Origin of the sequence: Pedobacter cryoconitis (assembly GCF_003259615.1) — a bacterium.
Taxonomy (GTDB): domain Bacteria; phylum Bacteroidota; class Bacteroidia; order Sphingobacteriales; family Sphingobacteriaceae; genus Pedobacter; species Pedobacter cryoconitis.
This window is the reverse complement of the sequence record NZ_QLLR01000039.1, coordinates 1-46609: the sequence shown is the minus strand read 5'-3', so window position 1 is coordinate 46609 and position 46609 is coordinate 1. Positions and strand designations below refer to the sequence as shown.

Here is a 46609-nt window from a genome sequence, read left to right as displayed (position 1 = left end):
CCGTTCCATCTGCGTTTCACGCAGTTCTTTTTTCAAATTAGCCACCTCTTGCTCAGCTGCGCTGAGGATAACCTTTCCATTCCCAGGAAAACTGCTGCCTTGCTTGCTGGTGAATTCCTTACGCCATCTATATAATAAAGTCACATTGATATCCAGTTCTTTCGCAAGTGCAATTAGATCTGTACGGGTGTTACTCAGTTCAACGCTCATCAGCTTGAACTCCTTCGGGTATGCTTTTCTCTCTCGTGACATAATATTCTGTTAAGATATGTAAATCCTCTTAACTCTGTGTCTACTCAAATATAGCAACTCCACTAGTGTGTAATATTGCAAAAATGACAACGCTTTCATCTTCAATTAAAAAGTGAACCATAAATGGGAATTTCTTAATTATCATACATCTAACGTCACTATACCGAATTTTGTAAACTTCAGCTGTATTATTTAGCTTACCGATCTGTTTTATCACTTGCTTTTGAAAACGTGTACCTAAGCCATAAGATTGTTCATTATACCAATCCGTAGCTTTTTGAATATCAGTCAAAGCCTCGGGAAAGACTTTAATTTTATAAGATGGCATTACTACGATTTAAGGTTTTTTGATGCAACATTCCAATCTGGTAAAATTTCCGGATTAGACTTATATTCTGAGATTCTTTCATTTACTATATTCTGATGCTCTATAGGAATGTTTATATCTTCAGACCAGATAACCTCGTTAAGTTCCAGTTTTTCAGAGGGTGATAATTGTTTCACCGCATCTATTAATTGTCTAAATGATAATTCTACAGCGATCATAGTATTTTCTTTATGCCTTTAACAAATTTAGTTAAATTTCACCCAAATACAAAAAGCATATAGAATGACTTCAAAGCCTGTGAGGAGCCTAAGGCCTTCAAACCCTTACAAACCTCCCATAACTGCCCACCTGCAAAACCAGCACTATAATGCTAATTTTCAGTACTATACCTCAAAAATTAATAATATTTTTAACAGAACTTAAGGTCTTAATTAACCAATTATAAACTTTAAATTAAGATCATGAGTAAACTATTAAAAAAGGTGGCCAGGTCATCTGTGACAACTTTAATTGCTATTCTTTGCTTAACTGCCTGTAAAAAAACCATTAAACCATCGGGTGAGGATAGCACGACCACACCAAGAGCTGTAGTTCAACCTAATGCCTTTAAGCTTTGGGGAACCTGCACAAATCCCTACCTCGGCAGTGGTGGTGTAATTGTTCCGGTGGGCAGCAATAGCTGTTCGCCAAACTATGTAGGCGCTCAACAAAACAACGGACAAAATGCAAATGGATTTTCGTTCTACGGTTGCTTTAAAGGAGGAACCAATGCACCAAACGGAGCGAATGAAGCTTCCGTGTTTTTATGTGATAACATCACTACATGGACGGGCAAAGAATTTGGATTTACAAAAACATTAAACGACAATGCGTTGAAAGCCTATCTGCAAAGTCCGGGTAATGTATTTATCTATCAGACTTTATTATTAAATGATAATGGCTACCATAACTTCAAAGCACAAGTTCAGTCGGGCGACCATAGTAAGGTAGATTTTTATATAGATGATGTCTACAAATTAACACTGCAAAATCCTGGTCAGAACTATTATAACAACTATGATTATTTTGTAGGAACAACGCACCGGACTGACGGTGGCTGGAGTTCAACTGGTCAGCAGATAGAAATGTACAGCATTAACGTGTGGTAAGCAGCTGATTTTTTCACTATGTCCATGTCAGGTACATGGATATAGTGAAAATTATCGCTCCTGCATTAATTCCACGCTTCCTTTTTAACAATAGGTTTGTTTAAAGAATAGTCCTTCGGCCTGAAGCCAAAATAGTCTACGAAACATCTGTCAAAATAGGAATGACTGCTGAAGCCGACTTCATAAGCAATTTGTCCTATATTTAATCTCTCCTCCTGCAGCAACAGCAAACTTCTTTTTAATCGTACAGATTTGATAAATTCATGCAGCGTCTGGCAGGTTGAATTTCTAAGCCTCACATAAAGTACTGTTCTGCTCACGCCAAGATGATCGCAAATAACAGTAGCATTCAAAGATGTATCCCTGATATTCGCTTCAATAAAAATTAGTAAACGATTTAACAACATCGTATTGTAGGATTCTGAATTCTTCATTGTACTGCATTTAATCTCCTGACCACCTCCATACATGCTCTTGAATTATGATATGGGCACTTCCATAAACCCGCTTTATCCTGGTTTTGCATAATTGCCCCACTTTCATTTCTTCCCCAATACCATTCACCATACTGAGCGTCCAGAAGTTGATCTTTAATAAAATCCCAGCATGTTGCAGCCGTAACTAAAAATAAGGGATTATCATTCTGCTGCCAGGCGCTAATGAAGCCTACCACAGCTTCTGCCTGCACCCACCAGTGCTTTTCTTTGTTAAAATGCGCAGTGCCGGGTTCATACTCATACCCAAGTGCACCATCCCCTGCTAATCCTTCCAGCGCAGCTGTCGCCATCTTTACTGCTGTTTCTTTCATTTTCTGAATCCAGTACACATCATCAATTGCTTCAGCTGCCTCCAGTAAAAGCCATGAAGCTTCAATGTCATGTCCGTAGGAAATAGTATCAGACTTCTTATTCCAGTTTTCATCAAAAAACAGGGTCATATGCCCTGTCACCGAATCAATAAAATAAGTATCGAAAAGATAAAGCAGTTCGGCTATTCTTTCCTTAAGGCCATCGTCCTGCCATATTTTGTAAAGTGTGGTGAATGCTTCCAGCACATGAAGATGAGTGTTCATGGTCTTCTTTTCGTTCGCATCTTTATCGCTGAGCCTTAAATCTGAAACTTCTGCCCATTCCCGGGTAAAAGCTTCAAAATAACCGCCATTTAATTGATCATAACTATGGTCAATCAAATCATTGTATAACTTAATCGCCATTGTTTTAGCTTCCTGTTTGCCAAAAGCCAGGTCATATTCGCTTAACCCATAAATAGTGAAAGCAAGTGCATAAACCTGTTTTTTGGTTTCCACAGGAATCCCCTGATAATCAACAGACCAGTATACACCTCCGTATTCAGCATCAACCAAGTGATCTTTAATATAGGTAAAAGCCCGATCTGCCATCATTTGATAAGATCTCTCTGGCTGAAGCCGGTAAGCAGCAGCGAAAGACCAGAGAATTCTTGCATTTAAAACTCCGCCTTTATCAGCCTTTAAGTCAGTTACATTATCTTCAGTAATCCTTCCATAAAAACCTCCATGAGTTTCATCAACAGTAAATTTAACCCAATAAGCTAAAATTTGATGGAGTTCCTGCTGCATTTCTGCGCTTAAAGACGCTGTGATATTAGCTATGATTGGTGTAGATTTCATTTTTCTTTACGAGTTAGGATAAGAACAGTCTCTTGTTTTGGAGCTAAGCTGAAGTTTTTCAGTTTCAAACCTCCAGCATTTAACACTTCATTTTTTAGCGGATGATATTTTCTGGTTTCCGGATCATATTGCTGTATAACATAAGCTGCAGAGGTCAATGAAGGCACAGCAACGTCAGCCGCAAAAACTTCCTTCGTATTGTTCAGTAAATAGATAAAAGTTACCTCCCCGCAGCGCAAACCGTAGGTTTCTAAATTCTTTGCCAATACAGGAACTGGCTCAAAATCACCTTTTCCGCTTTTCAGCATCTTGTCGCTGATTTCCCGGACACCTGCAAAATATGGGGCCATTTGCTCATCATCGAATAATTCCCACCACCAGCTCATCGGTAAAATAGGGGTCGGACTGAATAAACCATACCACAGACCACGCTTAAAATCATAATTAAATGCAGTGGAATATTGCGGGTCTGCATCTTCCCAGCGGTAACCAAATTCACCAATCACATAAGGCTTCCCGAAATTGCTGATATAGTCTTTATAAATAGCAGGAATTTTCCCGGTATGTTTATAAATATGTTTCTGATTAAAGTCTATATAGGGAATAGAGTTCATACCGATAATATCACGATGTGAGATACTGGTAGTCACCATATGCTGATAAGGATCAAGATCTTTAAGGTAACGGCTCATTTCCAGGTGCCACTGCGCAATGCTGTTTAAAGGGATAATAATTCCATCATCCTCCGTAAAAGCAGCATTGTCTACCTCATTAAAAAACTCCCAGGCAGCGATATGTGTACTGTAACCCCAGCGCGCTACACAGTAGCGTAATTTATTCTTAAATCTATCTCTTGCAGCGTCATTGCTAAAGAAATCTGCAGGTGTTTTGGCAGGCCCGCCATTGATTACATTGTACGGGCTATCCTTCCAACCGCCTTTTTCCATAAAATGACCATGCCATTCCAGGGTAAGCATAAAATATAAATTCAGTGAATCCGTCATATTCACCAACTCATCCATCCTCTTGATGGCCCCCGGATTAAAGTAGGCTGAAGTATTCTGGTATCTTTTGGTCATGTTTACTTTTTGCCACTCCAAAGGAAGGTTCCAGTAACTCATCCACGTCCGGAAAAAGTTAGCCCCATTTTTTGAGAGCGATGGCAATAAGTAATCATACGTCCATTTATCATTTTCGAATGACCTGGATTCCCAGGCTATATTTTCGCCAATGCCACGAAACAAATCACCGTTATCGAATTTAAAGGTATAAGCATTGTTTTTGCGCAAAAATCCTGGATCTGTACCATTAGTTAGTGAAACGAAAGTCATTTCTTTAGATAATACAGGTTCTTTATTGCTTTCAAGTTCAAAATGATATAGATATTTCCCATCCTCCAAAGGAGAAAATCTGGCTTTCCATACTGCTTTCCCAGCCTGAATATCAAAATAACAAGGCAATATTATTGGTTTCCCCGAAGGAGAGGTGAGTATCATATTCATGCTCACCTCTTTTTGATCATAAGGATTTTTATAATCGCCCGTACTGATCACCGACCATTCTGCTTTTTTATATTGTACTATTTTTTCAGAAGGCACAGTAATCTGCCCTAAGGTTTGTGCGCTGGCAAACTCTGCAAACAGCATAGCCATTATTAACAAAGTCAAGATTAGTTTTTTCCCCATCTTACCAACCTTTCATCTGATCCAGCATAACCACATTCGGAGCACTATGCAGCGTTTTGATTTCTGCAGTCGTATTCTTCTCAAATTGCAATTCAGACCAGCCCATAAAAAATGTCCATTTAGGTTGTTCCAGCAGCTGTTGTACCGTAGGGAGTTTCTCACATTCCCCTATAGCTATAGGTTTGCCTGCAGCAATATCAACCATCGCTTTATATTTAGCGGCTGTATACCCGCTGCCGTCATAAATGTCAAGGGCTGCTACATCCCAATAAGCGGCTCCAGGATTATAGCTATCCAGATCAGCTTTTAAAGTGCCGAAATCCTGCATATCCCATACCCAGATCAGGTTGGAGAGTCCCTTGGTATTTTTCATATAATCGTGGGTCATCCGGTATAACTTAGCAGTACCATTGATACCCGGACGACCGCCCCACCAGAATTTACCCTGGTTCATTTCGTGCAATGGCCTGAAAAGGACTTCAACACCTGAATCTTTAAGCTGCTGCAAGTAAACTGCAACGTCGTCCATCATTTTCTTCCATTTAAGGTTTACGGTTGTACCTTCAGTCAGCAGGTCATTAAACTGGGCATCGGTCATTTTACTCAGCACCCCTTTACCATCATCCCAAGCACAGGGTTCATTCAATGCCGGGTTACAGGAATGCCACATGATGTTCACTACAGCACCTTGTTTCCACTGTTTTTTAGCTTCATCGATCATGAGCTGCCTGTTATTGATGTTCTCTGCCTGAAACAGAAAATCACCGCTCCATAAAGCCGGGTATTTACCGGTTACCGTAAATACTTCATTTGTCCACCGGGCAGGCGTAGCATTCGGTTCCCGGTTATGTATTCCTGCCATTGTCTTTTTGCCGGAAATGCGATATAAATAATTCAGCGTTTTAAATGGTGTATTCGGTAATACTTCAACAGGATCTGCTGGTGAGATAACAGGTTCCTCTGCCCCTTTTGCTTTACAGGAAATGAAAGAAAGCAGAGTCAGGCTCAGCAGCAGGTTAAAAATTGACTTGTTCATCTTCATATATTTTAGTTGTTGTCCGTATTAATTTCTTTTTTTAACATCGATCCAGTATTTACGCGGATGTGAAACAATCTTATCGTAATCAGAATAGATAGCGCCATAGTTATCTACACCATTTAAGGTGAATACAAAAGCCTGATCAGCAATTGTTTTAGTAAGTCCATTTCCGAGGGATTCAGTGCCTGCGCCTGCAAAGGTGCCAACTGTAGTGGTTTCGTCCGCAAAAGTAAAAGTAACCGTATTTGCCGTATAGTCGCGGCTCCATTTCCCATTACCTTTTGGAATTTTCCGGTAAAAGTTATTTACGTCTGTTTGCGGTGTACTTGTAAATAAAAAGTTGGCATACAAACCGTCAGCCCCGGCATCATTGGTAATGGTACCGTATGTTTTCCCATCTGCAGTTGAGCCTGAATAAGTAAAAGTAAGGACGTTATCCAACTCTGCTGCTGGTCCTGCAGCAGGCCACACAGGTTTAGTTTGAAGGCCAATAACACCACCTCCGCCATATTCCACACCTGTACCACCATAAACCATCAGCCCTTTAACATCATAGGTTCCCAGCAGGGTTTCTACGAAAGGGATAAGCTGGACCTTCCATTCACGCGTTTCTCCGGATTCAGCTGTTACTTTATAAGTAGTTTCATTGTTAGTAGCAAAACTAACTGCTTCACCAGAAGCAGGACTCAGTTGCGCTTTATAAGAGGATTGAACTGTGGGAATTATTTTAGTCAGGTCAGTCCCCTGCTGAATCAGTACATTTATTTTCACCACTCCGGCTGTGCGGTCAATAATTGCCGGACCAATTTGTCCGCTTGCGAGGGTAAATGCTTCAATAGAACGTTCGTTGCTGGTGACCCCATTATAAGGATCTTTTCTGCAGCCGCTAAGTAAAGCTATTGCGATAAGGGATATAACCAGGCAACTATATATTTTTGTAGTCTTCATTACGGTTTCATTAAAGGGTTAGTATCTAATTCTCTTTGTGGAATCGGGAAGAAGTAAGCTCCACTGGTAATGGTTTTACCATATTGCTGTACGAGTACTTTTTCCATCGTATTCGTTCTTCTCAGGTCGAACAAGCGATTGCCTTCAAAAGCCAGTTCCCAGGAGCGCTCCAGTACCACGGCATCCCTGAATTCCTGTAAACCCAGTGCAGGATTTAAAATACCTAAACCAGCTCTTGACCGTACTTTATTCACAGCAGCATAACCATCTGCGGTGGGCCCGCTTGCTTCTGCATAAACCAATAGAATATCAGAATAACGGATTACAGGTGAATTGCAACTGGTTTTATCTCCTATACGTAATGGGTCAATAAACTTGCGGCTAAACGGTCTGGAACTACTGGCTATGTCCAGGTTATAGACTTTACCATCATTAACATAGGTAGAAACGATAAGCTGGGATTTCCGCTTATCGTTTGTAGGATAACCATTGTAATGTGCTGCCTCGGTTAGAAAATGTCCCCATCCCTGGCCAATATTAATAGAGGCACTGGCAGGATTATTGGCATCATATAAAATGGTCATTGGCCTGTCTCCCGCAAGGAACATATTGGTCAGCTTTGAATAGTTACCTTCAATTTCCCCGGTACGGTCTACCGCAGCATCAAAAATATGCTCTGAAGCAGTTTTCTTATAAACTTCTGTATTCCAGATGTCTGGAAGATTATTGGTGAATACAAAATTCGACTGCTCATTGATTACTTTTCCAGCATAGATTTTAGCCTGATCATACATAGCAGACGCATCCGCAACAAATTCATATTTTGGAGAGCTGGAAGTTTTTGCAGAAGCAAGCTGCAGGTAAACTTTAGCAAGGAGTGCCTGGGCCGCTGCTTTATTGGCGCGTCCTTCATCATTTTTAGCTGGCAGCATTAATTCTTCTGCACTTTTAAGATCGCTGATAATTAAATCATAAACTTTAGATACAGGTGATTTTTCAGCAGGAATCTGAGATACATCGGCAAGAGTCTCTGTTCTTAAAGGTACTTCTCCAAATAAACGGACCAGGTTAAAATAATGTAGTGCCCGTAAGAAATGGCCTTCTCCAACGATCTGGTTCTTATCTGTCGCACTCATATTTTCTATTCCCGGCACATTGATAATAACTGCATTTGCACGTGAAATACCTCTGTAAAGATAAGTCCAGATATTATCCAGGTCTGAATTAGTAGAAGTAGTGCGCAATTGATCAAGCTCAAAATTTGAGACTCCGGCATCACCTTTCTGACTGAGGTTTTCCGTAGGCAGTTCAGTAATAATATAATATCCCCTGGAATAATAGCCAACTTCCGGCAGGATGGAATAGGCATAGATAACTGCCGATTTTGCATCTGCAGCAGTTTTATAAAAGGATCCTGTATTGGTTAAACCATAAGGTTTTTCATCAAGCTTTGTACAACTGCTTGTGCCAATTATTGCAACAAGCAACAGACTGTAAATATAATTTCTGTAATTCATTTTTTCGGTCTTTAATTAAAATCCAACATTAAGTCCTAAGGACACTGCTCTTGTTTTTGGATAGCCACCTTCGTTAATCCCATTCTCGCCAACTTCAGGATCATATCCAGCATTGAATTTGGTAAAAGTGTAAAGGTTGTTTCCGGATAGGAACAGCCGCAGATTTTTAACGCCTTTGATCACGTTCGGCTTGAAATTGTAACCGATCGTGACGTTCTGTATCCTTAAGAAAGAGCCATCGGTAATATAAAAGTCCGATGCGCGGTTACCTCTTGAATTATTTGCTCTTGGAAATTCCGTGCTTGGATTATCTGGTGTCCACCTCAGAATCTGACGGCTGGGTGTCATCTTCGCAAAATCAAATACATCAATTCCCTGTACACCATATAACTGGAGAGAAAAATCAAATTGTTTATATTTCACACTGGTATTAAAGCTGTAAGTGAAGTCAGGGTTCGGATTCCCAATAATGGTACGATCATCTGCATTCACTACCCCGTCACCATTCAGGTCCACATATTTAATCTCTCCGGGTTGCGCGTCTGCGCCTGTTAATCCCGCAGCTATCCCCTGCTGGAGGGTTTGGATAATACCTGCAGACTTATATCCGAAATAAGAATACATGGGCTGGCCGATTGTGAATGTATTAATCCTTTGTCGCACGGATTCATAAAGGGTACCTACTTCAATTCTTGTACTCTCTCCCATGGCAACTACTTTATTGCGGTTTTTTGACATGTTCACTCCTGCAGTCCAGCTGAGGTCTTTACCTTGAATGATATTTGCATTTAAACCTAGTTCTACCCCCTTGTTGCTGATTTCGCCATCATTAATCCATTGCTGATCATAGCCTGCTGAAGGAGCAATTGTTTTTAAACGGAGTAAATCTTTTGTGTTTTTCACATAATAATCGGCTGTTAACGTAAAGCGCTGATCCATGATACCCAGGTCAACACCAAGGTCCAGAGATCTGGTAGTCTCCCATTTCAGGCTATTATTTCCCAATCCTCCAACAATTGTTAACCCTTGTTCATTGTTGCTGCCAGCCAGTCCCGGACCAAAACCAGTCTGGAAACCTGTGCCGGTAAAGTACCGTGCAGAACCAAATCTGTCAAGCGTCTGGTAAGGACTGATTCCCTGATTACCGGTAAGCCCGTAACTTGCTCTTAATTTTAATTCAGAAAAAAGGTTAAGCGATTTTATAAAGTTTTCTTCATTCAGTTTCCATGCAACGGCCGCAGAAGGAAAATAAGCCCATTTATTATTTGCTCCGAATTTGGTAGAGCCATCTGCCCTTGCAGTCAGTGTAAATAGATAGCGGTTCAGTAAACTGTAATTCGCACGTCCATAGAAAGAGGAAAGATCAAATCTTGAAAGCCCGTTCGTGATAGATTTACTCGCGGCTGTAGAAAGGTCTTCGTTCTGAAGATTGTCGTTCACAAACTGACGGCCTATCAATGAGCTGCTCCTGTTTTCGGTTTTCTGAATAGAGTAACCTGCTACGAAATTGACTGTATGTATAGTTCCAAAAGTCTTATTTACCGTAAAATAGTTTTCATTTAAGAGTTCTGAATAATTTGCGTTATCTATCGAACCATAGCCCTGTGCTTCGAAACCGCGCTGACTTACCCCATTAGGATCGTATTGATCATTGACTGAGTTTCCAAATTTTGAATTCAGCTGTGTTCTGAATTGCAACCAGCTGGTTAGTTTAATGTTAGCATAGATAGTCCCTAAAACATCGACTGTCTTTGTGGTATTCAGGAGCCCGTTAGCCAATGCCAGCGGATTACCGTAATCTGTGTTGCTGGTTCTGAAGTAATTACCATTTGCGTCATAAGCTGGAAAGATCCGCGAACGGGTAATCCCTAATCCGCCGCCATTATTCCTGGTATAAGCTAGTACTACGTTCGTTCCAACTACAATTGCCGGGGTTAATTTCTGCTCCAGGTTTAGCCTGCTGGTATACTTGTTATAGTCATTTTTGATAGCCAGTCCTTCTTCTTTATAGTAGTTACCTGAAATGGAATACTTTGTATTTTCTGATCCTCCGTCAGCACTCAGCGTATAACTTTGTGAAAAAGGGTTACGGTAAACCAGCTTCTGCCAATCCGTGTTATAGGGCCATTGCGGTTTATTAGGGTCAAGTCCTCTTAATTCGGCGATGGAAGGAAAGTAAACACCGCTTCTCACCTGGCCGAGGTAAGGAAGTTCAGCAGCAGGAGTTCCACCAGTTAATGCAGCTTCGTTTTCATAAATAGCCTGATCTGCGCCGTCTCTCCATAAATCTGGTTTCACAGAAAGACTGGAAATGGTATTGAGGGAAGAAAATGAAATTCTTGGTTTCCCGGCAACTCCTTTACGGGTAGTCACAATGATCACTCCATTCGCTCCTCTGGAACCATAAATTGCAGCTGAAGAAGCATCTTTCAGGACTTCTATAGATTCTATATCTTCGGGATTAATTTGCTTTAGCTGACCTGCGTCACCCCATGGGTAACCATCTACGACCATAAGCGGGTCTTTTGATCCGTTTAAAGAACTGGAACCTCTGATACGAATGGTTGCGCCGCTTCCTGGCTGCCCGCCCGGGGCGATGACCTGAACACCAGGAATCTTTCCTTGCAGCAGCTGATCTACAGAAGATGCAGGCGTACGGTTCAGTTCACTACCTTTTAAAGTGGATACTGCACCGGTAAGGTCGCTCTTTTTGATAGTTCCATACCCCACTACCACAACCTGCTCTAAGGTTTTAGCATTACTTTTCAGATCGACACGCAGCGTACGTTCACCTGCATTCACAGTAATCTCCCTGGTATCCATCCCTACGTAATGAAATACAAGAACTGAGGTTTCTGAAGGCAGGCTGATTGTAAATTTTCCATCTGCATTGCTGGATACTTTGGAGGAAGTGCCTTTCAGCACAATAGTTACATTCGGAATGGTGGCACCGGTATCGTCATAAACGGATCCGGAAACGGTTCGTTGCTGTGCTAAAAGAATGCCTGGCGACAATATTAGCAATAAGCACAACGCTAAGCGTAGAACTCTTGTCATAAATTTATTCGTTATAAAGGTTATTTATATTTGATTATCCAAAATTATTGTTCCAGGCAACATAACATTAATACTATTTTAACATTTAAACATACATTACTGTAGTTAAATGGTATTCCCACCCCTATCTTAACTGATACTATTTTAACTAATACTGGTATTATTTTTAATAAACCGCGTCTTTAATTCAGGGATTTGTAAATTTGAGAATGGATATTGTCAGAGAAATCACCCCTTTAACCCAGAACGACTGCTTCACTATGTTTTCGCGGATTAAGAAGGAATTTGATTTCCCTTTGCACAATCACGACGAAATGGAATTAAACCTGATCCTGAATGCGGCAGGGGCAAAACGCATTGTGGGAGACCATATAGACGTGATTACAGACTATGAACTGGTATTTATAGGCTCTAATCTCTCCCATGGCTGGTTTAATCACAATTGCCAGAACAGAGAGATTCAGGAGGTCACTATACAATTCCATAAGGATCTGCTGGACGACCGATTTTTAAAAAGGAACCAGCTTACGCAGATAAGAAAGATGTTTGAAGGGGCTAAACGAGGAGTGCTCTTTTCTACGGAAACGATTAAGGACATCGCACCAAGGCTTATTGCGCTAAACAAGATGAACAGTTTTGATTCTATACTGGAGCTGTTTTCTATCTTCCATGAGCTTTCCAATTCGAGGGAAATGCGCATGCTATCAGACTCCACTTTTAACCTGGAACAGTTCAATTACAATAGCCGCAGGATTGAAAAAGTATTCGAATTTATGAATGCAAACTTTAGCAGACAGATTACATTAATGGAGGTTTCCAAAGTCGCAAACATGCCGGAAGCTTCATTCAGCAGGTTTATAAAAAAGCGTACTGGTTATACCTTCATAGAAAGTTTAACCGAGATACGTTTGGGGCATGTCTCCAGAATGCTGATTGACACGACACATTCTGTTGCTGAAATAGCTTATAAGTGCGGCTTTAACAATATGGCTAATTTCAACCGCACTTTTAAAAGTAAAAAAGGATGTACGCCTAAAGAATTTAAGGCTGATTACAATGTGAACATCATTTTTATATAACCTGTTTATTTTTAGAGACTAAGCCTAACACCGTTTGTACTGAAGCTGCTGAAGTCAGGTTATCTTGTGGCGTATTGATTACATAGTCTAAGAGCTGATTAATTGAAGACACTGCAACGTGCATCCTGCTATCGGATGAGGCATAATAAATGAAGACTTTGCCATCGTCATCAGCAATCCATCCGTTTGAAAAAACCACATTACTTACATCACCTATGCGTTCTTCGTTTTCGGGAGCCAGAAAATAACCGGACGGTTTGTAAATTACTTTGGTCAGCTCATTCAGATCTGTCATAAACAGATACAGCACATAACGCAATCCTGCCGCGGTATTCCTCACACCATGGGCCAGATGAAGCCAGCCCTTTTCAGTTTTAAGTGGTGCCGGGCCCAGGCCATTTTTAGCTTCATATACGGTATGATAAACCTTTTTATCGATCACCGTTTCCTGTTGTATCACTGCATTTTCTATGTGATCTGATAAGCCATAACCAATTCCCCCACCCTTTCCGGCCTCAATAAAGCTATCTTGCGGACGTGTGTAAAAAGCGTATTTACCATTTACAAATTCAGGGTGAAGTACAACATTACGTTGTTGTGGGGAGGGTGTGACCAAGTCAGGCAGTCTTTCCCATTGCTTCAGATCTTTAGTCCTGACAATACCACATTGTGCAATTGCGGCCGACTGATCTCCTTCGGGAGCTGCAGGGTCCCGGCGTTCCGTACAGAATAAACCGTAAATCCATCCGTCTTCATGCTGCACCAGGCGTATATCATAGACATTCGTATCTGGCTCGCTGGTCTGAGGAATGACTACAGGTTCATCCCAGAAACGAAATTCATCAATTCCATTAGGGCTTTCAGCAATCGCAAAGAATGACTTTCTATCATTACCTTCTACTCTCACTGCCAGCAGGTATTTACCATCAACCTTTAGCGCACCTGAGTTAAAGGCGGCATTAATGCCAAACCTTTCCATCAAATATGGATTGGTAGCTGTATCCAGATCGTATTTCCAAAAGTAGGGTGTATGCTCGGCTGTGATTATTGGGTATTGATACCTTTCAAAAACTCCATTTCCGTATGGATAGGCCACATTTTTACGGCTAATCAGATTTTCGTATTTCTCAATTATCTGCTTCAGCCTATTATTGAATATCGGATTCATCTTATTTATAGTTTAATTTTCTAATTTATTCCACCATGTTTTTTTCAGGATAGTGATGATCACCGCAAGGATAATCACTGTAACGATCAATGGTGTTTTCATCCACAGGATAAGGTACATCGGAAGGATAGTCAGGCATAGTTGCGCGATTACCCCAAGTACAACGTTCATCATGTCAAGTTTAAACCCTTTGTTAGGTACAAATGAAGGGTCTTCGGACATCACAAGTTCCTTCACGGGAGCCCAGAATCCCCATGGACGCACTGTTTTGTAAAAATTCTTTAATACGTCTATATCTGTAGCTGGCGCACTGTAAGTACCAATCACGCAACCACTGATAGAGATCAGGAAAAGCCACGGCCAGTTGTATAAGGGTAACCCGGTAAAAATGAAAGGAAAGACCATTGCCGCAGCAATACCGGCAACCATACCCCAGAAGAAGCCGTTCGCATTAAAGCGCCACCAATACCATTTCAGCACATTAGAGGCGATATATCCTCCGTAAAGTGCTCCCACAATCCATTGCAGAATGCTGTTTACATCCTTCGCAAAAAAACCGAGTATAACACCGACTACCACAACCAGTACGCCGACGATATAATTCATCGCCATAATCTTTTTTGTAGAGGCCGCGGGGTTTACATATTTCAGATAGATGTCATTCACGATATACGCTTGCGCCGCATTCAGCGTCCCAGAGAAAGTGCCCATAAATGCACCAAACAAACCTGTAAGCACCAATCCTAAAATCCCTACAGGCAAAAAGCCATTGATGACCGCAGGGAGTATTTTCTCAAAGTCTGTTCCTGTACCGGCATCCTTAAGATTGAGTTGTTTAAAATAAAGCAGACCGAGTACTGTAAGACCGGTAATCATGGTATAACGAACAGGCAAAAGTATGAGGGAAACAAAACCAGTCATCTTGGATGCGTCTTTTGGAGATCTTGTTGATAACATCTTTTGCATATCATAATTGGGGGCCGGCCCGGCCAGACTGGCAAAAATCCCTTTAAATAACATCATCATAAAGAATACGCCGAACAGACCGTAACCGTCGTCCTTAATTTTCTGATTTGCGTCTTTAAAAATACCTGACCAGTCCATGTCCAGCCTCATGCCAAAAAAGGGATCTGTCCATCCGTTGGGTACATTTACTTTACCTCCGCTTGCATGCAGGTGGTTCACGGCAATAATCCCTATGGCAACACAGCCTACAGTCATAATTGCATATTTGATAACATCACCCACCACGATACTATGCAACCCGCCGATTATAGAGTAAAACATGGCAAAAAGTGTAAATATGATCCCGTAGAAATGTGCAACGTACTGTGGGGCAATATCAAAAGGGACATAATCTTTTACAACTGCCCAGGGTACAAATATTTCAATAAACTTACCTAAACCTATAAACCCATAGGCAAGGAAACCGAGACAACCGATCAGTGCAAAAACTACAGTGACATTATGTGATGATTTTACGCCTCTGCCTTTTAAGCCGAAACGGGTAACCAGCCATTCTGCGCCTGTATTTGCATTGGAACGCCTCAGCCATTTAGCCAGAAACATCATATTGAAAACCTGGTTAAAAACGGGCCATAACCAGGGAATCCAGATACTTTTAAAGCCGTATACGAAACATAAAGACACCATCCACATGGTCCCGCTAATATCAAACATATCCGAAGCATCACTCAATCCCAGCATATACCATGGGAGTTTCTTACCACCCATTAAGTAACTTTCCTTATTCTGCCTTGCTTTATTACGATAATACCATCCTATCATCAGCATCGAAATGAGATAACAGAGTAAAATGGAAACGTCTAATAATTTTAAATTCATTGAGGATGGGGATGAAATATATTTGGTTTAATTGATGGATATTATTTTGATACTTTGTAATCGTATTACTAATAAAAGCTTAACACGAAGAGAACCCAAAAGTAGGATTCCATTAAACCAGATATTAATACTATTTTAACAAATGATTGTATAAAATATAAATACTTCTGGCCACAGGGGAGCTTACTGTTATCCTGTTTCTGGCAGGCAGTATTCATCAGGGACGAATTATTGGATCGTTTCCCTTTGGCAATCAGTTCTTAAAATATTCGTTGGTTCGGGGAGATTATAATCTCCTTTTCATTTCCAGCTGTGCTATCGGATTGGAAAGTCCAAGGCTTTTGAAAAATGCAATGGTTTCTGGTGAACTCGTATCTACATTGTTCATAGACAATGTTTTGGGATCAATCGAAGCAATCATCTTATTGACTAATTGTGTAGCTACGCCTTTGCGTCTGTGTGCAGCTGAAACAGCAATTTGGTGTATTTTCCTGGAAACAGGGTTATATACGAGGTAACCGATTAATTCTTCGTTGAGATAAGCTCCTACTGCAGTACAGCGGTCTTTGCTTTTTTCCAGTGTCGCCACAGAATTTTGCCAGGAAGGTTTGATGGTCCAGAAAGAGGTCAGCTTGTCCCAATCGAACTGCGTTAAATCTCTGATGACTGCTACAGGCGCTTTTTCTACTGTTTGAACCGCCCCATTAAAACAATCAAGGGTTCTGTTTACCTGGTAATCCATCTTTTCATAAGCACGGATACCGGCATTATTACCGACAATCACTTCTAACAGCATTTGCTCCACTCCTAATGCTTTCAATTCAGGCAATAGAAAAGCATACATTTCACCAACCAAACCTTTCCCGCGATAACCAGGAACAACACCTGTTGCGGCATTGTAGGCTGATAATTTCCCATCAACCTGGTTAAGGCCGTGAAGCATAAAACCGATTAATTTACCAGATGAAAAAACTCCGACAGATAAGTTCAACTTTACGTTCTCCGCAAAAATCTTAAATTCCAATTGTTCTGAATTGAGTTGCAAAGGCACTATATAATCAGAAAAAGATTGGTTTAATACTTCTACTATACTATCAATTGAAATGTTTTCTAAAGTGGTAATTTCCATGTTTTATCCTTTTGAGATACAATATTAACTTTTATATCGGGTAATCTGAATTCCTTTTTTTCAGGAATGGCATAAAATTCCAATTACTATCAAAGAATAAGATTCAATTTCTTGTGAAATTTAAAAATTAAAACAAAAGTTACCCGAAATATATTTTCAGATAATAATCTCTGTAAGTATAACATATTGATTAAGTTTGGTTATGAACTTTAATTATACTTCCGCTAAATATATAGTAGCACTACTTCTGATTTTCGGCTATACTGTCGAATGAAGAAGGCTTCTCAATTAACAAACGTTTTGTGGATTAACGTTGTGCCCTGGTTGCTTTATCAAAAGATAATAACAGACTCTTTTGATCGATGTCTTTTAAGGAAACTTCATGGGTATTTTTTCCAAGGCCGGCAGTAAAATACACAGCGGCTTTAACTGTTTTTCCTTTTTCCAGCCCATCTTCAAATAAAGCAATCCCGAATAAGGTACTGTCTGCTTTAGAAGAGGCTATAATGCTTACAGTACCTAAATTATAGTTACCGTTATTTTTCAGCGTAACAATTCCGTCTTTATAAGTATAGCTGAGTCCTTTAACTGTGGCCAAATAGGTTTTATTCTTACTGGTAACAGGCTGATAGCTTTGTGCATATCCAGAAATTCCAGCAATTAATAACAAGGAGGCTAATAAGATTTTTTTCATCGGTTTTCAGACTTACACAAAAATAGTATTTTAAGTTTATTTGTATAGCTGAATTCCGCTTTTGAACCAGGTTTTTTTTGTTGCTTTTATCTGTAAACTATTATCTTTGACGCCTGCCCTTTTCTGGTAATCCTGTTATGTCAATCTTGCGTACGTTTCTCCTTTGTTTCTTTCTATTTTGCTGTTTTCAGCTACTCTATGGTTCTCAAAAACCCATAAAATCAAGTTCTCCCGTACCAGATATCAGCGCGTACGAAAAGCTGATCATTCATTACCGATATGATAAGCCAGATTCTGCCCTGTTTTTTGTGAAGCTCGGGATGAACCTTGCAAAAAAGACGAAAGATGAAGAAGGTATGGCAAGAATGCTCAACCAGATGGGAATGATTGATGATAATTCCGGGGATGCGGTATCCTCCAGACAACGTTATCTGGAAGCACTTGAAATCTACAAACGCCTGAATAATTATAAAGGAATAATTAAAGAGAATATCCGGCTGGGTGTTGTGGAAAACAGAAAAGGCAGCTCGGCAACAGCAATTCCTTATTTTCTTGAGGCATTAAAGATAAGTGAGCAAAACAAGGATAAGAGTGGAATTATGGAGTCATACATTACGCTTGGTGAGGTGTATGCTTTCCGCCATGATTATCAACGTGCAATCTCTTATTACAAGCGTGCTGAATCGATCGGTACCACACTTCCCTTTTCAAGCCTGAAGTTAAATACCTGTCTGAACTTTGGAACTGCCTACAGGGAAACCGGTGAGCTGTCCAAAGCCATTTATTACTTTGAAAAGGGTATCAGCCAAAGTGATTATCATGAAATGATGGGATTAAATATTTCCCTGACCAACGGGCTTGCCCAGGTATATGCAAAGTCAGGAGCGATACCAAAAGCTATTGAACTTCAGAAAGGAGCCTTATTGAAATCCAGAAAAATCAGCAATAGCATCCGTGAGTTCCAGAGCCTGATAGCACTTGCAGAAAGCTACGCACCTTCAGACCGGGCAATAGCACTGAACTATCTTCAGCAAGCACTGAAGGTGGGACAAACTAAAAAGGCCAATAAACAGATTCTTGAAGCACTATCACATATTGCTGCCCTTTATGAAAAATCCGGAGATTATAAAGCCGCCTACATGGCAAGAACCAGGCAATATAGCATCGCTGACAGTTTTTACTTCAAGGATATATCACTTAAAATAGCTAATCTGCAGGCGCAATATGAACTCACCAAGTCTCAGGCCAAAGTTGCACAACTGAAGTTTGTAAACAATGAGCAGTCACTGGAACAAAAGATTATGTTCTGGATCATATCGGGCGTTACAGCCCTTATGCTGGTCCTGGGTGTTTACTTTTTTAAGGTCAGAAACCTGAACCGGCTTATGAATAAAGCCAATGCAGATCTTATACAGTCGAACAACGTAAAAGACAAGCTATTTTCAATTCTTGGACACGATCTTAAAGCTCCGCTGGCTTCAATTCTCAATCTTCTTGTACTGATAAACAGAGGCTGGTTATCTGACGAGGAAAAGTCGCTTATGCTTGGTAAACTGGAATTACAGTGTAATGCTACATCGGATACGTTAAATCTTATTTTGCGCTGGGGACAAATGCAATTAAAAGGAGTCATGATTAATCAGAGTGATGTCAGTCCGGAAAAGAAAATTAAACGTAATATTTTGCTACTGAAGGAAATGGCCGCCCAGAAATCAATTTCTATTGAACAGGAAATTGAACCAGATCTGCGTGTGTTTTGTGATGCAGATCATCTGGATTTTCTGGTTCGCAATATTTTATCAAATGCAATAAAATTTACACCCGCTGGAGGGATTATCTATATAGCGGTACGGGCTTATCAGGACAATCAGGTAATTTGCCAGTTCAGGGATAACGGAATCGGGATAGAGCCTTCACGTTTAGAGTCTATATTCAGCGTAAATAATATAAGTACTATGGGTACTAATAATGAAAAAGGAACTAGCCTTGGTTTGGTTATCTGTAAAGAATTTATTAGTGCCAATGATGGGAATATCTGGGTTGAAAGTGTAATTGGTGAGGGTTCTGAGTTCTTTTTTACTTTAAAAAGAAAATAACCCTTAGAAATGTAATGTTAAATCTATATAGAGATTCTTGAAGACGAATACTAAACAATACACTACAGTTATTTTCCTGATACCCGCGAATACTAATGATGCGACTGATTAAATGAATGTTAACCTAGCTTTAGGTGAGTTAAAAGTCAAGACTTAACCTATGATGAATCACCGATGCAAAAACAGACAAGTGACGATTTCCATAATTATACGATCATTGTGACCATGACAGGCATTATGGCCTGCGGGCAAGGAAAGAAAAAACCAGGTAATGCCGCAAATGAAAGTTCCATATGGACGGATACCAAGATACCTGAAGAATTCAAGGATTACAAAGTGTTAAACTCCAATTACGAGAACGACAACTACGAAACTATATTATTTGCTAAAAGCAACGATTATATGGCTCCAAGTCCAATCAGGGTTAGCTGGTCTGTAAATGATCAGGTGATCTTATCGGTTTGCCGAAGTCAGGAGGAACCTGAACCAGGATACCATCATTATAAACTTAACAAATCAGGAGAAGTGCTGGACAGTCTGTATGTCCCTTTCAAGGGAGGCGGGCTTATTGGTTTATACCTGTTCATGTATCCTATAAGGAAGATTACTATTATACTACATGGCCACTCAATGGCGACCTTAAGCAAAAAAAGATAGAAATCCTTAATGGCGACCTGAGCTGGTCTGCGGAAAAGCTTGAAAAAACATACCTGGAAATCGTACGAAATGGCAAATACGCCTTTAATCAACCAGTTAGTCAGCCGGGCGACGGGGAACCTGATTGGTCACTTCAAAGGATTTTTTTCGTGGAAAACGGTCAATACAAAGTCCTTTATAAAAAGATGAAACAGTATGCTAAAGTTCCGGAATTTAAGGGGATGGCTACATTGAGTGATGAATTTTATTATACATCTGATGACCAGAACCCCAAATTTGCACAAAACTTTAAGCTGAAATATTTTCAGCAGGTAGAGAAATTAAGTTATGATCATTCTATAGGTGGTGGCTCTCCCTCCTACTCCACAACCGGATGGGCGGGAAGAGTATTTTTTGACCTGCCTATAAACAAGGGAATACTTAAGTTGAGATATGACGGCATTATTAAAGAAACCGGAACCTCCGGAGATAACAAAACAAGATATTACCGGAGCCATGGGGAAGGGGCATCTGTATCGCCTTTTAATTTAAACCTCTATACAAACAGTAGGTTAGATTTCGCCATTTACTCGACCAGTTCAAGATATATTTACCTGATTAAACCGAAAAAAAAGGGATAATTTTGGGGACTGTTTTATAACTATACCATCCCCCATTGTCTCCCTTAATTATCAATTATTACAAGCTGTTTTCATAGCAATCACTGGTTTATTTTAGGCAGGGCTTCCAGAATTAACTGACTGTGTGTGCTTTATTTGCTGACTTCTGCATACTCTTCATCAGTGACAGGAGTCATCCATGTTACATTGCTGCCTTCAAACATATTTGAAATAGCTATATGTACCATTTTACTATCAGCAGAAGCTCCGTGCCAATGCTCCACGTCTTTTGGGATCGCTATCGTTGTTCCTTTTGTAAGTACCTGTGCAGGTTCGCCCCGCTCCTGATACCAGCCTTCGCCTTCAATTACCAGCAATACCTGCCCAATGGGATGTGTATGCCAATGTGTTCTTCCTCCAGGACTGAACGTTACCTGTCCCACATTATACAAACCTTCCATTTGTTCGGGAGATACTAAGCCTTGAACGTGTACTTCACCGCTAAACCATTCAGCTGATCCACGATTTCCTATTGGAAAAACAGAGGTTTCATTTTGATTGTTCGTTATATTCATAGCTGGTTTTTGTTTTGAGTTCCTGCAATATAGACTTAAAGCAGGGTGAATAACTATCCCATCAAATTTAGTTAGTTTCTTATTTATTCAGTTCCGATGACGAAAGCCTTTAATTCAGCCATCTTACCATTGCTAAATCGCCAGACATCACAATAAGAGTAAACGACCATCTTCCCGTCTTCGTCCTTCATACTAATTTCACCAACTGCCGAAACGAACTCACCTTCGGCAATTAAATTTTCGACCATAAACTTTGGCGGTTCAACATAGACCGTTGCCATATACTCCCGAACGGCCTTCTTACCCCACAGTGTTTTATCACCTACAAATGTCCATTTCGTATCCTCGGTGCAAAAAGAAAGAAATCCTTCATAGTCGCCTTCAATTATAGCCGCGTTTGCTTTTTCTAAAATTGCTTTATTATTCGAATCCATAGGGAATTTTTAATTTTACGAAAAACATATTAATCAAACGCCTAAAATTACCGGCTTATTGTTATTTATCGGCTTATTTACAGACACACAATATAATATTAACTGATTTACAGAATGTTGCAGCACTCATGGCAATACAGTCCTGTCTGGTTACTTCAAAAAGTGAGTTATCAATTAACTTCAATCCGAGCAATAATTGCGGGGAAGCTGAAATCACCTATGCTTACCTTGACCATTAAATACTTACAGCTATTGAACAAGTATTGGATTAACAGTTTTAAACTAAAGATGTTTAAGATTATAGATTTTTACAATCTTTTTTTGTTACCTTAAATTTATGTTTTAAACAGAAATACTATGAAAAATTATTGCTTTTTGTTGCTGAGTATATTTATATTTTCTTGTTCTCAAAAGAAAGTGGATTCAGCTGGTTTTCAAAATAAAGCGGGTTTGAATTTAGAAAAAATTGATTTCAAAGAAAATCCTTTAGAAATTCTAAAATTGAAAATAGATAGTAGTGTGAATGATCAGGAAGAATATGTTAAAAAGGGTTATTTTGAATTCTTTGATTACCCTATTGCCCATAAACTTGATCCCTGGAATGGTAAAGATTCATTTTATGGAAAGGCTTACTACAGCAAAGTAATAGATAGCATAGCTTATTACCAGCATATAAATTTTAATAGAATAGCTTTTCTAACACATAAAAATAAAACAGTGGCTATTTTGGCCAATGCCGAAATTAAATCAGATACAGTTTACAATGATTTGATTAAACAATTAGACAAACAATATGGCACGCCAAGTTTTAGGCCAGCAACTACTCTGGATGTTTTTTATGAATGGACTACTAAAGACAGGTATATTCAAATTGATTATTCTAAAGGCATGTCAATTTCGGCCACGTCAGGTAAGAACATAGAAATGAAGCAGATTCTTAATTTGAAAATGCTTTTTTTCAATAAAGATGCAGCAAAGGCTATTCAAGAAATACAGCAAACAAATTATGCAAAAACAAAGAACTATAAAATAATGGATGGTGATTTCAAATTGTATAAGGGTGATCCTTCAAAAAATATAGTTTTAAACGATAGTTTGTTGAATGAAAAGTTCAAGAAATAAGAATAAAACGCTCTGATTTTCAATAGAAATCAGAGCGTTTTATGTAAATATTGGATATTCCGGACTCCCCTGGCCCCACTTAAATGTGTTTAAAGAATGAATTTGATTTAAAAACCATACATACCACCCGAAACGCCAATTTGCTCGCCCGTGATCCAGGCTGCATCATCCGAAGCAAGAAATAAAACAGCTTTCGCAATATCTTCGGGCTGACCTCTGCGGCCAAGCGGTGTTTTGGCAACAAACATTTTTTCATATTCACTGCCCGTAGTTACACCTGCACTAGCTGCTCCTTCTGTAGCTGTAGCGCCAGGCAAAATAGAATTAATACGAACATTCTTTACACCCAGTTCTTTCGATAAGGCAATCGTCATAGCGTCTAATGCCGCTTTAGTGGCAGAGTATAAAGAGGCACCCGGAAGAGGGTATTTGCTCGCACCTGAACTGATATTAATGATATTGCCTCCCTTATCACCAAATGCTTTTAAAGATGCCTGAATAGTCAATATGGGTCCCAAAACATTAACGTTGAAATGCTGATGGAAAGCTGCTACCGATATTTGTTCAACAGGTAAGTATCCCTGGTGCACCGCGTTATTTACCAAAATATCCAACGGGCCGAAAGCCGTATTGGTTTCTTCAAACAGCCTGATCACATCGGCCTCATTCGATACATCCGCTTGTACGGCAATGGCCAAGCCTCCGTTGTCGGTTATCTCCTTAACCACCTTATCTGCACTTTCTCTACTGGAGGCATAATTTACAACTACTTTTGCACCTGCTGCCGCGAAGTGTTTTGCGATAGATGCACCTATTCCTTTTGCTGCACCGGTAACTACCGCTACTTTGTTTTCTAATCTACTCATGATTTCTATATGTTATTATGTCATATTCTTCAGGTGTATTTTTGTTCTGAAGTATATTCAAAGATGCCGCCTTATAACGGACTGTTTATTGACATGAATCATTAAGTAAGTTTGATTTAGGTCAACTCATTATCGTGACCTAAATCAAGTTAATCGGATAACTAATTGTAAAAAAACAACTTAAGGCAGCCAGGAAAAACCAAGAAGCAAAAATCCAAAAAGATCACAACGGCATATTTTGCGTGATTGAGCAATTTTTTTGCATTTAGAAAGTTATATCGATTGGGGTTTCTGCGGTGGAAATTCAAAAACCTGCTGTCTTGTGGAAAAGCTATATTAAAGCTTATGGTTTGCGGGCATGTTATAGAATGTTCCTATCCAGCTAAAACATAACGTGCCATTTTTTTATTTGGATACCGAATTTACCCCTTTAATAAGGATCTATTTAAAAGAGTTTTTCCTTATCCTGCTCAAAGTTTCCGGGGATAAACCCAGATAAGAGGCGATCATGTTTTGAGGAAACCGTTTTAGAAAATGCGGATAATTGCGAATCAGGTCCTCGTAACGCTCTTCAGCCGTATAGCTAAAAGCGGCCTGCATTCTTTTCTGGCTTGCAATGGTGTAATTTTGACTGATTACGTTCTGCATCGCTGAAAAGGCAGGTATATTTTTAAGAAACTCCTCAATTTGAGCATTGGTTGATTGAAGAACTTCCAGGTTCTCCAGCGCCTCAATATTAAAGCGACTTGGTGTCAACAGGTAAAAGCTTTCAAAATCAGCCAGCCACCAATTTTCCACAGACAATTTCAATACATTTTCATGCCCCTTTTCATCTACGGTAAAGGTTCTGGCGGATCCTTTTACAATAAACCCAATATATCTGCATACGTCTCCTTCCTGTAAAAAGTATTGACGTTTTCTAAGTTTTTTTGGTTTGAAATGTACCATCAACAAATGCTTATCATCTTCTGAAAGCAGTTTGCCTGATATTTCTTGAATGTAATCGAAAAACGCTTCAAAATTGTACATTGTTTTAGTATATAATAATTCGCAATTTACTCAAGCTGCCTGATAAAAACTAAAAAAACAAACATCATAAATCACTCAGCATGCTTGATGTCGTAAAGGAAATCGAAGTAGTATTCTAACCGGTGTCTCTCCTTTGATAGCACAATTTATATCTTTCGCCTTTCAGATCAGCAATATAACAGGTAAGTCCTTTGCATCAATCTGCATGTCCTGATAATTATCCATTTAGCTAATCGAGTGTTTCAACCACAAAAAATATTTGTCAGAAAAAATGTTTCCTCAAAACAAACCAGCCAGATCGCTGTTTGATCCAATCAAATTAAACATTAAATCACGCTTGTTATGAATGGATTATCTCCCTGGGCCTTATCCGCAAGTTCTGAATTAGCGGAAACCTACATGGCATTGTATTGCAATACTGCCGGAAGTTTTGAATTTAAAGTTTACCAGACTACTGACTCAATCTGGGTCAGGGCCGGTCTGCCAAATGGCGGAAGAGCTGAATTTCGTACAGCATTCAGTCCCGGAGGAAATCTGGAAATTAAAAAAGCTATTGAGGATAACAATGGTATTTTACTAGAATTGGAAAGTGAAACTGGTAAACAACAGGTCAAAATTATTATTGATCTGCAGGAAACCATTCCGGTACTGCATTACACAACCATTTTAACGCCGAAAAAAGATCTGCTAATCCCATTCTGGCCAAGGGACATCGTGATCAGCAGCAAAAATGGAAATTCAGAGAACACTGCCGGAAAAATTCATCTTAGCCAGGAAGGAACCCGAACAGGGCTTATCTATCTGACCCAGACCAGACCAAAGTCTGCTTCGGTCCTTTATCTGCAAAACCTCACTGCCCTTTCAGATTACTGCCAGCAAACCCAGACTTCCTGTGCTGATACTGTTGGTGGCAACTGGCCGGAAATGGGTTTTGCCCTGCCTGCTTGCAAAGATCTGCCATTGAAAGCCGGTAAGGAGGTTGTCATCAATGATGCGTTTGTAGCCTTTGATGACCAGATCCCAGGTGATCAGTTTAAAACTAATCACCAGTTCCTGAACTTAATGGCAAGAATTTACCTCTTGCTTCCCAAACCAGAGACGAGCTATCAGAACTGGCCGGAAATTCTTGAAAAAGGACTAAAAGATTTGATTGAAAGTCCAGGCTGCTGGAGTAAGGTTGCTGGACATAACTACTTTAATGCTTACGTAAGTGACTATACAACACCACCGGAAATTATGGTACAACTTGCAGTATTATTACCTTTGGTGGATTATGTAGAATGGAGTAAAACTGACCTTGAGGTCATCCAAACCATCAAGAAAGGTCTGCCAGAGTTTTTTGATCCCAAGCTTGGTGTGATCAGCCGGTGGTTACCTGCAGCTGAAGATAAGCTTGAAGGTGAGGAGGAACAAAAAAAACCTGGGGTTATGGACTCCTGGTATCTGCACCACCCAATGCTTAATTTAAGCAGACTGGCACTAAAAGGAGACAAAACTGCTGAAAAACTATTCCTGGACTCCTTAGACTTCACCATTAAAGTTGCCCACCACTTCAACTACCACTGGCCAGTATTTTATAAGATGGATACGCTTGAAGTGATTAAAGCAGAAACCGCAGATGGTAAAGGCGGAGAAAAAGACGTAGCAGGACTTTATGCGCATGTCATGCTCCAGGCATGGGAACTCACTAACGAAAAACGTTATTTAAAAGAATCAGAAAAAGCAGCACAAACGCTGCAGGAATACGGATTCGATATTTTCTACCAGGCAAATAATACAGCGTTTGCCTCCGGCGCACTTTTACGTCTTTACAAGATCACCAAAAACGAATTGTATCTGGAGCTGAGTTATCAATGTCTTGCCGCAATTTTTAGAAATACACAAATCTGGAACTGTGATTATGGATATGGAAAGAACTTTCCCAAATTCTTTTCACTATTCCCACTAAATGATGCTCCTTATACTGCTGTATACGAAGAGCAAGAAGTATTCTGTGCTTTACATGATTTTCTTAAACATGCTGAGGGCGTAGAAATTCTTCCATCACTGAAACTGCTGATTGCGGAATATATCCGTTATCTCGTTGATCGGGCAGTATATTACTACCCAACAATGCTTCCTAAAGATATGCTCGAAGAAAAACCTAAGGTTGGGGAATTAGACCCAAAACTATGGATTGCCCTGGAAGACTTGCAGGACGGATGGAAAAAATCAGGTACAGTAGGACAGGAAGTTTATGGGGCAGGGAACGCTTTCGGAATCTTGCCGAGACATTATTTATTGGTTCCTGGTGAACACTTCATGGTATATGTGGATTATCCTACTTCAGGGTTCAAAGCTATCCGTGAAAAGAATATACACTTTACGACCCTGGGTGATGACCGGCTGTCATGCAGGATGATGATCGTTAAAACCAGCACCTCCAAACTTCCTGATTTTAAAGTAACTATCAAAGGGGCGAAAGAACCATTAAAAGAAATAGCTGCGATAAAAGGAAACGTGGAATACCAGCTTTTCGGAAATCAGCAGGTCAGTATCAGCTGGACGCATGAATAAATAATGTTTATAATTTAATAAACAAACTAATAGGCTTTTGGTTGTAGTTATTGCTCTGCTAAATGCTTTATCAAAAACTTTAATTCATCAATCTAAAAACAAATATTTATGGCAATAACAGCAAAACAAGCTCTAAAGCAACTACAAAAAAAACAGGTTCATAACCAACAGGAAAAACCGGTAAGATGGAAAATTCTGAATTTCATGATTTTTTTGTAGATGAACTGAAAGACATTTACTGGACTGAAAAACACCTGATTAAAGCCTTACCATACGGAAGTAGCTGAATTATTGCAATTCACACTTGATAACGAAAAAGCAACGGATGAAGCATTAACTGAAGTGGCCGAAAGCTTCATAAATGAACAGGCTGCTGCAGAGTAGAAATTATGGCAGGCTTTCCGATTTGGTTGAGCCTGCCAATATTGTTTTGATTTTTCTGTGCAGTATTACCTATGCTCTGTTTCCATTTTTTTCACATACAATTCATCAACAAGGATAATTATAATTGCCAGCAGCGGCACTGCCAGAATAATTCCCAGTGCCCCGGATAAGGTACCCATAATAACCTGACTGATAATTGTAAGTGCGGGAGGCAGATTGATCATTCGCTTTTGAATTAACGGGGTAACGATATTACTTACTATAGTCTGAGAGATCACATAAATCAATGCTACAATAATTGCCGTATTGGTACTTACAGTGAGTGCCAGCAAAACACCTGGAATCATTGCTGCCATAGAACCAAAATTCGGAATCAGTTTTAACATCCCGGTAAACATTGCCAATACCATTGCGCCGGGAATTCCCATTACGGTCAAACCTATTGCAATCATAAATGTAATCAGCACCATAGATAACATGGTACCTTTTAACCAACCTTTAAGTGCAGTACTGATGCGGTCAATTGCAACTCTTGCCAGTAGTTTATTTTTAGGGGGTACCAGCATAATAATTCCATCTTTATAAACGGAAGGGTTTGCAGTAAAAAAGATAGCCAGTAATATAATCACATACAGATTACCCATTACGCCAAAACTGGTACTAAAAAACTGCTGGGCAGTGGAGAATAGTTTTTCAGAGTTATCACCAGAAAGATAAGTAAGTATTTTACGACCGGTATGGGTTTCGTCCATTTTAACCTTTGCTGCTGTAATGGTATTAGGCAGTGAATCTGAAAGTACCGAAATCTGATCCTGCATTTTTGACCCCATGAACCATAGCAGCGTCCCCAGAAACACAAAAGATCCTCCAACAGATATGATCATACTCAACCTTCTGTTCAGCTTTGTCTTACGCTCAATCAAATCACCAAGACCATGAAAGTAAACGGCAATCAGTGCGCCCGCTAAAATCATTAATAATACATTGAAAGCAACTCTGGCAATAAGTATGACTACAACCAGCAGCGCAACAATAGCTACAGTCTGCCAGACCTTCTGGATATAGGATAGTTCTTTATTGGTATTGCCGGATGATGAATTCATATTCATAATTTTCAATTTTATAATGTTCCGGAAAATAGAATATACCAGATACAGAAATACTGTTCAGGTTATAATCCGGAGTTTTTAGGGAGAGCGTTTAAGAATAATGTCAAAAATGCAAAGATAGTTAACAATAAGTTTATTTTTCTATTTTACCATGAAATAGCAAATATCACTAATAAGAAACTGACAATGAAGACACTTACAGATCAGAGGCTGACATTAGTTTCATATAACCCTTCATATACACTGGCATGTACCGCCATATCGACTATCGCACAATCTTGCGGTTTGAGTAACGCCAGCAATGTAGCGCTGTTTGAAATATAACCGGTGGTGTAAATGGTAGATGAACCTGACGAGCGGTAAAAAATTCGATAGTTTCTCTTACAGCATGACATGATACTCGTGGTGCCCTGCCAATAAGGGGTGACTCACCTGCACCGGTACCATATTTTTCTATGCCTGCAATTGCAGCAGCTTTGACTTTTGGATGTTTTGTAAAGTTAAGATAATAATTAATCACCTGACTCACACAACGTAGGGGTTTTTCATTAAATGGTGATTGTACCCATATTTCAGGGCCACAACCTCCCGTGGTCACAAATCGGTAATTCATCTGACCATGTTCTTCCATGTAGTACGTAAAATTACGAAAAACCCCGGCTCTTTCAAAAGCGTTTAAATTTGATATAGCTTCAAAATCTTTGAAGCTGGCTTTTGAAAAATCAGTATCATGCTCGATTGACATAGTTATCTAGATCAAATTACCTTAAAGTTATACATTTTTCCCGCAATTGGGAGAAATATGCAAATTGCAAGGAGTGAGCTGGCAATTGACGTTCTAATGTAATAGAATAGTTACAATTAAAATATTACCATTATTGAGAATATTAATAACTTTATTATATCATTTACTAAAAACTCAAAAAATGAAAAAAAATTTACAGAAATGCTGTCTGATATTTCTAATTTCAATTTTCTTAACAGTTTTAATTAGCTGTAAAAAAGATACTGATACAACAAGAATTGCGATTTTTAATGTTGCGCCAACATTAGCATACTCCGGCCCCCCCCCTCCGGCTTCCCCGACTGAAGGAGCGTTGCCCATGTTGAAGGTGACTGAAAAAGGTAATGCGGATACCGTTCTAATTTATAAGGAAAGAATAGTGGGATTTACCTATGAAGAGGGTTATAAATATTCTTTAAAGGTTCAAGTCACACATTTAGTATCTCCACCAGCAGATGGTCATTCCGAAAATTATCAACTAATAGAAGTTCTGTCTAAAGAAAAAAGCAATTAATTTTTCATCTATACTCTTAAATTCTCTCTCATGAAAAAGTACATTTTTATTTTATTAACTATTTTTTTGCATTGCATCAGTCTCTTGTAAAAAGGATCGTAGCAGTGAGGGTGCGTCAGATAATGCAAAAAGTAATTCTAATTTCGTGACTTTAAAGTCTGGAATTATTGTTGGAAGGCGCGGGAATGATTATTTTCTGGATGGAGACATGCAACTCACGCCAGCGCAGCTAAAACTTTTGGATGAAAAAGGCAGTTTTGAAACGGAAGGTGGTAAGAAGATCACCGGTCCCGAAATGTCACTTAATCCGATAACAAATCTTCCGATTAATCTGGCTGATGGTACAGTACCAAGAAATTTAGGCATTAACGGTGACCCGTATAGACTTTGGGCAATGGTTCGATTTACTTATGGTAGTAGTGTTACAAATAATCCTAAATCTGCAATCGTTAAAGCACACATAAAACAAGCATTGTTAGAAATTCAATCTAAATCCAACGTTAGATTTTATAATGCTACCGGTCAGCCAACGGTAGATCCAACGTACGGATTTGCATACCCGTATATAGAGATTAACTATTTAGGCACAAGTTCTGATGTAAGTGAGTCGTCTATAATAGGTCGTAATCCAGCTGGCGGGAAACAAACAATTAATCTGGCTGATTTCGCTGTATTTTACACCTATAATCCCCGCGAAACATATGAAAGAAGCGATTATGGAGTAATAATTCATGAACTTTGCCACGCAATCGGTATGATGCATGAGCAGAATAGACCTGATAGAGACAATTACGTGAATATCAACTTTTCGAATTTAAAAAATCCACAAGGTACCAGCCAATTCCAAAAAATATCAAGCAATTATTCTTATTTTGGTAATTATGATTTCAATTCTGTCATGGGGTACTCGTCTCTGACGAGCTCTTCATCTGTAGTTAATGATGTAAATCAACCAATGTACACCAAAAAAGATAATACTGAAATTACTCAAGGTTCCACGCTTTCCGATTTGGATAGACTTTGGTTAAACCAATATCATATCCCATATATCGCTCGTTCAGATGTATATAGAGAATTAGATGCTACGGTTTATAAAACTGATAATACCATTGCAACACCTCAAGAAAGATTACAATTTCAAGCATCATTAAATAATGGAAATCCCAACCCGCCACAAGGTGGACAAATCCCTAATAATTTTTAATTTTATAAACCACATAACAAAGAAAAGTAGCGGAAATTCTCGCTACTTTTCTTTTATACAGAAATTTAAATGAGATCAGTGGGAATAATAAGAGCATCGGATATTATTATCAGAAGAGTATTATTTGTTTTGCTGATCATGTTTTGTAATGTCATGATAATGAAAGGGCAAAACAAACCGTTTAACATTGAGGTAGGCTGGAGTTTAGATATTACAAATTTCCAGTGTCTATCGCAGGAAATTTACAAGGACAATCGCTTAACATATTATCGGAACTTACTTTTGAAAAAATAATAGCTACAGGCGGTTATTTAACTGCCAGCTATAAGGTTGTAGAACATTTGACATTAACTGCAAGCTTTCAAAAAAACTTTGGAGTTTGAAGCTTAATCAATAGATAATACAATATAGGAGTCGTGTGTCCCAGATTTGGTCTTGTTAGTTCCAACCTAACTACCTGGTCTGAAAATTCTTTTGCAGTCCTCTTCTGTTAAATAAAGAACTTCATCACAAATTGTTCGGAACAGCCCCCCTTCAATCTCTAATATCTTATTTACTATTTTGTGGTATTTACTCATTTCGAAAGCATTTCAACATCCTGGATGATGGCGACATTATTTAACTGGTAAAAAGGTTATTGCGAAAACGAATTTTTAAACATAAGAATACAAGCCACTGAATTTTTAATAAAATGAGTTTTCTAGTAAATCCCTTAAAGATACAATACAGGTACAAAAATATGCTAAACTACCAGTAAAATCAATAAGGTATAATTACAAAAAAAACGCTAATAATTTAATTATCAGAGTTTTATATATATTTTACTATTGTTATTTATCGTTGTTTATCGGTCTTATTTACCAATACAGTATTTACATATAAACTGATTATCAGTAAGTTACATAGATCTAGGTACAACACGGATACAAATATTTTACACCTGATTGACAATACTAAAACTATAAACTATCAATGTAAACAAATACCTCTACATGCTGTAAATCAACAATTTATACTCATATTTACAATTTAATACACTAAACTTTGTGATTTCATTGATCATGATCTCGAGCTGAAAAAGCAAATAAAACTACAAAATCAGCTAATCTAACAAAAGATTATAATATCCTAGTCTTACCATATCACATTGAATTTAATCCCTTGATACATTTAAATGTTACCCCTCATTCCAATAATAGAATTGGGATTTCAAAAGTTCATGTTCAAAAGCCAAAAGGAACTTCTGATTAACAGATGGACGCTACCCATTTCTAACAATATGTTTATCAATCAATTACAAGCCTTCAAAGAAATCCCGTAATGTATTTGTAAGGTTTTTTTTTATCAACTCAAATTTATTTTTTTTTCTAATACATCGTTCTTGCCTTTAATTTTTTCAAAAACCAACATAAATACTACACAAAATTGGGGAGCAAGAAAATGACTTGAATATATATTTTCAAATAAGGGAACACCAAAAGTTCAGATAGATTGGCGGCCTATATTTAACTTCGTGTTTTATACATATACAATGTTTAACGATCAATATGCTCTGAAATCCTTGTGAAATTATTTTTTCCGTCGGAAATAGATCATATTTATTGATAACAGGTTTACCTTTATTTTGACGTTTATGAAGATTACGAATTACATTGCAGTTTCCGGCTATACTGATCATTTTAAATTACCATTGCCGGAAGATAGTCTTAGCTTTCTGAGGGAATATCCTACCGATCTCATTCTTTTACGCCTGTCAAAGATTAATGCAATGCTGTTTCAAGAACGGGATGGTCAGAATATTGATCTTGTCATTTTAAAGAATGTTATTTTCGAAAACGTACTGGATCGAAAACGCTTCGAGGAAATTGCATCGGATTACCATGGCGTATCTCGCTTGTTTGCAGCTCCGCCACTTACCACACTGATGACGAACTGTCTTCAAAATTATGTGCAGGGTTCTCCGGACCTAATCATCAATACTTTGGAATTTGCAAGAAATCTATTCCGAACGCTGTTGATTTATAATCAACTCTACTACGGCCGTTTCGACGGCAAAAATTTTGAAAGCTTGGAGGCGGTATTCAAACTCGAGGTAATGCAGCAGTCATATCTTCGCAGAGGAGATCCGTTGAATATGGTCACTTCTATGAAGTTTGCCTTTATCAGTAAGTTTGTTACTGAGCATCAATCGCTAAAAAGCCCAGCGCAAAAATATTTCAAAGAAATTGGACTTGGGAATCCGTGGCTTTTCAATAAATTCTTTATGGAAGTGTTAACCACTGTCACTTGGAGTGCTAACCAAGGAAAGCATATTTTAGAGCTGGTGAATATGCCAGTGGGACTTATTAGAGAATTTGAATTTAAACTGGGCGACATAGATACAAAGGATAAATTGTCACTGCATATGGATGTCATACCAAAGCCCTTTTATTTTATCGCTGAGCAACAGGCAATCATTTTGGATTATAGTTTCTTTCAATATGCTATGGAGCATGGTTTTTTTTACTCTTTTTATCAACGCGTACTCACGGAAGATCCCCGATTTAAGAATTTTGGGATATTTAAAAGTTACATTGGAATGCATTTTTTCGAAAAATACTTAGTCGGAAATTATCTCAACGCGATTTTCCAGAATTACGGGCATCTAGTGATAGCTACCGAGAAATATCAAGATTTTATAGTCAAGGGTTCGGCGAGAGATATTTTTCTAATTGAAGTGAAGATGACCGATCTGAACCCCCGAACACTTGAAAATTTAGACTATCAGGAGTTTAAGACCTATCTGGACAATAACTTTTTATCAAGCAAGGAAAAAGGTGGCAAGAATAAAGGAGCTGCTCAACTCATTAGACAGATAGAGTACCTCGGAGCTGAAGATTCTGAGCTTCTAGACATTTTGGATGTTAAATCCGCGAAACGCCTTAACATTTATCCCATAATCATTTGTTCCGACGTGAATGTAAATATTGGCGGTGTACACGAATATGTAAATGCCTCCTTTGATGACATGATTGGCCCTAGACGTGAAAACTTTGAGAGTATTCAACCACTAGTTATCCTACACGTTGATCTCTTGATTGAATATTTTGGATTATTAAAAAGAAAGCCAGGAATGCTGTCTGAATGGATAAAAGGTTATGTTAAACAGAATAAGAACCTTATGAAGCAGTTCCAAAATGATGGAGGAATCGACAATTACCTAAAAACCAAGCGCTCTTTTGCTTCATATTTAGCCGCAAAAGACCATGGTGATTTGTTGTCCATTACACTTAAAGAAATGGAAAGTTCGTTCAAGCTTAATGTAGAAGCCTATGGTAGAGAGTCGGAAAATTCCTGTCCGATTTGAGTAGAATGACCGATTTAGAGCTAAAAAACGAATAGTGATTATTTGGTGTAGTTAAAAATAGGTTATCTAGAAACTCCAATATCAGAGAATGCTGTTCGCAAAGTTACTAGAGGGTAATACCCAAAAAACCGCTAAGGTTATTGATTAGTATACCTGTTTTTGACTTCCTTAACTGATACTTTTCTAAATGGAAAGTCCTTTTCCAATTCAGCTTCAAGAAGGTCATCATATTCCCATTCCTGTTCCATATATAACCAGTTCATATCTATGTGATTTTAGGGTCAAACACTTGCATTACGGTCACACCGATGCATTTGGTAGCCTTTTGATCATATTTATGGACCCTCGTATAATTATTAATCGCTGTTCTCCATTTACTACAAAATGCTTGAGGGATTGGGATAAATACAAATCCACAATCTGTCCTTGGACAATAAATCCTGTAGGGGATTTTTACTTCATTGGATTTGCAATCATCCAAGGTCTTTAGCAACCGCTTTTTGAACTCACTCAACTCTGATCTCTTTAGTTTAGCGATCTCCCTAATGATGGGATAATATTCCGTAGCGGTAGCGGCAAGTCTGATCGACTTGGTAAAATTGGCAATGATAACTGAAACATTAAACTCGTCGACGCTTTCGTGATTGAAATCTTTTACATGGTTGATGTACCGTGCATCGATATGGTCTACCTCTAGTGTTTCAAAAAAATGACCCATGACATACTGCTCCGGGAGATGGATAATGACTTGCTTTTGCGCTTCATATAACTCTTCCCTAAAGTCGAAATACTCTTCCACTTCGGCAGGTGTCTGAAGATACTCGCAAATCCAGGCATAGTCTTCGGCATGAAACAAATGGACCAGGCCTACTTGGCTGCTTTCATAAAATTTCAGATTGCGCTTCTCGTCAGGAAAATTTGCTGCTGGGTTATAAACGATCACTTTTCGTTTTTGCAAATACTTTGCGTTAGACAGGTTGAATTCATGCCCTTTGTTATTGGTCAATGGAATATGGCTGTATTCGTCCAGATAGTTGATAGTGTTTTTGATCTGTTTGACGGCTTTGTTGATCACTTTATTTTGGAACCATTTGGCACCGTCCGACTCATCGCTTGGATTCCGCTCTTTAATCTGGAAAATGAAAAATAAATTGTCAAGCCAGACTACATGGTCTGCGAGTTCCAATTTTTGCTTTCCTGCTGTAAACTCATTTTGACTGTATGTAAATTCGCTAAAAAAGACACTTCTATTTACCTGGTCTACCAGGAATTCGCTTTTGTTATTTTCCATAGTTTAAATTTAAAGGGTATGCCCCTTGAAAAGCAAATTCTTTATACACACGCCCTTAAATTCAAAATTGCTGACAAAGGGTTAATCGAAATTTTTGGTTGTCGTTCTCAAGGATCATTGTCATCTGGGAATTACGGCAGAAATAACGCATGGTTTGAGCAGGCCTGGCATTTCTTCCAGAAAATCCACTTTCGCCGCCTGCCTCACAAGGCCCTCGAAGTAATTTTCGAAAGCGGCTTTATTTTCAGCTGACTCCGGGCTTGTGAATATTTTAATTTCATCTGATTCTATCAACTTTAGCAGTAATTCCCTGGTGAACTGATCCAGTGCCGATACAATTTCCCTAACCTTCTCAGGTACCAAATCTATGGCATCTCCATGTACATTCCGGCTCCTGATATCGTAAGCCCGAAATATGAGTTCCTTAAATGCTTTTTTAGCCTTACCATTTCCTCCTAGCAATGTGGCCGCACGTTCCCTGATCCTTTTGGCAATTGAGCGGTCATCGGATGTAAAAAGACATTCGTAAAGCATCATAAAAAAGGTAATCTTCGTAATGGCGCTACCGTTTTTTCGCACCATGTTCAGAAAGAACAGTGCACGGTATAAACGCGGATGATTGTAAACAACTTTGTTGGTCGGACTTGCGATGATCCCGCCTTCCCCACTGAAAAGTTCATCAAAATGAGGCTGATGGTGGGCTTCTGCAACAACCTGAGGCATTTTCATTTTAAAGAACAGCATATTGTGCCATGCCAATTCTTCTTCATTGAAACTAAACCAGGAAAATTGATCTGTCGCAGTACTGGTAACAATGTCTTTGTAGGTGATGGAAACTTGCTGGTCTGCAATCAGCTCTAGAAAGTATTGGTTGCAAAAGCAACAGTTGTCTTTAACGAACCATAAACCATCAATGTACTGGTAGAAAAAGTCTCCCAGCTTGCCGCTAATCGTTTTCATAGTGGTGTTCCGGTCTGAAGATCGTAGTTCAATCAGTTCCGAAGCTTCACCAAGGAAGTAAAAGATATAGTGGTTGGTAAGCAGTTCCCAATTCATGCTTCCTACCTGCTCTTTAAATTTACGGCTAAGCTGGATTTTTGAGTTTAACAGTTCGCCTTTGATGATTTTCAAATTTTTAGTCAGGGAGATTTCCTCCGTTTCCATACTGAAATTCCTTATCGGGGAGAGCATTCTAATTTTCATGGTTATTCATGTTTTGCATTGAGCTGGTTAAAGCCTCGTCATCTTAGTATTCAGCCGTCTGGTTCCAATATCTTCACGCAATGCTCCAATCAGTTCTTCTGCTTTTTCCCTTATTCTCTGGTCCGCCGCTCTTAAAGTTGCCAAGTCTTCTGCCAATGTTGGCGAACCGGCTACCGGCTGGCCGATGTATTCTGAAAAATCTCGGAGAAAATTGACCATGCGGTCAGGTACCAGAAGGTAAGCCTCAATGATTAACTTATCGATCTGGATGCCCATTTCGTTAATTTCATCTGAACAGGCATTGAGTGCCTTGGAGGTTTCTATGTTTTCTGCTCCTTTATCCAGTAAATCAATGGCTTTGTCGTGAAGCCGGATCATTTCGCTCAATAGCTTTGTGAGTTCCCGGTACACTTTCAGCTTTTCCGTGTATAGGTGATTTTTAATATTCAAGGTTTTGTTCAGCCTGAAGTTTAAGTAATTCACAAAGGCAATTATCAAAGTTGCAGCGACAGCCAAGACTGGCACGTAGGATAAGTCAAATTTGTCCATGATAAGCATTTGAATAAGCTACCAATCTAAAAAAAATAGCGTAAAATTCATTCGACATGTGTGCGATATACTGAAATTAACAAGAATACACAAGAGGAGCAACTGTAAGATCGATATAGTGCTTCGCTGGATCAGTATAAAATCCCTCAGTTAAATCTTTAGGTGTAATGGAAAAGCCTTTTAAAATAACCTGTCTAATAAGTGGTATCGCGAATTTGAAGATATCTATTCTGAAGGATTTCTCGTATTCATTTTCGAATTATTACTCATCGGAAATCACATTTTTGAGGTTATTAAACTTATGCCAGTTAATTTTGAGATATTTACTTTTCAATAAAATTAAATGAGCGCAGAGATTAATAATACAGAAAATTATACTTCTGATTCGCCGATATCAGAACAGCGCGACGATCAGTTTCAGAGATATGGATTTTCCAAGCGTATTGCAGATACGATAAAAACGCGCAAAAATAAAGAAAGCATAGTCTTTGGTTTGTTCGGGGCATGGGGAGAGGGTAAAACATCCATCCTTAATTTCATCGAAGAGGAACTCAAAACAGACGACGAAATTATCACTATCAAGTTTAATCCCTGGCGATACAGTGACGAAGACAGTTTGCTAAGGAACTATTTTGATAAAATAGCCCTGGCTTTAGGCAAGAAAATGGAGAAGTGGAACGACAAAATAGGTGGGTTTATAACAAAATATGGCTCATTAACGAGTTTTTTTGGTGTAGATATCAGTACAGTCGGGCAAGCATTTTCTGATGCAGATATTGAGAAGTACAAAGAAAGAATCAATGACTTTTTAAGTGAGTCTAATAGTAAAATCGTCGTTTTCGTGGATGATATTGACCGTTTAGATAAGCAAGAAATATATAGCCTATTCAGATTGGTTAAGCTCACTGCGGATTTTTCGAATACCACTTACATCTTATCGTTTGATGAATCAATGGTTGCTGCCGCAATTGGGGAGCGTTTTGGTGCCGGGGATAAAAAATCAGGTGCTAGTTTCTTAGAAAAGATTATACAAGTTCCGCTTACGATACCAAAAGCACAACCTGATGCCTTAAAAAGGTTTTGTTTGAAGTTGATTAATAATGCCATAGATTCTGCTGGAATCACTGTCGAGAAGAAAGAAGGGGAGCGATTCATTTATCAATTTACAACTTCTATCTTACCGAAACTGACTACACCCCGCCTGGCAGTAAGATATGGAAACACACTTTCATTTTCACTGCCACTGCTAAACAGTGAAGTTAATATCGTGGATCTTATGCTCATTGAGGCTGTTAAGATATTCTATCCAGAGCATTATGCCTTTATTAAACATCATCCGGAATACTTTGTGGGCTCCCCAAAAGATTTTTTTCTCGGTTCAGACCGTAATTCAGAGACTGTAAACAGCCATTTTGAAGAAATTGCAAATGGAAACTCCGGGAGAGAGAAAAGCCATATTAAATATTTGATAAACAGCCTATTTCCCAACAAAGCCGGATCGTCCGACCCATTTAATTTTACGGACGAGAAAGAGAATGATTTTTTTGTTCAAAAGAGAATTGTTTCCCCTAAGTACTTTGACAGATATTTTTCCTATGCGGTAATTGAAGGCGATATTTCAGATATTGAGTTTGACAGACTAATTAAGGAAGCTGAGACGAGTAGTATTCAGGATTTAGCGACAGGAATAAAAAATATTATAGCTACCTCCGATGCTGGTAGTTTTGTCCAGAAACTGAGGAGTAGGGAAACAGACTATACCTGGGAACAAGGAAAGATACTATTAAAAGCGTTATGCGATAATAGCGACCTTTTACCAAACTCAGGGGGCATGTTAGGATTTGGTGCGGAGACACCATTCGGTCAGGCAAGCATTTTTGCCTACCAAGTTCTTAGACAACACGAAAAGGAACATATCTTCGAATTTGCTAAAGAACTAATGACCTACCCTCAGGACTTCCAGTTTGCATATACCATTAATAACTGGTTAAGAACCGGAGATCGCCCTGAGGAAAAATTATTTAAAACAGAAGAGTACGATGAATTAGCCAAACTGCTTGTACAACGGGCCATTGCCGATGCCGGAGATGATAGTGTTTTTGAAAAATACCCTAATCAAATTCTGTATATCCTTTATAGTTGGGAGCTGTCGGATGAAACTGGATTTAAAAAATATACAGAAGACTATTTAAACAAGGGCAAAGATCACGTGCTTAAACTTCTTAAAGCATTTGTTCCTGTCGGTAGAAGCAATGCAAGGGCTGGGGAATTTAAAACAGATATTACAAAAAATCAATATGAGTATATTGTCGATCACTTTGACAAGGATAATCTTTATGCTCGCATTTTAGAGAATTTTAGCCTGGAAAACCTCAATGCAGAAAAGCCTTACTGGATTGATTTTGGCGAAAAAGAATATTCCGATTTAAATATGGCCAGGCAATTTGTTCAATGGTACGACAAAGGAAAAGAAACGATAATTCCTGAATAAGAGATAAGATGGCAATCAAATATACTTTACAAAGGTATAAATTCAATTAGGTCGCCCTTATTGGAAAAGCGATAATCGAAATGACCGAGTCGCAAAACTACATCACCTGTTCCATTGCCACTAATGACATGGTAACGACCATAATTAATCTCCTGAAATGCCAATCGGGTGATAGGGAGCCCATAATGACAAACGCGAATCATATGGAGATTAACTAAACCTCCGTCGTAGGTATGCAAGGGAATAAATTCATTTCCAAAAGCATTAGGTATTGCCGACCAAGCCTCGGATTGAATATTGATTTCCTTTTGTGCGCCAAAATCGTCTTCTACCCGGTATTTATAAGCTGCACGGGCCAAAATATCATAAACTGTTTTGTTAACTTGCTTTAATTGTTTAGCATCCGTGCTAAAGCCATCGTCGTATAAAAAATCACTCAGCAATCCATTAGTAAAATAAAGGTAGGTTTTGATCTGGGATGCATAGAACATTCCGTTTCTTGACACACTAGTTAGTTTCAGAGCGCTAGCTAGAAATTCTACTGTTAATGATTCATTTTCAATACCAGTCTCCAGAAGGGTCTTTATTTCACCACTTGTGTAATATTTTGTTACGGAAAATCCTGTTAATGCTTTTTTTAAATCGCGGTCCGCGATGAAAGTGATTTTTTTATCCGTGCGAATAAAGACAATGTTCCGGGTAAAAATCTCAAATGCAATGTTTGTTATCTTCTCACTCTGGGTGCTATATAAAATCATGACCTGATCTTTATGATAACCTAGAAACGTAATACAATCGTTAAAGGACAAGCCAGACATTTCAGGTGGCGCCTGCCGAAAGCCACTGCCATCAGGAATAAAAATATCGGTTGCAGGTTTACTAAAATAAGACATATTAAGCAGAGATTTTTTTGGGAATGTCCGTCACTTTGTTGTTAATGAATTCGTGAATGCGCTTCATTTCAGCATTGCTGAAGCTAACACCGAAGAGCCTTTCAAAATGCTTCAACTGTTGGTTGATGTTGGCACTGTTTTGAAAGAGTTCCCATATATTAGTCAAGCCTTTAAACCGATTGATCACTTTACGGTCTTTAAACCAATCCATAGAGTGAGTTAATATTTTACCAGCTATCTTGGCGAAATTTATTTCTTTAAGCCCCTCCTTCAAATCTTGAGATTTCAAAAAAGCATTCGCACTTTTATCAAGATCAGCATTCTGAAAAATATCTAAGTGATTATGAAGTAAACGATGACTGGGATTAACATATTTTTTAACAAAAGTAGTCCAAAACGAATTGAATGCTTTCCGGGCTTCCAGCTGTTCCCGGATAGTGGGTGCTTCTTGAATTTGCCGTTCCAACAGTACAAAATGCTCCCTTAACTCTTGAAAGTCAGCACGCAATTGAGCCAATTTAGTTGGTATTTGATCGATATTATCCAATTGTGCAAGCAGTATCGTAGTAAATGGCGGTATGGGTAGATAATGATAGCCCAAACTTTCTAATAAGTCCTTAAGCTGAACTTGGTGTAATTTCGACAATTTTTCAAGCGCTTCGATTGAGTATGGAGTTTTTGCAATTTCGTTGACATGTTGACCATACAATCCGATTGGAAGTGTAGTCTGAATTGTAGATGTATTCGATACGCTGATAAGATTGCTTATCAAATCGTGAGAACTTGTCTGAATTTCAGAAACAATAAATTCATCCTTATCATTAAATTCTCTTGTTACCAATGGAAGTTTGTTTACAGGTTTAGTTACATCACTTTGTATGAAATAATCTGTTTTTAACTTTCGACCATATTCAGTAATGAACTCTTGTTCAGCCTCCTTTTTACTTTTTCCTTCGCGGTTAACTTTATATATCACCCGACCAGGTGTTTCTAATACACCGCTTACGAATTTTAAGCCCGTCTCACGCACAAGCATATTGAGTATCGGGCGCCCTGTTGGAAAAATTGCAGGTGCTGTCAAGCTTAGATGATTCAGTTCATCCAATGATGTGTAAAATTCTGAACAGCCAATAAAAGATTCTACAAAGGTGTTTAGAGAAAAGATAAATTCCGGTGTGGGCTTGCCATAACCGCCCAGGCAATAATCCAGTTCATCCAACAGACTTAGACTGATGTAGGCGCTATTGTAATTAACGGTATCTTGGATAAGGTCTCCCATTTTTAAATAAGTTTTGGCATAAATCAACTATTAAATAATACACCGCGCTAGCTGCTTTATTTTTCAAATTTCTTTTTATTCGTGAACGATCTGGTTAAAACGCTGGTTAAGCTTTTTCATCAACTCGAACAGTTGGACTTCATCTGGTGCATCGCCATAGATCATGTTTTCCAGCATTACCTTATAATCTGATTGGTACCCGGCCAAAATGTCGTCAGGCGGATAAAAATTGATATGTGGTGTATGGAGTAACTCGTAATCGATACCCGATAACTTGCTATAATAACTGCGGTGTTTTATGATAGCGGCATAAAGATCTTTGTCTCCAAGCGCTTTTGTTCCAATTTCCGTGTCCATCATCTGCGCAAGATCATGAAAATGCCTTGACATCCTTTCCGTTTTGATTGCTATCCCTTCTCCTCTATGAAACTGTTCATGCAACAAAAAGGCTTTCTCAAGGAAGGTTTTATGAGGTTCTACCGCAAGTACGGAAAAAGGGGTCTCTGGATAAGCAGCGCTCGGGAAGTGTTCACTTAAAAGGGATTGTATGGGTATAGCGCTATATGGCTCAAGTTTAGAGCGAACACTGACTTCAATCTTTACCGTATCGGGAAGATATGGATTCGGTTCATACAAAGAAGTATATTTTACATACAGTTCCTGTGGATCTTTATCCGGCATAGTTGTTAAAACAGTTCCTTCGGTTACCGTAACGGTACCTTCTGGAAGCCCTAAAGCGGCGAACTGTTCAATCAGCGCCTGCTTTAACTGATTGCTCGTAAACTCGCATCCAGCCTTTTTCAGCCGGTGCAAATAGCTTCTCCCTGGTGTTTCCTCATATGACATGCCGAACAGATTTGGTGCCATTGCGATATCTATGTCTTCGGAAAAGCGCCTGATCAACTTCCAGCATTTGCTCAATGAGGTACCACCCTTAAAAATGAGGGAATCGGCATACTGCGTTTGGAATAGCGCCTTGAGTGTCAGTGTTACCCACCAGTCCTTTTCCAGGGCAGTTGGGATGGCACCACTTTGTATCTGTGCCTGGGCCAGAGTTGTTCTGCGCTGGTCATCGCTTAATTTAAGCCATTCTATCATTTAACCGAATTTAGTTTTATTAAAAAATCATGAACCGCGGCCGACGCGAGTTTCAAATCATGCTTCAACATTAAGGGATTTTCATTTAGCAATAGGTCGCCCAGTTTTTTGACAGTAGTTTCATCAATCTGATCCACGCCCAGCTCCTCCAACGCGAGAATGACCAATCCACTGAGTTCTCCCTTAAAGGCCATTTTCTTTGGCGTAGTTGGCTTAAACCTGATTGTATTCCTACCGATCTTTATGAGCCTTCCGTTACCATCTGTTAAGTAAACAAGTTTTGTTGGCACCTGCACACTTAATCCCAGTTTGTGAAGTGCAAATGCTCCGGCAGGTTTTATTTTCACCTTTTCCTTTTTTGCCAGTGCCGATGCAATATCCTCAATTGAAGGCAGTACTTCTCCGAACAAGGGGTCTTTTTTAGGCAGTACATATAGCCCATGTCCCAATCGTCTGATCGTTCCTTTGGCAGCAAGCCTAGATAAAGCCTTCTTAATTGCATTTTCAGATCCCTTGCCCCTGAAATCAGAAGGCACGATCAATTCTCCACGTTTATAACGTTTAATATTATCCTCAATGGCTGCGTGCGTAGTGATCATATTATTACCTTTCAAAAACAAAGATAAACAAAATTATTAATGTCACATTTTTTAAAATTAAAGTGACATTAATTTTAGTTATTTTGTCACATTTTTAAAAATAAAGGTGACATTAATACATAATAATATATCAATTAAATGATTATATATCAATGATTTATAACAAAAATCACATCTAATCAATCATTTATATCATTGGGTTTAAAATAATGCATTCAATGCACAAATATCTTGGGTTGATAAAAGGTCAATTATGTGCCATTTGGAAATGTAAAATATTTCTTGTAACTTAGTCGGACTTGAAAATATATATATTTTCAAGTCCGACTAATGACTAACTACATTTAGTCTTCTCCAGTTCACTTATTCTTCATGGGGTTTTAAGAGAAAAATAAATATTATTTTTAATACACAATATGGCACCCATCCATGCGTTTGTTATATATAACAAACGCATGGATGGGTGCCACCTACACTTTTAGGATTAATCAAAATGGCAAACCGGTCAAGAATCTCTATCTCGCTCCCATATATAACAGCGAAGTTAATAAAACATCAGCCCCATGTATATGCTGACGAGGATTTAAGTCAGCTGTTTTTGAAAGGCAAGAAGAAATGGAGCCTTCCCGCAGCAATGAATTCCCGCAAATTCGTAGAGGCGCTGGAATATGAGGGCATCATCAATTCTTGCCACCTTGATTTCGGAACGGAATGGCACGAGGCTTATTATTTAACAAGCTGCCCAGACTACTATGTAGTTTCACAAATGATACGGAATTCTTATGTTTCGCATGCTACGGCTCTGGCATTCTGGAAAATGACAGATGTTGTTCAGGATCAAATCTACGTTAACAGGGAGCAGTCTCAAGCGCTATCCAAATCAGGTAAGGGGATTTTGGTGCAATCAGGCATCGACGGGGCCTTTAAAGGTGCGCAGAGACAAACCGCATCGATTAGTAATTTTGATGGTAAACAGGTGGTTCTTGTAAAAGGAAAATCCACCAATCAATTGGGTGTCATAGAAGCCGATCTGAAGGGAAAGGAACAAATCAGGATTACCGACCCTGAAAGAACATTGATCGATTGTGTGGTACGGCCCGCTTATGCTACCGGTCCCGAAGAGATGGCCGCCATATTTAAAAAGGCGAAAAGCCTGATATCGGTCGCTACACTTGCAGACTACCTGAACGAACTGGATTATACCTATCCCTATCATCAGTCGATAGGTTTTTATCTTGAAAAGGCGGGAAATTATTCAGATTCCGAAATAGACCTCTTCAGAACCATGCCAATCGAGTTTGACTTTTACTTGGACTATGGAATGTCCTCGCCAGCCTATTCAAAAAAATGGAAGCTATATGCTCCAGCTCCTTTACAATGAGCAGATTTTAAAGGTGTTTTATGCAGAGCAATGTTACAAACCTTAGTTCTCAATGTAAAAAGGAGATATTTACAGTAAACTTATTATTATATATTTGTACCGTAATTTCCCCTGGGAAAAGGACCTAGTTGGCCGCATTACCGTAATTGCGGCATTTTTTTATTTCTGATTTTAGAGAAGCCTTATACAGATTAAGCTAAAAAATCTAAACATTTATTTATCAGCATACTAATATTAAAAATACACGGTAACGTTTTTTGTTAGTATGCACTTTCTCGTTAGTATCGGAAAGTGATGAAACCTTAATTGGCTTAAGATAATATTATAGCTAGGTAAATTATTATCGGCCGCGTCCGGCCGGCTTATTCAAATCTATTGCATTTTCTGTTGAAGCATCGCGATTTTCCTCTTTGGGCTTAACAAACTGACCTTCCCTTAACCCTGCTTCTTTTAGAATATTTTCGGGAATATTGGTATTTAGGATAATGTTACCATATTTAAGGTCTGGTAAAATATTATTGATAATCGCATCCTTATTATACTTGTAGCATTTGGATGTGCGAGCACTTTTGCAAATGGCACTGAAAGGGAAAGTGTAGTAAATGAATCCCCAGCGATATCAATAATTTTTCATAGAAAATCGTCAAGTTTAACAGAAAAACTTGACGAACTTATAGAGTAGAAGATTCTAAGTCTTTTAGTCACTGCACAATTAGCCTAACATCCACCTAGGGCATAAATTAACATAGCAATACTGCTCTGACTTAAATCATGAATTTAGAACTAATCACACTAAAGATCTAAACTAGATAGTTATCACTAAAGGCATTCCAAATCAAGAACTATTCTCCTTGCCGCTTCATTCTTTTTCTTGTCAACAATTTTAGCGTACACCTGAGTACTTTTTAGACTTTTATGTCTGGAATTGCAACATTAAAGTTGACATTTAGTTAAGCGGCAATATTTTGTTTATTTAAGTTTCTACCAAATTCTTCTGGGGACAAGTACCCCAG

Annotated in this window: 41 protein-coding genes; 13 read left to right on the top strand and 28 right to left on the bottom strand. The window is 38.8% G+C overall.

Annotation, left to right across the window (positions count from 1 at the left end):
* The 3 genes from LY11_RS24125 to LY11_RS24115 form a co-directional block, all read right to left on the bottom strand.
* Positions 1-252: transposase (locus LY11_RS24125; protein ID WP_146610911.1), on the bottom strand; the 252-nt coding region annotated here is incomplete at its 3' end.
* 40 nt (positions 253-292) lie between these two features.
* Entirely contained in the window at positions 293-580 is a 288-nt protein-coding gene (locus tag LY11_RS24120) for a type II toxin-antitoxin system RelE/ParE family toxin (RefSeq protein WP_111636169.1), read from the bottom strand.
* Between the two features lie 2 nt (positions 581-582).
* Positions 583-798 carry an addiction module protein gene (locus LY11_RS24115; RefSeq protein ID WP_111636168.1) on the bottom strand — a complete coding sequence of 72 codons (216 nt, stop codon included), beginning with the start codon at positions 796-798 and terminating at the stop codon, positions 583-585.
* A gap of 243 nt (positions 799-1041) precedes the next feature.
* On the opposite strand from LY11_RS24115, the gene LY11_RS24110 reads away from it, so the two are divergent.
* Positions 1042-1728, top strand: a complete 687-nt coding sequence (locus LY11_RS24110; protein WP_111636167.1) for a hypothetical protein — start codon at positions 1042-1044, stop codon at positions 1726-1728.
* Positions 1729-1793: 65 nt separating this feature from the next.
* On the opposite strand, the gene LY11_RS24105 is transcribed toward LY11_RS24110, so the two are convergent.
* From LY11_RS24105 to LY11_RS24075, 7 genes are read right to left on the bottom strand one after another with little or no spacing between them, the layout of a single operon-like run.
* Positions 1794-2162, bottom strand: a complete 369-nt coding sequence (locus LY11_RS24105) for a helix-turn-helix transcriptional regulator (RefSeq protein WP_170132765.1) — start codon at positions 2160-2162, stop codon at positions 1794-1796.
* A complete protein-coding gene (locus tag LY11_RS24100; protein ID WP_111636166.1) occupies positions 2159-3376 on the bottom strand; it encodes an AGE family epimerase/isomerase in 1218 nt (405 codons plus the stop codon). Before LY11_RS24100 ends, LY11_RS24105 begins: the two co-directional genes overlap by 4 nt.
* Positions 3373-5061, bottom strand: a complete 1689-nt coding sequence (locus LY11_RS24095; RefSeq protein WP_111636165.1) for a DUF5060 domain-containing protein — start codon at positions 5059-5061, stop codon at positions 3373-3375. The genes LY11_RS24100 and LY11_RS24095 overlap by 4 nt, the downstream gene beginning before the upstream one ends.
* Before the next feature lies 1 nt (position 5062).
* Entirely contained in the window at positions 5063-6097 is a 1035-nt protein-coding gene (locus LY11_RS24090) for a glycoside hydrolase family 26 protein (protein ID WP_211321648.1), read from the bottom strand.
* A 27-nt stretch (positions 6098-6124) separates the two neighbouring features.
* Positions 6125-7048, bottom strand: coding sequence for a hypothetical protein (locus tag LY11_RS24085; protein WP_111636163.1), 924 nt, complete (start codon positions 7046-7048; stop codon positions 6125-6127).
* Positions 7048-8565, bottom strand: a complete 1518-nt coding sequence (locus LY11_RS24080; protein WP_111636162.1) for a RagB/SusD family nutrient uptake outer membrane protein — start codon at positions 8563-8565, stop codon at positions 7048-7050. The genes LY11_RS24085 and LY11_RS24080 overlap by 1 nt, the downstream gene beginning before the upstream one ends.
* A gap of 15 nt (positions 8566-8580) precedes the next feature.
* Positions 8581-11622, bottom strand: a complete 3042-nt coding sequence (locus LY11_RS24075) for a SusC/RagA family TonB-linked outer membrane protein (RefSeq protein WP_111636161.1) — start codon at positions 11620-11622, stop codon at positions 8581-8583.
* A 209-nt stretch (positions 11623-11831) separates the two neighbouring features.
* Here LY11_RS24075 and LY11_RS24070 point away from each other — a divergent pair, with 209 nt between their 5' ends.
* Positions 11832-12701: an AraC family transcriptional regulator gene (locus tag LY11_RS24070; protein WP_111636160.1), complete on the top strand. Its 870-nt coding sequence runs from the start codon at positions 11832-11834 to the stop codon at positions 12699-12701.
* Here LY11_RS24070 and LY11_RS24065 read toward each other — a convergent pair.
* The 4 genes from LY11_RS24065 to LY11_RS24050 all read right to left on the bottom strand — a co-directional run bounded on the left by LY11_RS24065 (position 12694) and on the right by LY11_RS24050 (position 17537).
* The gene (locus LY11_RS24065; protein WP_111636159.1) at positions 12694-13869 is read right to left on the bottom strand and encodes a glycoside hydrolase family 130 protein; all 1176 of its coding nucleotides are present in this window, start codon (positions 13867-13869) and stop codon (positions 12694-12696) included. The two genes, LY11_RS24070 and LY11_RS24065, sit on opposite strands and share 8 nt — an antisense overlap.
* Before the next feature lie 12 nt (positions 13870-13881).
* On the bottom strand, positions 13882-15714 hold the full coding sequence (locus tag LY11_RS24060; protein ID WP_111636158.1) for a sodium:solute symporter family protein: 1833 nt from the start codon (positions 15712-15714) through the stop codon (positions 13882-13884).
* Between the two features lie 286 nt (positions 15715-16000).
* Positions 16001-16843 (bottom strand): GNAT family N-acetyltransferase, encoded by an 843-nt coding sequence (locus LY11_RS24055; RefSeq protein WP_111636157.1) that lies wholly within the window; start codon positions 16841-16843, stop codon positions 16001-16003.
* A gap of 307 nt (positions 16844-17150) precedes the next feature.
* Entirely contained in the window at positions 17151-17537 is a 387-nt protein-coding gene (locus LY11_RS24050) for a hypothetical protein (protein ID WP_111636156.1), read from the bottom strand.
* 320 nt (positions 17538-17857) lie between these two features.
* Between LY11_RS24050 and LY11_RS24045 the strand changes: the two genes are divergently transcribed.
* The 3 genes from LY11_RS24045 (at position 17858) to LY11_RS24035 (ending at position 20910) form a co-directional block, all read left to right on the top strand.
* Positions 17858-19633: an ATP-binding protein gene (locus tag LY11_RS24045; RefSeq protein ID WP_170132764.1), complete on the top strand. Its 1776-nt coding sequence runs from the start codon at positions 17858-17860 to the stop codon at positions 19631-19633.
* 174 nt (positions 19634-19807) lie between these two features.
* On the top strand, positions 19808-20290 hold the full coding sequence (locus tag LY11_RS24040) for a hypothetical protein (protein WP_111636154.1): 483 nt from the start codon (positions 19808-19810) through the stop codon (positions 20288-20290).
* A gap of 185 nt (positions 20291-20475) precedes the next feature.
* On the top strand, positions 20476-20910 hold the full coding sequence (locus tag LY11_RS24035) for a hypothetical protein (protein WP_111636153.1): 435 nt from the start codon (positions 20476-20478) through the stop codon (positions 20908-20910).
* A gap of 131 nt (positions 20911-21041) precedes the next feature.
* On the opposite strand, the gene LY11_RS24030 is transcribed toward LY11_RS24035, so the two are convergent.
* Both LY11_RS24030 and LY11_RS24025 read right to left on the bottom strand, forming a co-directional pair.
* Positions 21042-21464, bottom strand: a complete 423-nt coding sequence (locus tag LY11_RS24030) for a (R)-mandelonitrile lyase (RefSeq protein WP_111636152.1) — start codon at positions 21462-21464, stop codon at positions 21042-21044.
* Between the two features lie 83 nt (positions 21465-21547).
* Positions 21548-21898 (bottom strand): nuclear transport factor 2 family protein, encoded by a 351-nt coding sequence (locus LY11_RS24025; RefSeq protein WP_111636151.1) that lies wholly within the window; start codon positions 21896-21898, stop codon positions 21548-21550.
* A gap of 357 nt (positions 21899-22255) precedes the next feature.
* Here LY11_RS24025 and LY11_RS24015 point away from each other — a divergent pair, with 357 nt between their 5' ends.
* The gene (locus tag LY11_RS24015; RefSeq protein WP_111636149.1) at positions 22256-23020 is read left to right on the top strand and encodes a hypothetical protein; all 765 of its coding nucleotides are present in this window, start codon (positions 22256-22258) and stop codon (positions 23018-23020) included.
* A gap of 107 nt (positions 23021-23127) precedes the next feature.
* On the opposite strand, the gene LY11_RS24010 is transcribed toward LY11_RS24015, so the two are convergent.
* Together LY11_RS24010 and LY11_RS24005 are read right to left on the bottom strand one after the other, a co-directional pair.
* Positions 23128-23886 carry an SDR family NAD(P)-dependent oxidoreductase gene (locus LY11_RS24010; protein ID WP_111636148.1) on the bottom strand — a complete coding sequence of 253 codons (759 nt, stop codon included), beginning with the start codon at positions 23884-23886 and terminating at the stop codon, positions 23128-23130.
* 441 nt (positions 23887-24327) lie between these two features.
* The gene (locus LY11_RS24005; protein ID WP_111636147.1) at positions 24328-24915 is read right to left on the bottom strand and encodes a Crp/Fnr family transcriptional regulator; all 588 of its coding nucleotides are present in this window, start codon (positions 24913-24915) and stop codon (positions 24328-24330) included.
* A gap of 342 nt (positions 24916-25257) precedes the next feature.
* Between LY11_RS24005 and LY11_RS24000 the strand changes: the two genes are divergently transcribed.
* Both LY11_RS24000 and LY11_RS27325 read left to right on the top strand, forming a co-directional pair.
* Positions 25258-27471 (top strand): glycoside hydrolase family 88 protein, encoded by a 2214-nt coding sequence (locus LY11_RS24000; RefSeq protein ID WP_111636146.1) that lies wholly within the window; start codon positions 25258-25260, stop codon positions 27469-27471.
* Between the two features lie 291 nt (positions 27472-27762).
* Positions 27763-27855 carry a hypothetical protein gene (locus LY11_RS27325; protein WP_394340921.1) on the top strand — a complete coding sequence of 31 codons (93 nt, stop codon included), beginning with the start codon at positions 27763-27765 and terminating at the stop codon, positions 27853-27855.
* Positions 27856-27920: 65 nt separating this feature from the next.
* Here the strand turns inward: LY11_RS27325 and LY11_RS23990 are convergent, their stop codons facing one another.
* Entirely contained in the window at positions 27921-28964 is a 1044-nt protein-coding gene (locus LY11_RS23990) for an AI-2E family transporter (protein WP_111636145.1), read from the bottom strand.
* Positions 28965-29229: 265 nt separating this feature from the next.
* Entirely contained in the window at positions 29230-29709 is a 480-nt protein-coding gene (locus tag LY11_RS23985; protein ID WP_211321647.1) for a hypothetical protein, read from the bottom strand.
* 181 nt (positions 29710-29890) lie between these two features.
* Between LY11_RS23985 and LY11_RS23980 the strand changes: the two genes are divergently transcribed.
* The 3 genes from LY11_RS23980 to LY11_RS23970 all read left to right on the top strand — a co-directional run bounded on the left by LY11_RS23980 (position 29891) and on the right by LY11_RS23970 (position 34812).
* Positions 29891-30262, top strand: a complete 372-nt coding sequence (locus tag LY11_RS23980) for a DUF4377 domain-containing protein (RefSeq protein WP_111636144.1) — start codon at positions 29891-29893, stop codon at positions 30260-30262.
* Positions 30263-30407: 145 nt separating this feature from the next.
* Positions 30408-31466 carry a M12 family metallopeptidase gene (locus LY11_RS23975; RefSeq protein WP_146610910.1) on the top strand — a complete coding sequence of 353 codons (1059 nt, stop codon included), beginning with the start codon at positions 30408-30410 and terminating at the stop codon, positions 31464-31466.
* Between the two features lie 1633 nt (positions 31467-33099).
* On the top strand, positions 33100-34812 hold the full coding sequence (locus LY11_RS23970; RefSeq protein WP_111636142.1) for a hypothetical protein: 1713 nt from the start codon (positions 33100-33102) through the stop codon (positions 34810-34812).
* A 137-nt stretch (positions 34813-34949) separates the two neighbouring features.
* On the opposite strand, the gene LY11_RS27215 is transcribed toward LY11_RS23970, so the two are convergent.
* The 4 genes from LY11_RS27215 to LY11_RS23955 all read right to left on the bottom strand — a co-directional run bounded on the left by LY11_RS27215 (position 34950) and on the right by LY11_RS23955 (position 37855).
* Entirely contained in the window at positions 34950-35075 is a 126-nt protein-coding gene (locus tag LY11_RS27215) for a hypothetical protein (protein WP_262510947.1), read from the bottom strand.
* 2 nt (positions 35076-35077) lie between these two features.
* Positions 35078-36103, bottom strand: coding sequence for a hypothetical protein (locus LY11_RS23965; protein WP_111636141.1), 1026 nt, complete (start codon positions 36101-36103; stop codon positions 35078-35080).
* Between the two features lie 120 nt (positions 36104-36223).
* Positions 36224-37306, bottom strand: a complete 1083-nt coding sequence (locus tag LY11_RS23960; protein ID WP_146610909.1) for a HEPN domain-containing protein — start codon at positions 37304-37306, stop codon at positions 36224-36226.
* A 27-nt stretch (positions 37307-37333) separates the two neighbouring features.
* On the bottom strand, positions 37334-37855 hold the full coding sequence (locus LY11_RS23955; RefSeq protein ID WP_146610908.1) for a hypothetical protein: 522 nt from the start codon (positions 37853-37855) through the stop codon (positions 37334-37336).
* Between the two features lie 343 nt (positions 37856-38198).
* Here LY11_RS23955 and LY11_RS23950 point away from each other — a divergent pair, with 343 nt between their 5' ends.
* A complete protein-coding gene (locus LY11_RS23950; protein WP_111636138.1) occupies positions 38199-40346 on the top strand; it encodes a KAP family P-loop NTPase fold protein in 2148 nt (715 codons plus the stop codon).
* 26 nt (positions 40347-40372) lie between these two features.
* On the opposite strand, the gene LY11_RS23945 is transcribed toward LY11_RS23950, so the two are convergent.
* The 4 genes from LY11_RS23945 to LY11_RS23930 all read right to left on the bottom strand — a co-directional run bounded on the left by LY11_RS23945 (position 40373) and on the right by LY11_RS23930 (position 44215).
* Entirely contained in the window at positions 40373-41239 is an 867-nt protein-coding gene (locus tag LY11_RS23945) for a hypothetical protein (protein WP_111636137.1), read from the bottom strand.
* A gap of 1 nt (position 41240) precedes the next feature.
* A complete protein-coding gene (locus tag LY11_RS23940) occupies positions 41241-42518 on the bottom strand; it encodes a hypothetical protein (protein WP_111636136.1) in 1278 nt (425 codons plus the stop codon).
* A gap of 75 nt (positions 42519-42593) precedes the next feature.
* A complete protein-coding gene (locus LY11_RS23935) occupies positions 42594-43616 on the bottom strand; it encodes a nucleotidyl transferase AbiEii/AbiGii toxin family protein (RefSeq protein ID WP_111636135.1) in 1023 nt (340 codons plus the stop codon).
* Positions 43613-44215, bottom strand: a complete 603-nt coding sequence (locus LY11_RS23930) for a DUF6088 family protein (protein WP_111636134.1) — start codon at positions 44213-44215, stop codon at positions 43613-43615. The genes LY11_RS23935 and LY11_RS23930 overlap by 4 nt, the downstream gene beginning before the upstream one ends.
* Before the next feature lie 463 nt (positions 44216-44678).
* Between LY11_RS23930 and LY11_RS23925 the strand changes: the two genes are divergently transcribed.
* A complete protein-coding gene (locus LY11_RS23925; protein ID WP_111636133.1) occupies positions 44679-45596 on the top strand; it encodes a type IV toxin-antitoxin system AbiEi family antitoxin domain-containing protein in 918 nt (305 codons plus the stop codon).
* Positions 45597-46609 lie beyond the last annotated feature (1013 nt).

What these genes read in the sequence shown, in the direction of transcription:
- LY11_RS24000 (WP_111636146.1), top strand. Translation starts at nt 25,258, where the DNA reads ATGAATGGATTATCTCCCTGGGCCTTATCCGCAAGTTCTGAATTAGCG.
- LY11_RS24090 (WP_211321648.1), bottom strand. Translation starts at nt 6,097, where the DNA reads ATGAACAAGTCAATTTTTAACCTGCTGCTGAGCCTGACTCTGCTTTCT.
- LY11_RS24050 (WP_111636156.1), bottom strand. Translation starts at nt 17,537, where the DNA reads ATGAAAAAAATCTTATTAGCCTCCTTGTTATTAATTGCTGGAATTTCT.
- LY11_RS24070 (WP_111636160.1), top strand. Translation starts at nt 11,832, where the DNA reads ATGGATATTGTCAGAGAAATCACCCCTTTAACCCAGAACGACTGCTTC.
- LY11_RS24035 (WP_111636153.1), top strand. Translation starts at nt 20,476, where the DNA reads ATGAAACAGTATGCTAAAGTTCCGGAATTTAAGGGGATGGCTACATTG.
- LY11_RS24100 (WP_111636166.1), bottom strand. Translation starts at nt 3,376, where the DNA reads ATGAAATCTACACCAATCATAGCTAATATCACAGCGTCTTTAAGCGCA.
- LY11_RS24075 (WP_111636161.1), bottom strand. Translation starts at nt 11,622, where the DNA reads ATGACAAGAGTTCTACGCTTAGCGTTGTGCTTATTGCTAATATTGTCG.
- LY11_RS23940 (WP_111636136.1), bottom strand. Translation starts at nt 42,518, where the DNA reads ATGGGAGACCTTATCCAAGATACCGTTAATTACAATAGCGCCTACATC.
- LY11_RS23990 (WP_111636145.1), bottom strand. Translation starts at nt 28,964, where the DNA reads ATGAATATGAATTCATCATCCGGCAATACCAATAAAGAACTATCCTAT.
- LY11_RS24110 (WP_111636167.1), top strand. Translation starts at nt 1,042, where the DNA reads ATGAGTAAACTATTAAAAAAGGTGGCCAGGTCATCTGTGACAACTTTA.
- LY11_RS24015 (WP_111636149.1), top strand. Translation starts at nt 22,256, where the DNA reads ATGAAAAATTATTGCTTTTTGTTGCTGAGTATATTTATATTTTCTTGT.
- LY11_RS23945 (WP_111636137.1), bottom strand. Translation starts at nt 41,239, where the DNA reads ATGTCTTATTTTAGTAAACCTGCAACCGATATTTTTATTCCTGATGGC.
- LY11_RS24115 (WP_111636168.1), bottom strand. Translation starts at nt 798, where the DNA reads ATGATCGCTGTAGAATTATCATTTAGACAATTAATAGATGCGGTGAAA.
- LY11_RS24005 (WP_111636147.1), bottom strand. Translation starts at nt 24,915, where the DNA reads ATGTACAATTTTGAAGCGTTTTTCGATTACATTCAAGAAATATCAGGC.
- LY11_RS23985 (WP_211321647.1), bottom strand. Translation starts at nt 29,709, where the DNA reads ATGTCAATCGAGCATGATACTGATTTTTCAAAAGCCAGCTTCAAAGAT.
- LY11_RS23960 (WP_146610909.1), bottom strand. Translation starts at nt 37,306, where the DNA reads ATGAAAATTAGAATGCTCTCCCCGATAAGGAATTTCAGTATGGAAACG.
- LY11_RS24095 (WP_111636165.1), bottom strand. Translation starts at nt 5,061, where the DNA reads ATGGGGAAAAAACTAATCTTGACTTTGTTAATAATGGCTATGCTGTTT.
- LY11_RS24045 (WP_170132764.1), top strand. Translation starts at nt 17,858, where the DNA reads ATGAACCTTGCAAAAAAGACGAAAGATGAAGAAGGTATGGCAAGAATG.
- LY11_RS24065 (WP_111636159.1), bottom strand. Translation starts at nt 13,869, where the DNA reads ATGAATCCGATATTCAATAATAGGCTGAAGCAGATAATTGAGAAATAC.
- LY11_RS23970 (WP_111636142.1), top strand. Translation starts at nt 33,100, where the DNA reads ATGAAGATTACGAATTACATTGCAGTTTCCGGCTATACTGATCATTTT.
- LY11_RS24010 (WP_111636148.1), bottom strand. Translation starts at nt 23,886, where the DNA reads ATGAGTAGATTAGAAAACAAAGTAGCGGTAGTTACCGGTGCAGCAAAA.
- LY11_RS23980 (WP_111636144.1), top strand. Translation starts at nt 29,891, where the DNA reads ATGAAAAAAAATTTACAGAAATGCTGTCTGATATTTCTAATTTCAATT.
- LY11_RS23930 (WP_111636134.1), bottom strand. Translation starts at nt 44,215, where the DNA reads ATGATCACTACGCACGCAGCCATTGAGGATAATATTAAACGTTATAAA.
- LY11_RS24080 (WP_111636162.1), bottom strand. Translation starts at nt 8,565, where the DNA reads ATGAATTACAGAAATTATATTTACAGTCTGTTGCTTGTTGCAATAATT.
- LY11_RS24040 (WP_111636154.1), top strand. Translation starts at nt 19,808, where the DNA reads ATGCAAAAACAGACAAGTGACGATTTCCATAATTATACGATCATTGTG.
- LY11_RS24120 (WP_111636169.1), bottom strand. Translation starts at nt 580, where the DNA reads ATGCCATCTTATAAAATTAAAGTCTTTCCCGAGGCTTTGACTGATATT.
- LY11_RS24085 (WP_111636163.1), bottom strand. Translation starts at nt 7,048, where the DNA reads ATGAAGACTACAAAAATATATAGTTGCCTGGTTATATCCCTTATCGCA.
- LY11_RS23950 (WP_111636138.1), top strand. Translation starts at nt 38,199, where the DNA reads ATGAGCGCAGAGATTAATAATACAGAAAATTATACTTCTGATTCGCCG.
- LY11_RS24105 (WP_170132765.1), bottom strand. Translation starts at nt 2,162, where the DNA reads ATGAAGAATTCAGAATCCTACAATACGATGTTGTTAAATCGTTTACTA.
- LY11_RS27215 (WP_262510947.1), bottom strand. Translation starts at nt 35,075, where the DNA reads ATGAACTGGTTATATATGGAACAGGAATGGGAATATGATGACCTTCTT.
- LY11_RS23955 (WP_146610908.1), bottom strand. Translation starts at nt 37,855, where the DNA reads ATGGACAAATTTGACTTATCCTACGTGCCAGTCTTGGCTGTCGCTGCA.
- LY11_RS23965 (WP_111636141.1), bottom strand. Translation starts at nt 36,103, where the DNA reads ATGGAAAATAACAAAAGCGAATTCCTGGTAGACCAGGTAAATAGAAGT.
- LY11_RS24060 (WP_111636158.1), bottom strand. Translation starts at nt 15,714, where the DNA reads ATGAATTTAAAATTATTAGACGTTTCCATTTTACTCTGTTATCTCATT.
- LY11_RS24025 (WP_111636151.1), bottom strand. Translation starts at nt 21,898, where the DNA reads ATGGATTCGAATAATAAAGCAATTTTAGAAAAAGCAAACGCGGCTATA.
- LY11_RS24030 (WP_111636152.1), bottom strand. Translation starts at nt 21,464, where the DNA reads ATGAATATAACGAACAATCAAAATGAAACCTCTGTTTTTCCAATAGGA.
- LY11_RS24055 (WP_111636157.1), bottom strand. Translation starts at nt 16,843, where the DNA reads ATGGAAATTACCACTTTAGAAAACATTTCAATTGATAGTATAGTAGAA.
- LY11_RS23935 (WP_111636135.1), bottom strand. Translation starts at nt 43,616, where the DNA reads ATGATAGAATGGCTTAAATTAAGCGATGACCAGCGCAGAACAACTCTG.